Source organism: Salinimicrobium profundisediminis (genome assembly GCF_026241755.1).
GTDB lineage: Bacteria > Bacteroidota > Bacteroidia > Flavobacteriales > Flavobacteriaceae > Salinimicrobium > Salinimicrobium profundisediminis.
The window spans coordinates 69,366-127,036 of record NZ_JAPJDA010000012.1 but is presented as its reverse complement, the minus strand read 5'-3'; the positions used below and the strand labels follow the sequence as shown (position 1 = coordinate 127,036).

General features: G+C 40.1%; 48 protein-coding genes and 4 pseudogenes (1 of these 52 only partly in view). 13 read left to right on the top strand and 39 right to left on the bottom strand.

Going from position 1 to position 57,671, the window contains the following annotated elements:
* Nucleotides 1–32: 32 nt before the first annotated feature.
* From OQ279_RS08910 to OQ279_RS08855, 12 genes are all read right to left on the bottom strand, one after another.
* The gene (locus tag OQ279_RS08910; RefSeq protein ID WP_370866520.1) at nt 33–1,583 is read right to left on the bottom strand and encodes a type IV secretory system conjugative DNA transfer family protein; all 1,551 of its coding nucleotides are present in this window, start codon (nt 1,581–1,583) and stop codon (nt 33–35) included.
* A 46-nt stretch (nt 1,584–1,629) separates the two neighbouring features.
* On the bottom strand, nt 1,630–2,661 hold the full coding sequence (gene mobB / locus OQ279_RS08905) for a MobB family relaxase (RefSeq protein WP_266069540.1): 1,032 nt from the start codon (nt 2,659–2,661) through the stop codon (nt 1,630–1,632).
* Nucleotides 2,662–2,671: 10 nt separating this feature from the next.
* Nucleotides 2,672–3,073, bottom strand: a complete 402-nt coding sequence (locus OQ279_RS08900) for a BfmA/BtgA family mobilization protein (RefSeq protein WP_266069539.1) — start codon at nt 3,071–3,073, stop codon at nt 2,672–2,674.
* 520 nt (nt 3,074–3,593) lie between these two features.
* The gene (locus OQ279_RS08895; RefSeq protein WP_266069538.1) at nt 3,594–3,806 is read right to left on the bottom strand and encodes a hypothetical protein; all 213 of its coding nucleotides are present in this window, start codon (nt 3,804–3,806) and stop codon (nt 3,594–3,596) included.
* A gap of 11 nt (nt 3,807–3,817) precedes the next feature.
* The gene (locus tag OQ279_RS08890) at nt 3,818–4,267 is read right to left on the bottom strand and encodes a JAB domain-containing protein (RefSeq protein WP_266069537.1); all 450 of its coding nucleotides are present in this window, start codon (nt 4,265–4,267) and stop codon (nt 3,818–3,820) included.
* Between the two features lie 73 nt (nt 4,268–4,340).
* The gene (locus OQ279_RS08885) at nt 4,341–4,697 is read right to left on the bottom strand and encodes a single-stranded DNA-binding protein (RefSeq protein WP_266069536.1); all 357 of its coding nucleotides are present in this window, start codon (nt 4,695–4,697) and stop codon (nt 4,341–4,343) included.
* A 10-nt stretch (nt 4,698–4,707) separates the two neighbouring features.
* Nucleotides 4,708–4,986 (bottom strand): hypothetical protein, encoded by a 279-nt coding sequence (locus OQ279_RS08880; RefSeq protein ID WP_266069535.1) that lies wholly within the window; start codon nt 4,984–4,986, stop codon nt 4,708–4,710.
* A gap of 923 nt (nt 4,987–5,909) precedes the next feature.
* The gene (locus OQ279_RS08875; RefSeq protein WP_266069534.1) at nt 5,910–8,990 is read right to left on the bottom strand and encodes an efflux RND transporter permease subunit; all 3,081 of its coding nucleotides are present in this window, start codon (nt 8,988–8,990) and stop codon (nt 5,910–5,912) included.
* Nucleotides 8,991–9,008: 18 nt separating this feature from the next.
* On the bottom strand, nt 9,009–10,511 hold the full coding sequence (locus OQ279_RS08870) for an efflux RND transporter periplasmic adaptor subunit (RefSeq protein ID WP_266069533.1): 1,503 nt from the start codon (nt 10,509–10,511) through the stop codon (nt 9,009–9,011).
* Nucleotides 10,512–10,526: 15 nt separating this feature from the next.
* Nucleotides 10,527–10,790 (bottom strand): CbtA family protein, encoded by a 264-nt coding sequence (locus OQ279_RS08865; RefSeq protein WP_266069532.1) that lies wholly within the window; start codon nt 10,788–10,790, stop codon nt 10,527–10,529.
* A gap of 16 nt (nt 10,791–10,806) precedes the next feature.
* A complete protein-coding gene (locus OQ279_RS08860) occupies nt 10,807–11,991 on the bottom strand; it encodes a TolC family protein (protein WP_266069531.1) in 1,185 nt (394 codons plus the stop codon).
* Nucleotides 11,992–12,062: 71 nt separating this feature from the next.
* Nucleotides 12,063–12,500 (bottom strand): DUF6769 family protein, encoded by a 438-nt coding sequence (locus OQ279_RS08855; protein WP_266069530.1) that lies wholly within the window; start codon nt 12,498–12,500, stop codon nt 12,063–12,065.
* Between the two features lie 334 nt (nt 12,501–12,834).
* Here OQ279_RS08855 and OQ279_RS08850 point away from each other — a divergent pair, with 334 nt between their 5' ends.
* From OQ279_RS08850 to OQ279_RS17945, 7 genes and pseudogenes are all read left to right on the top strand, one after another.
* On the top strand, nt 12,835–13,221 hold the full coding sequence (locus tag OQ279_RS08850) for a DUF302 domain-containing protein (RefSeq protein ID WP_266069529.1): 387 nt from the start codon (nt 12,835–12,837) through the stop codon (nt 13,219–13,221).
* Between the two features lie 166 nt (nt 13,222–13,387).
* Nucleotides 13,388–13,731 (top strand): annotated as a pseudogene (locus tag OQ279_RS17970) (DUF302 domain-containing protein).
* Nucleotides 13,732–13,742: 11 nt separating this feature from the next.
* On the top strand, nt 13,743–15,419 hold the full coding sequence (locus tag OQ279_RS08840; RefSeq protein ID WP_266069527.1) for a multicopper oxidase family protein: 1,677 nt from the start codon (nt 13,743–13,745) through the stop codon (nt 15,417–15,419).
* 145 nt (nt 15,420–15,564) lie between these two features.
* Nucleotides 15,565–16,176 carry a hypothetical protein gene (locus OQ279_RS08835; RefSeq protein WP_266069526.1) on the top strand — a complete coding sequence of 204 codons (612 nt, stop codon included), beginning with the start codon at nt 15,565–15,567 and terminating at the stop codon, nt 16,174–16,176.
* A 229-nt stretch (nt 16,177–16,405) separates the two neighbouring features.
* Nucleotides 16,406–16,930, top strand: a pseudogene (locus OQ279_RS08830) (IS256 family transposase); the annotation flags it as partial.
* Nucleotides 16,931–17,440: 510 nt separating this feature from the next.
* Nucleotides 17,441–17,602: pseudogene (locus tag OQ279_RS17950) on the top strand (alkaline phosphatase PhoX); the annotation flags it as partial.
* Between the two features lie 189 nt (nt 17,603–17,791).
* Complete coding sequence (locus tag OQ279_RS17945) at nt 17,792–17,992, top strand: tyrosine-type recombinase/integrase (protein WP_370866519.1); 201 nt, start codon at nt 17,792–17,794, stop codon at nt 17,990–17,992.
* A gap of 447 nt (nt 17,993–18,439) precedes the next feature.
* Here the strand turns inward: OQ279_RS17945 and OQ279_RS08820 are convergent, their stop codons facing one another.
* On the bottom strand, nt 18,440–18,811 hold the full coding sequence (locus tag OQ279_RS08820; protein WP_266069525.1) for a hypothetical protein: 372 nt from the start codon (nt 18,809–18,811) through the stop codon (nt 18,440–18,442).
* 1,066 nt (nt 18,812–19,877) lie between these two features.
* Here OQ279_RS08820 and OQ279_RS08815 point away from each other — a divergent pair.
* The 4 genes and pseudogenes from OQ279_RS08815 (at nt 19,878) to OQ279_RS08800 (ending at nt 22,377) form a co-directional block, all read left to right on the top strand.
* Complete coding sequence (locus OQ279_RS08815) at nt 19,878–20,624, top strand: hypothetical protein (protein ID WP_266069524.1); 747 nt, start codon at nt 19,878–19,880, stop codon at nt 20,622–20,624.
* Nucleotides 20,625–20,804: 180 nt separating this feature from the next.
* Nucleotides 20,805–21,041: pseudogene (locus tag OQ279_RS08810) on the top strand (hypothetical protein); the annotation flags it as partial.
* A 254-nt stretch (nt 21,042–21,295) separates the two neighbouring features.
* The gene (locus OQ279_RS08805) at nt 21,296–21,517 is read left to right on the top strand and encodes a hypothetical protein (protein WP_266069523.1); all 222 of its coding nucleotides are present in this window, start codon (nt 21,296–21,298) and stop codon (nt 21,515–21,517) included.
* A 65-nt stretch (nt 21,518–21,582) separates the two neighbouring features.
* Nucleotides 21,583–22,377: a GLPGLI family protein gene (locus OQ279_RS08800; protein WP_266069522.1), complete on the top strand. Its 795-nt coding sequence runs from the start codon at nt 21,583–21,585 to the stop codon at nt 22,375–22,377.
* A gap of 143 nt (nt 22,378–22,520) precedes the next feature.
* Here the strand turns inward: OQ279_RS08800 and OQ279_RS08795 are convergent, their stop codons facing one another.
* The 3 genes from OQ279_RS08795 to OQ279_RS08785 form a co-directional block, all read right to left on the bottom strand.
* Nucleotides 22,521–23,198 carry a response regulator transcription factor gene (locus OQ279_RS08795; RefSeq protein WP_266069521.1) on the bottom strand — a complete coding sequence of 226 codons (678 nt, stop codon included), beginning with the start codon at nt 23,196–23,198 and terminating at the stop codon, nt 22,521–22,523.
* Nucleotides 23,191–24,561 carry a sensor histidine kinase gene (locus OQ279_RS08790; protein WP_266069520.1) on the bottom strand — a complete coding sequence of 457 codons (1,371 nt, stop codon included), beginning with the start codon at nt 24,559–24,561 and terminating at the stop codon, nt 23,191–23,193. Before OQ279_RS08790 ends, OQ279_RS08795 begins: the two co-directional genes overlap by 8 nt.
* Before the next feature lie 777 nt (nt 24,562–25,338).
* Nucleotides 25,339–26,670 (bottom strand): tyrosine-type recombinase/integrase, encoded by a 1,332-nt coding sequence (locus OQ279_RS08785; RefSeq protein ID WP_107013377.1) that lies wholly within the window; start codon nt 26,668–26,670, stop codon nt 25,339–25,341.
* A gap of 738 nt (nt 26,671–27,408) precedes the next feature.
* Between OQ279_RS08785 and OQ279_RS08780 the strand changes: the two genes are divergently transcribed.
* The gene (locus tag OQ279_RS08780; protein WP_266069519.1) at nt 27,409–28,587 is read left to right on the top strand and encodes a PepSY-associated TM helix domain-containing protein; all 1,179 of its coding nucleotides are present in this window, start codon (nt 27,409–27,411) and stop codon (nt 28,585–28,587) included.
* Between the two features lie 235 nt (nt 28,588–28,822).
* On the opposite strand, the gene OQ279_RS08775 is transcribed toward OQ279_RS08780, so the two are convergent.
* The 7 genes from OQ279_RS08775 to OQ279_RS08740 all read right to left on the bottom strand — a co-directional run bounded on the left by OQ279_RS08775 (nt 28,823) and on the right by OQ279_RS08740 (nt 38,045).
* Complete coding sequence (locus tag OQ279_RS08775; protein ID WP_266069518.1) at nt 28,823–30,076, bottom strand: tagaturonate epimerase family protein; 1,254 nt, start codon at nt 30,074–30,076, stop codon at nt 28,823–28,825.
* Between the two features lie 12 nt (nt 30,077–30,088).
* Entirely contained in the window at nt 30,089–30,895 is an 807-nt protein-coding gene (locus OQ279_RS08770; RefSeq protein WP_266069517.1) for an SDR family oxidoreductase, read from the bottom strand.
* A gap of 11 nt (nt 30,896–30,906) precedes the next feature.
* Nucleotides 30,907–32,106, bottom strand: coding sequence for a mannonate dehydratase (gene uxuA / locus OQ279_RS08765; RefSeq protein ID WP_266069516.1), 1,200 nt, complete (start codon nt 32,104–32,106; stop codon nt 30,907–30,909).
* Between the two features lie 109 nt (nt 32,107–32,215).
* Nucleotides 32,216–32,551 carry a cupin domain-containing protein gene (locus OQ279_RS08760; protein WP_266069515.1) on the bottom strand — a complete coding sequence of 112 codons (336 nt, stop codon included), beginning with the start codon at nt 32,549–32,551 and terminating at the stop codon, nt 32,216–32,218.
* Between the two features lie 14 nt (nt 32,552–32,565).
* Nucleotides 32,566–34,371, bottom strand: a complete 1,806-nt coding sequence (gene pelA / locus OQ279_RS17900) for a pectate lyase (RefSeq protein WP_306419764.1) — start codon at nt 34,369–34,371, stop codon at nt 32,566–32,568.
* Nucleotides 34,372–34,434: 63 nt separating this feature from the next.
* Complete coding sequence (locus OQ279_RS08745; RefSeq protein WP_266069514.1) at nt 34,435–36,321, bottom strand: pectinesterase family protein; 1,887 nt, start codon at nt 36,319–36,321, stop codon at nt 34,435–34,437.
* Between the two features lie 281 nt (nt 36,322–36,602).
* Entirely contained in the window at nt 36,603–38,045 is a 1,443-nt protein-coding gene (locus tag OQ279_RS08740; RefSeq protein WP_266069513.1) for a glycoside hydrolase family 28 protein, read from the bottom strand.
* Between the two features lie 234 nt (nt 38,046–38,279).
* Between OQ279_RS08740 and OQ279_RS08735 the strand changes: the two genes are divergently transcribed.
* Nucleotides 38,280–39,326 carry a LacI family DNA-binding transcriptional regulator gene (locus OQ279_RS08735; protein ID WP_266069512.1) on the top strand — a complete coding sequence of 349 codons (1,047 nt, stop codon included), beginning with the start codon at nt 38,280–38,282 and terminating at the stop codon, nt 39,324–39,326.
* A 26-nt stretch (nt 39,327–39,352) separates the two neighbouring features.
* Here OQ279_RS08735 and OQ279_RS08730 read toward each other — a convergent pair whose 3' ends face one another.
* From OQ279_RS08730 to OQ279_RS08655, 16 genes are all read right to left on the bottom strand, one after another.
* Nucleotides 39,353–40,969, bottom strand: coding sequence for a UxaA family hydrolase (locus OQ279_RS08730; RefSeq protein ID WP_266069511.1), 1,617 nt, complete (start codon nt 40,967–40,969; stop codon nt 39,353–39,355).
* Nucleotides 40,970–40,973: 4 nt separating this feature from the next.
* Nucleotides 40,974–42,431, bottom strand: a complete 1,458-nt coding sequence (locus OQ279_RS08725) for a tagaturonate reductase (RefSeq protein WP_266069510.1) — start codon at nt 42,429–42,431, stop codon at nt 40,974–40,976.
* A gap of 24 nt (nt 42,432–42,455) precedes the next feature.
* Nucleotides 42,456–43,745, bottom strand: a complete 1,290-nt coding sequence (locus tag OQ279_RS08720) for a TRAP transporter large permease (RefSeq protein WP_370866518.1) — start codon at nt 43,743–43,745, stop codon at nt 42,456–42,458.
* Complete coding sequence (locus OQ279_RS08715; RefSeq protein ID WP_266069509.1) at nt 43,742–44,209, bottom strand: TRAP transporter small permease; 468 nt, start codon at nt 44,207–44,209, stop codon at nt 43,742–43,744. Before OQ279_RS08715 ends, OQ279_RS08720 begins: the two co-directional genes overlap by 4 nt.
* 3 nt (nt 44,210–44,212) lie before the next feature.
* Nucleotides 44,213–45,205, bottom strand: coding sequence for a TRAP transporter substrate-binding protein (locus OQ279_RS08710; RefSeq protein ID WP_266069508.1), 993 nt, complete (start codon nt 45,203–45,205; stop codon nt 44,213–44,215).
* Between the two features lie 61 nt (nt 45,206–45,266).
* Nucleotides 45,267–46,292 carry a sugar kinase gene (locus OQ279_RS08705; RefSeq protein WP_266069507.1) on the bottom strand — a complete coding sequence of 342 codons (1,026 nt, stop codon included), beginning with the start codon at nt 46,290–46,292 and terminating at the stop codon, nt 45,267–45,269.
* 54 nt (nt 46,293–46,346) lie between these two features.
* Complete coding sequence (locus tag OQ279_RS08700) at nt 46,347–47,015, bottom strand: bifunctional 4-hydroxy-2-oxoglutarate aldolase/2-dehydro-3-deoxy-phosphogluconate aldolase (RefSeq protein WP_266069506.1); 669 nt, start codon at nt 47,013–47,015, stop codon at nt 46,347–46,349.
* Nucleotides 47,016–47,026: 11 nt separating this feature from the next.
* Entirely contained in the window at nt 47,027–48,067 is a 1,041-nt protein-coding gene (locus OQ279_RS08695; protein ID WP_266069505.1) for a sugar kinase, read from the bottom strand.
* A gap of 63 nt (nt 48,068–48,130) precedes the next feature.
* Nucleotides 48,131–49,534: a glucuronate isomerase gene (uxaC, locus tag OQ279_RS08690; RefSeq protein WP_266069504.1), complete on the bottom strand. Its 1,404-nt coding sequence runs from the start codon at nt 49,532–49,534 to the stop codon at nt 48,131–48,133.
* A gap of 28 nt (nt 49,535–49,562) precedes the next feature.
* The gene (locus OQ279_RS08685; protein WP_266069503.1) at nt 49,563–50,324 is read right to left on the bottom strand and encodes an SDR family NAD(P)-dependent oxidoreductase; all 762 of its coding nucleotides are present in this window, start codon (nt 50,322–50,324) and stop codon (nt 49,563–49,565) included.
* A 1-nt stretch (nt 50,325) separates the two neighbouring features.
* Nucleotides 50,326–51,162, bottom strand: coding sequence for a 5-dehydro-4-deoxy-D-glucuronate isomerase (gene kduI, locus OQ279_RS08680; RefSeq protein WP_266069502.1), 837 nt, complete (start codon nt 51,160–51,162; stop codon nt 50,326–50,328).
* 187 nt (nt 51,163–51,349) lie between these two features.
* Nucleotides 51,350–52,165 (bottom strand): rhamnogalacturonan acetylesterase, encoded by an 816-nt coding sequence (locus OQ279_RS08675; protein ID WP_266069501.1) that lies wholly within the window; start codon nt 52,163–52,165, stop codon nt 51,350–51,352.
* 196 nt (nt 52,166–52,361) lie between these two features.
* On the bottom strand, nt 52,362–54,002 hold the full coding sequence (locus OQ279_RS08670; RefSeq protein WP_266069500.1) for a glycoside hydrolase family 43 protein: 1,641 nt from the start codon (nt 54,000–54,002) through the stop codon (nt 52,362–52,364).
* A 1-nt stretch (nt 54,003) separates the two neighbouring features.
* A complete protein-coding gene (locus OQ279_RS08665; protein ID WP_266069499.1) occupies nt 54,004–55,008 on the bottom strand; it encodes a DUF4861 family protein in 1,005 nt (334 codons plus the stop codon).
* A gap of 17 nt (nt 55,009–55,025) precedes the next feature.
* The gene (locus OQ279_RS08660) at nt 55,026–56,249 is read right to left on the bottom strand and encodes a glycoside hydrolase family 88/105 protein (protein WP_266069498.1); all 1,224 of its coding nucleotides are present in this window, start codon (nt 56,247–56,249) and stop codon (nt 55,026–55,028) included.
* A 13-nt stretch (nt 56,250–56,262) separates the two neighbouring features.
* A protein-coding gene (locus tag OQ279_RS08655; RefSeq protein WP_266069497.1) for a pectinesterase family protein crosses the window boundary here: on the bottom strand, nt 56,263–57,671 show its 3' portion. The gene runs 847 nt beyond the window's last position; only the last 1,409 of its 2,256 coding nucleotides appear in the window; the start codon falls outside the window, past its right edge; the stop codon is at nt 56,263–56,265.

The window sequence follows — 57,671 nt, the reverse complement described above, 5'->3', positions numbered from 1 at the left end:
GAAGTTTCAGACTATTCTTCTGATTCGTTGTATCAGCTAAAAAATATCGACCTCGCCTCATCATAAACCCGCTCAAAATTAACCGCTAAATCCGCCTGAGAATATTGCTTGGATTCTTCAGGTAATTGCCGCTGTATTCTTGACAATTTAAACTGCACTTTCTTATCCTTACCATCAGCATAGGTAATAAACTCGCCTTGTTTCAATCTAAAAAAAACGTCCGCTCTATTCTTTGGGATTTCTTTTTCGCCAGTCGTAATACGAGTATCAAAATCGAGATTATAACCACGACTGATACTTTTCGTCGGGTCTTTAATGATTTCAAAAAAACGCTCGTAATATTTAGCCGTATCTGGGTCATTGACCTTTCCGAAGAACTGGTAGGATAGGTTGCTCAAAATCGCTTTACTTGCCTTATCGCCATACATCATATCATTCTGAATTTTGTCCTGCATCACATAAACAGTAGCAATATTATAGCTTCTAAGTGTTGCCGGAATGCGGTGCATATTCAGTAATCGGATGGTAGGTGCTTCTTCCATCAATAAAAAAGACGGTCTCTGACCGCGTACGCTCATTTGCTTGGTAATAGTGTGAATAATGGTTGCAACAACAGGCGAATAGGATGTTTCATATTTTGGATTGTTTACTACTGAAATGATTGCTGGATTATCCTCGCTATTAATATTTAATGGCACTTCGTCTGCGGATAATGCCATAAAAATGCGCTGTGTACTAATTCGTTTCAGCGCATTCGCCAGGGTACTTTTTACACCAGCGGTCTGCCTATCCGAATCCTTACCACTAATAAAAGCATCTGCCATCGCTCTCGATGTGGTATTTGTTTCCAAAAACTGGATAAGGCTATCCGTATCGAGCATTTGATAAATCGCTATCAAATGTGGAAGCGTACAGTAGTTGGGATAGTCGGTTTTCAGTTTCCAAATTAATCCACCAATCAATCCTTCAGCTGCATCGTTAAAAAATTTAGAGGTTCCCGTAGTTCCCGATTCCCGCTGTTCCAGAAGATTTTCAATAAGTACTCTCGAAATCTCATTCACACTTTCTTCATTTTCGAGATACCGGGGTGCAATGGGGTTTACCTTATGGATGATTTTGTCAAATGAGATAATACGAAAAGGAATATCCGGATTTTTAAAAAGCGGATACGCCATTTCGGTCAGTTCAAAATCCTTGTAGTCGTGAATAACCCCACAGAAGTTATGTTCCTGGAAATGTTTTAAAAATCCGTAAACGACGCTTTCGGTTTTTCCGCTTCCGGCAGACCCAATAATGGATGCACCGCGTCTGATGTTTTCAATTTTAAAACTTTTATTGTCTGTTTTAAAAGTTACCCGATATTTTTCAGAGGTATTTTGCTTTAAATCCGGTTTATGCAGAAAAACGTAAAATACCGTATTGACCAACAATAAAGGACAGCCTAAATAAAGTAGTGCTTTTATCGCATTATGAGGATAAAACGTAAAGGCTAGTATTCCAAAGAGCAGCATGATGTTTATCAAAAAGGCATATTTTGATAGCCGATACAGTGCGTAAAATACTGAAGTTGTCAGAACGATCATTAAAAGTATGTGTATTGGATTAGCGAGTTGCATTAGACTTTTCCCTTTAGATACCTATTGAACTTGATTTTATAGCGACGTCCATACCACGTCTTAAGCGATTAAATACTTTCATTGCCAGTTGTGCCTGTGTAACCGGAATACTTGGTAACATTGGAACATCACTTTCTTTCATTATTCTAAAGGCAATCGCTCTTTCACTGGTCGGCAATTTCATCAGCGATGCAAAATAGATTTTAGGGTTTTTGATAAAATCCTTGCGAGCCTGATAGGTTTCGGCAAAGTTTCTTTGGTAGCCAAAAGTTCTGTCAAAGGTCTTTTCTGCCCGGTCAAAAAACTGATTTCGGTCGAAGCCCCGTTTTACGTTCTTACCGTGCATCTCGACTTCCGAGGCCTTATGTTTGCTCCCGGGTGAAAGGCTGAAGGTATTGGATACGTCTTTTCTGCTTACGATGATATGGATATGGCTTTGATTTCCTGCCTTTGGCATCCCTTGGACAATTCGCTTCCCGTCTTGTTGCTGCGGAGCCTCCTTTTCCAATCGGTCAATTTTATTCTGCAATAGTTTGAGATTGCCTTCAGCTCGTCCCTCATTAATGTTTCTGATTTCTGTTTTGAGCTGCAATATTTTGGTAGCAAAGGGTTGGTTTTCCCTAATCTGCCAATCCGTTCCCTTAAAAGTTCGTTGGTGTTCTATTTTGGCGTAATATTTGATATCATCGATGTTAATCGGTCTTCCGTTGATTTCTCGATTGAAGGATGCCACATAGTCTTTCATCAGTTCACGGGTGTATCTTTTTAGATCCTCGCTATTGTTCTGTAACCGGTTCAGTTCATATTTGGAAGGGCTCACCGTGATCGAATAGAATTTTGGTTCCGTCTTTTTGAGTTTGGCACCATTTCCATCAATTTCCTTTACAACTTCATTCGCTGATATTTCATTATCATATTGATTGAAAAAATATTCCATAGCTCCCTGTTCCAGATCCTGGTTTTCCTTCTCCAGGTAGCTCACAAAATCCGCCGAACTTTGTGAGTAATTCTTGCCTAATTTTTGGGGTATGATGGTAACGTACATAGCTCAAAAATTAGAGTTCGTTGCTCCCATTTAGCTTTTCTAGAAAGCCTGCCCTGCCGGCAGACGGGCGTACTTCATTCTTTTTTTCAATGATTTTCTTTTCCAAAATCAACGGTTTCTTTTTAGATTCCTCAGTCTGGAAAAGGCATTCCAACATTGCGACGGTGGGTTTGGTCTGGCTCTTTTCCATATCCCTCATAATGGCAATCACCGCATTGATTCGCTTCTTGATTGAAGCTTCGATTGTCCTTCCCGTAGGTCCTAGTTTTTCTTTTGGGGAAATTTCGTTGTAGAAGAAAAAGTCAAGCATTGTATCTAATGCTTCAGTGTGTGATTTAAAGTGTGTTTTTGAAAATTCCTGAAAACGTTTTGCCGTTTCCTTTTTAAACCTGATGCCGATAAATGAGTCCATAATTCGCCGATTTGTCGCAAATCCTTCCCTAAAAATGGGAATTCACAGGGCATTTGTCGCAAATTGTAGAAGGTCGGAAATTAATATTTTTTCAAGTTGCTGAATATCAGCATTTTGAAAACTAAAAGGAGTACTTAACATCGCATCGCGTGTTACCCTCTTGCTACTCCTTTTCGTTCGCCACAGGCGAACAAAAATTCCGTACAATTTGGTCAAAAGCCAATTGCTAATTCCAGGGAAATAATTTCCTGTTATGTATTTTTTTGATGGGTACGGTTATCGGCGAAAGTCAAAAAATGGATAACCCTACGTAAAATTAAATGCTGTATTTCAGCGAACTAAAGATAGATATTTTTTAACTTCTGAGATATAACTTTCTTAAAAAAATAGCTTCTGTTTTTAGAAAAAGCATTAAATTTAAGCAGTAGGCTTTCAAGGTCTAAATAACAAAGGGAAAATTCAGGTAACAGCGAATTTTCCCTTTTTAGTTGTTATCTCTGATAATTTAGTTGTGCTATTTTTATTTTGATGATTTTTCAATATTAAACTTATAGGCATAACTGTATAAATTCCGCAATGCTTCTTCTTTAATCATCACCTCAAAATTGGCGCAATGTTCCTTTGCATAGTTTCGGATATCATCCCCAAATTTTCGTTCCACATCCTTTTTGGAATTCTTTAAAAGCCGGTTTTGAGCCCCTTCGCTCAAGTCTGAAAAATTAAGAAAAACCATAAGCTTTCCATTTATAGGATTCCTTCATCTGCAAAACTGAAATAATTTCCATCAGGTGTCAGGATCAGATGGTCCAATACCTTTATATCAAATAATTCCCCAGCCTTCTTAATTTTTTGGGTCAGGCGTTTATCCGGTTCACTCGGTCTCAAGGTTCCGCTAGGATGGTTGTGAGCAAGGATTACAGCCGTGGTAAGACTTTTGAGTACTACGGCAAATATTATCCTTAAGTCTACCAAGGTGCCGGTAATGCCTCCTGTGGATACTTCATAAATACCTTTTACTTTATTGGCGTTGTTCAGCAACATTATTTTAAAGGTTTCGTGCAGTTCGATATTATTTTTGTTCCATTGTCCGTAAAGGAGTTCAGCTGCATTTTGAGAGGAAGTTATTTTTGGAAGCTGATTTGTTTTAAGGTTTCCACTGTAACTTATCGCTATTTCGTTAACTTTGGTTTCCATTATGATCTGATTTTGAAGGTGAATAATGAAAGAGGGCGAGACTTTCCACAGAGACGCCCTCTTTGTTTTTAATTTACTCGGCTGAAGTATTGCCGTTCTTTATGCCTAACAAGAGGATCTCATTGGCTTCCACTTCGGTGACATAGCGTTTAATGCCGTCGTTATCTTCGTAACTACGGGATTTCAATTTTCCGCTCACTCCAATTTCCTTACCCTTTCCTGCATATTTCTCGATGATTTCTGCAGTTTTTCCCCAGGCGACTACGGTATGCCATTCCGTATTTTGCACCTTTTCGCCATTGTCGTTTTTGTAATACTCATTTGTGGCAAGTGAAAAACGGGCTACTTTCTTTCCGCTTTCAAGGTTTGTAATGATTGGTTCCTGACCAACATTTCCAATTAGCTGTACGTGATTTTTAATAGTACTCATAATAAAAGAATTAAAGATTAATTAATAGACTACCTGAACCTTTCAGGCAGTTTTCATTTATATTTTTTTGAAGCGATTTACTTATTGTATCCTGAGCGTTTTCCTTTTTTTGTTTTTTTGGCCCCGCTTCCTTTTTGATGTTTTTGTAAGATTTCATAATGTTCATTTTAGATTTACTTCCCGTAGTGCCGTCGCTGTTACCTTTTTTTGTTGCTGATATATTTTCAATATTTGGAATTGATAAGGACTTATAAAAAGGAGGTACGACTGGCTTATGCAGTCCGTTCAACTTCCAAATGTTGGTATTTTGCTTACCAAAAAAGGGAAGGGGCAGTGACGGCGCGGAAGTGGGTCTAAAGTCCTTATGTGAAATACAAAAACATTGGAAGCGGGGCCAAATGCAGGGATGGATATCCGATTGAGCGGACTCCATTTCCGATTTTGGAGTGAGAATGTAGCATTTCGTTATGGCGTAGTGGAACGGTTAGCGGAATGGAAAGGAAAAATTGGGGATGGTGTCCAGGACCTTTGTAGGAAAGCTCTTTGCCCGGAATGCAGCTTTTCGCGAAATAGAGCGGCAATGTGCTGACCGGCTTATGAAAACTGCTTACCCTCTTGAAGTAGGGTTTAAAGCGGACTAAAGCAAAAAACTTATTCCAGTAATGGAGTTATTCCGTCTTTTTGAGGAGATAGTGAAATGGAAGAATAATTTTTGCTTATGTCCAAGACTTTTATAGAGAAGCGCTTTCTCCGGAATGGAGCTTTTTCTGCGGAATGAAGTGGGAATGTGCTGACCGGCTTATAAAAATAGATTATTCCCATATAGAATTAAAGCGGATTCGACTTCAAGGATGTAAATGTGAATCGAATTTCGCCGGTTCCTTTCTTTCTATGGATTGAGCGGACGAGCGAAGTAGACAGTGGCAGCTTTGAAGTTGTAATCAATATTTTTTGAATTAAGTGTATTTCCGGTAATGGAGCTTTTTCTGCGGAATGAAGAGGAATGGGCTGATTGGGTTGTGAAAAAAAGATTGTTTTCTTGAAGTAGGATTGAAGTAGATTCGACTTCAAGGATGTTGATGGTAATGGATTTTGGCCATTTCCCAAATTTACCAAACCAAGGATTAACTTCAGAATCAAACCCTCAATCTATCAAATAATAAAAAATCCCGAAATTTTACTTTCGGGATTCTTAAAAATTACTCTTGAGTATTAAAGTTTCTTAGTAACAAGATCATAAACACAAGGGATTACGACCAGGTTCAGAATGGTTGCCGAGAGTAACCCCCCAAGGATCACCACAGCCATCGGACTCTGAATCTCACTTCCCGGCTCACCACCTTTTAAGGCGAGCGGAATAAGCGCCAGACCTGTGGTAAAGGCTGTCATTAGGATCGGATTTAACCGGTCCAATGCGCCCGATTTGATCAATTCAAGACCTCTTAAGCCTTCCTTCCGTAAGTCTTCGTATCTGGACACCAGCAAGATCCCATTACGGGTAGCAATTCCGAAGAGACTGATAAATCCTATTGTCGAAGCAATACTTACGATTCCAGAAGTGAAATAGACAATTAAAATTCCACCTATCAATGCCAGCGGCAGATTGATGAGAACGATAAAAGCCAGTTTGACATTCTTAAATTCAAAATACAGCAACAGGAAAATTACCAGGATTGCCAAAATAGCGGAAATCATAAGCATTTTTGAGGCTCTGGATTCACTTTCGAATTGTCCGCCGTATTCAACCCTATAACCTTCCGGAATATCTACGGAAGAATTCACCGTCTCCCTGATCTCTTCCACGGCGCTTCGCAGATCCCGCCCCTGCACGTTGGCGGCGACAACGATTTTACGCTGTACATCTTCCCTGCTAATGGTATTGGGGCTGCTTACCGAGGTAACTGTGGCAAGCTGTTCCAATGGCACCTGTGAGCCGTTGGGAAGTCCTATTAAAGCAGTTTTGATATTCTCAATACTGTTTCTGAATTCCTCACCATATCTCACCACAAGGTCAAAGTATTTTTGACCTTCATAAATCTCCCCTACCTCGTGACCGGCAAAGGCAACATCCACCTGCTCCATTAACTGGCCCACCGTCATCCCGTAAGCGGACAGTATCTGGCGTCTTGGAGTGATCTTGATCTGTGGCACTTCGATCTGCTGATCTACGGCAACATCGGCAAGTCCGTTTATGGGGCTTATACTTTGCTCCACGTCTGTTCCAATTTCATAAAGCTTTTGTAGATCTGGTCCGAATATTTTGATCGCAATATTTGCCCGGGTCCCTGAAAGCATATGGTCAATACGGTGAGCAATGGGCTGACCTAAAGTAATGTTCACCCCGGGTACAATGCTCAGTTTTTCCCTGACATCTTCAAAGAATTCTTCCTTCGATTTATCTTCCAGGGTGAAGGGCACGTCGATTTCGGCGGCATTTACCCCCTGAGCATGCTCGTCCAATTCGGCCCTACCTGTCCTTCGGGTCACTACATCAACTTCGGGCATTTCGAGTAACAACTGTTCTACCTGTCTTCCGGTCTTGTTGCTTTCCTCAAGTGACATTGCAGGCGGACCAACCACGCTGATCACCAGGGAACCTTCATTGAATTCCGGAAGGAAACTTCTCCCCAGCTGTGTGAAAAGGGCAATACTCAGTAAAAAAGCGATCACAGTCACTCCAATCACCGTTTTAGGTATCTTAAGGGCTCGGTTGAGAGTTGCGGCATAACGCTGCTGTAACCATCTTTCAACTTTGGTTCCCTGAGCCTGCTTCTTCAGCATTTTTTCATCTTTTAGAAGGTAAGAACATAACACCGGAGTAACAGTAACTGCAACCACCAGTGAGGTCAAAACTGAAGTGATAAAAGCAATTCCAAGTGGCTTCAGTAATCTGCCTTCCATTCCGCCAAGGAAAAACAGCGGAATAAATGATACGATGATGATGAGCGTAGCAATGATGATGGAACTTCTAATTTCCACCGAAGCATCCCTCACCACCGTAATAACAGATTGTCTTTCCGCTTTCGGTTTTCGAACATTCTCCCGCAGGCGTTTATATACATTCTCTACATCAATAATGGCGTCATCTACGAGTGCACCAATGGCAATGGCCATACCTCCCAGGCTCATCGTATTGATGGTGTAACCCAGCCATTTTAAAATGATGATGGACACCAGTAAAGAAATTGGGATAGCCAGCAGTGAAATGAAGGTGGTTCGCCAGTTCATAAGGAAAATAAACAGTACGATCACCACAAAAAAGGCACCTTCTAACAGGGTCATATTAAGGTTGCTGATCGAAGCATCAATAAAATCGGCCTGGCGGAAGATCTGACTTTTGATCTCGACACTTTTCGGCAGACTGGTTTCCAGTTCGGCGATAGCCTCATCCAACCTTTCGGTAAGCTCCAGCGTATTCACATCGGGCTGTTTGGAAATAGTCAGGATAACTGCCGGTTTTGCGTTTAGGGAACCATCCCCGATTTTATCTGCAGCACCTATCTGCACTTCAGCAACATCTTTTATCTTAATGCTCTGACCATTTACCTGTTTGACTACAGCTTGCTCCAGGTCTTCCACGGCGTAGGCTCTACCGCTACCTTTGATGATATATTGATTCCCGTATTGATTCAAAAAACCACCTGGTGCATTCATATTTGCCTCCTGCACTTTTTCAGTCAGTTCGGCAAGGCTAACGTCGTAGTACTTCATTTTTGCCGGATCGGCAAAAACCTGGTATTGCTTGTAATCTCCACCTATGACCACCACGTTTGCGATCCCTCCAATGGCTTTGATCCGCGGTCTAATCTGCCAATCAGAAAGTGTTCTTAGATCCATTGGACTCAGACTGTCTGAAGTCACTCCCAAAAGCATTACCTCTCCCATAATAGAAGAAATAGGTGCCATGGTCGGAGCGCCTACTCCACTCGGCAGGTTCTCACGCACCATCGGAATCCTTTCACTAACGATCTGTCTTGCTCTGTATATATCTGTACCCCAGTCGAATTCAACCCAAACAATAGAGATTCCCGCAGCTGAAGAAGAACGGATCCTTCTCACATTAGGGGAACCGTTCATCGCGGTTTCGAGCTGGTAAGTCACCAGTTTCTCTACCTCTTCACTCTCCATGCCGTGAGCTTCGGTAAGTATGGTCACTGTAGGTGCTGTAAGGTCCGGGAACACATCCACGTTCATGGTGCGTGCGAAGTAGAACCCGGTAACACTCAGCACCACTGCTGCCAAAAGCACAAGAAGCCGGTTCTGAAGGGAAATCGATAATATTTTATTTAACATCTAATTTCTGTTTCAGGATTAATGTTCGTGACCGTGACCCGGTGTTTCACCCGACATTGAAGCCATCTTTACCTGGTAATTGCCGGTTGTTACAACAACTTCTCCCTCTTGCAGTCCACCTAAAACCTGTGCGTTCTTCCCATTTCGTTTTCCGATCCTTACCGGCCGTCTCTCGAAACTTTCGCCGCCGGTTTGTACAATGACGGAATAGTTGCCATAGTCCTCCAGCAGGGCAGCTTCAGGAACTACAACTACTGTTTCAGCCTCTCCCAGGGCGATCTGTACTTCGGTAAAACTGCCTTCGGGCATTTCAACCACGTCATTTACTTTGACATAAACTGGAATCATTGGCTTTCCATCCTGCACCTCTTTGCCCACAGAAACAATGGATCCATCAGAATTTAATGCACTTTCCCAATCCCCCTGATCATTCCTGTACCAGACATTGGCGATGGATTCCTTCCTTGGATTATAAGTCGCACTCAACTGGGTTTTCAGGAGTCGGGATTTGTCAGTACCTATTGTAATTAGGTTTGCTCCCTGTTCTACATAGTCCCCGTTCGAAGTATTAATGGCTTTAATAAATCCGTCAAAAGGGGCGCGGATCTCCTTCCCGCCTGCTCCGAAATTGGAAGCCAGCGCAAGGTAATTCGCTTCGGCTACACGAAAATCGCTTTCCACCTTTTCAAATTCCGCTTTGGGAACGATCCTGTCCTCATAAAGTTCCTTTTTCCGTTCGTATTCAGCTTGCGCCTGGTCATAACGGGCTTTCGCCTGAGCGATCTCCGCCTGAATATTATTGGAAGAAAGTCCTTCACTGCTCAAAGTCATCAACAACTGACCTCTGTTCACCTCGGTGCCTTCCGTCAGGCTTTCTGAAACGAAATTGACCATCCCGTTAGCCCCGGCTGCAATGGTTTTATAAGTCCCCGGCGCTGCCTGCCATACTCCGGAAGTATGAACAATGTCATAGACTTCTCCCAGAGTAACAGGGGCTGTTCGGAAATCGATCTTCCAGGCCTGTTCTTTTAAAAAGCTAATTTCGGCTTCTTCTGCTGCCTCAACGTTTTCTGAAGCTTCAGCAACCGATTCATAGACCCGTACATTTTCGATCACGATCCTGTCTGAATATTGAGGAGTTTTAAGATCAAAGATCAGGTTATAAGTTCCCGGTTCCTTTGGTTGTAAGGCCGGAGAAAAAATTCCCGGGGAAGAAGGCGCTTCCGCACTATTGCGAATACCGCTGTCCCCTTTTATAAGACTCACTGTCACCGATCCTTCACGAATCGGCTGGTGTTTGTCCAACGAGGTGAAATGGGCAGCGAACTTGCTGGTCTTGCCTTCCACCAAAGCCGGATATTCCACGAAAAGCTCCGTCTGGTCTGTCCAAACGGTTTTGCTTACCGCTGGAACCTCACTTGTAAGGTGGTTTCCTTCAGCATCGTGCGCATGGTCTTCTTCCTGGTTATTTCCGCAGGAATAAAGAAAAAGCGAGATGCATACTATAAAAATATATTTCATATTTAAATTTCAATTTTAGTGAGCGTCGTGCTCTGTTCCGTCATCATGTGTATGGTGGCCAGATTCCTCCTGGATATCCAGCGAATCCTCACCCACCTTAAACTCTTCTTGCATATGCCCGCCATCCTCATCATGTGGATGGCCATGCTCTTTTTCCTCATGGGCGTGAGCTTCGGCTCCCTCTTCATGTTCGTGCCCGTGATCTTCATTAGCTGTATCTCTACAAGCTGAGAAACCAAATACTAATATTGCTGCGAAAAATAAATTCCTGAATTTCATAATGTTTAATTATAGATTATAATTGATGTTTTAAAAGTTCTGCTTTTAACTGAAAAAGCTCTTTTTGCATTTCCAGCATGTTGTTATAGGCCTGCCGGTAAAATTCCACTTCCCGGTAATAATCAAGAAACGAGAATTCTCCCAGCTCATAGGCTTTAAATAGAAGTTCTTCGGAATTCAGGTTTTTAAAAGTCTCCCGGTATTCCTCGTATTTCTGCTTTATTAACTGGTATTGCCGGTAATTTTCCTGAAATCGGTTATAGAACTGTGCGGTCTCGGCTCCAGCATCAGCCTGAATGTATTCTAACTGAGCTTTGGCAGCTTTTACTTTATTCCTGCTGTTCCATAGCGGAATGGAAAGTCCGCCCAGGAATCCGGAGTAATTACTGGAATTCACTCCCTGATAGTTATATCCAACGGTAAGGTCTGGCAAAACCTTATTCTTTTCCAATTTCACCTGTTGCTCAGCCACCGCCTCCAGGGCGGTCAGCATCTGAACTTCTGCATCTGCGGAAAGTTTTTCGTTCCATAGCACCTGCATTTCGGCAACTTCAGCATCTTCAATGAGTAGGATTTCATCTGCTTGAACCGAATTTCCCCCATTCAGTTTCTGAAGTTCCATTAAGGTGTTCTTTATTTGGATCTCTATTTGGCCCAATTCAAATTGCTGCTGCAGCCAGGCAACTTTGGCCTTGTTCAGCTCCAGGATTCCAATCTGTTCCGCATCAAATAATCGCCGGATCTGTTTATATACCTGTTGTGCCTGTTCCAACCGCTGTTGCTCCAGCTCTTCTCGCTGCTGCAGAATTTGAAGCTCTAAAAGCTCTTTTTTGGCCTGCAGAAGGACTTCCTGGCGCATGGCGTTGTACTCCAGTTCGAGTAGCTTCTTTTGTTTCTCAATTCGTTCACTTCGGGCGGCATAAACCGTCGGGAATTCAAAGCGCTGAGATATTTGATATTCATAATAATCTTCTTTTTCATGCTCCCCAAATGGTAAATAATATGCTGAAGCCTGTGGATCTGGCAGATTATTTTCAGTTTTGTTTCCAAGGTTTTTACTGCGTATGAACGACTGGTACGCCTGTAGCTGTTTGTTATTCTGGCTTATCTCCTTCAGGACGTCATTCATTCCGACATCCTGGGCAAATGAACCGATAGAGATAAGGAATCCGCAAAAAGCGGAAACTATATATCTGTACATAATTTCTGATTTTGATTAATCAATAAAATAGAATTCGACCTGCTGTTTTAAATATAGGTCGAGCTTGTTGATCAAATCAAATGGGGAGGTCCCCGGAGAGAAAGGAAAGATAAATAAGGATCGAAATATTTTTCGGCAGGCTGGTAAATCTCAAAAGATTTAGAATCCTGGTCAGCTAAAACAAAATTATCCGAATAGCATTTATTTGAAGTTTTCTTTTTGGCTTCTATTTTCTGCAACCCGACGTTCTCGGAATATTCCTTAATAACTGGTATTTCATTGGAAGTACTCGTATGAGAATGAATGGCCAACAGATAAGACAAGAAACTGCCCTGCTTATCTTCTTGCTTCTTTTCGTGGTGATGATCTTCACCGGAATGATGGTGATGTGCAACCTCCTTCTTCTCCTGCCCATGTGCATGGTGTGCATGTGGAATTATCTGATGAAAAGATATCAGTATAAAGATACCAAGAAGGAATAAAGCTTTTATTTGAGACTTTGTACGCACAGACTACAAAAGTAGTAATTTATAACAGAGATTTGAGAAAAAATAGTAAACCAAAAGAACCTTAGCTTCTATGGTTTATACTTCAACTAATTAAATTGCTAACTACTTAAGTTATATACTTAAATAAACTTTCTTTTGAATTATAAAATCATGTAAAATACCATTATCCACTACTTCAAGTTCTTCGAGGATATCAACTTTATTGACTTGAACTTTTTCAAAGAAAAGCGGCACATGACGATAAAGTAAGCTTAAATCTTATGTAACAATTGTTACTGAAAGTCTATTTATATAACTTTATCTTCATGAATTAAACATTTACAAAGAAAAATGTATGAAATATTATTTTGCTAAGACGGTATCGGGAGAATTTGAAGAAGTAATTAAAAAAGTTACCAATGAATTGGAAAAGGAAGGTTTTGGAGTGCTTACCCAAATTGATATAGCAGCTACCCTAAAGAAGAAACTGGATGTTGATTTTAAAAAATATCAAATCCTGGGCGCCTGCAATGCTCCCTACGCACACAAAGCGCTAAAAGCCGAAGATAAGATCGGTACCATGTTGCCTTGTAATGTAATTGTTCAGGAAGTGGAAAAGGGAAAAATTGAGGTCGCTGCAGTAAACCCTTCGGCATCTATGCAGGCGGTGGGAAACAAAGATTTAAAAGAGATCGCTACAGAAATTGGAAATAAACTACAAACAGTAGTGGATAACGTTTAAATTAAACAACTTCGGAGTATTTAAATCTCGATTATCGAGTAAATTTTCCAGAATATGGAGAAAGAAAAACGAACTCAAAAAACTAAAACTCAGATTATACTGAAAGCAGGAAAACCGCTTATTGTGTATGCCAGCGTTATGGCTCCCTGCCTTTTTCTAAAATTCTATAAAATACATAAGAAGTTTTAAAAAAAAATTTGATATTCTATTAGAAATAAACCTGAGCCAATATTTAAAGGAAGAGGTAAGTGATATGCCAGCGCAGAATCTATTATCTGTTTGCAATCCAGAAACTGCTTCCAAAGCAATCTCAACAGACCTCAAATGGGTATTTTCATGCCCTGCTCCATAACTATTAAAGAGATAGACCGGGGTATTGTGGAAGTAGCCATAGAGGATACCGCTATTACGTGGACATCTTCAAATGAAATAAACCAGCTGGCAAAAGAAATTACAAACACTTTAAAAGAGATTTTGTCTGAGATAGAACAGCCCGGAATGCAATTATAAATAAATAGTTAATGGATGTTAATAAAAGTGACAGGAGGGAATTTATAAAACTGGGATGCGCAGGGGCGACATTGCTTATAGCCTGGCCCTTTTTGCAGTCCTGTGTAAATGGGAATAATAAGTATGATAACGATCCCTTAAAATTAAGTCCCGATTTTCAACCGGACCTGGATATTAAATTAAACGCGGTAGAAAGGGATATGGCACTACTAGAGGGAAAAAAAACCAGGTGCTGGACTTTTGAAAGTGAGTTAATAAAAGGAAATCCGGAAAGCCTTCAGCAACTACCGGATAATTACCTGGGTCCTATCATTAAAGTGCGTAAGGATCAGAAAATAAGAATTCGCTTTACAAATAATTTACCCCAGAAAAGCATTGTACACTGGCATGGGATGCATGTGCCGGAGAAATATGATGGCCACCCAAAAGATGTGATCTCCAATGGGGAAACCTATGTATATGAATATACGGTTATGAACCGTGCCGGGACTTATTGGTTCCACCCTCATCCTCACGGGGATACCGGGGAACAGGTTTATAATGGGCTCGCCGGGCTCTTATTAGTGTCCGATGAAGAAGAGAGCAGATTAAATTTACCGGTAGGGGAATTTGACTTACCGGTGGTTATCCAGGATCGTAGTTTTAACCATGATAATCAACTGGTATATCTCGATGGGGGAAGAATGGATAAGATGATGGGATTTCTGGGAGATAGGATTTGTATTAATGGCCGGACCGATCAACAACTAAATTTGAAATCCGGGTGCAGTTATCGCCTAAGAATTTTAAACGGTTCTAATTCGAGATTTTATAAACTCGCATGGAGCAATGGAGACCCGGTCACGGTAATTGGAATTGATGGCAGTATCCTGGAGAGTCCCAAAAAAATGCCTTATGTAATGCTTTCTGTTGCTAAAAGAATTGATATATGGCTGGATTTAAAGAATAAAAAAATAGGAGATGAACTAGCGTTGGTAAGCCATGCTTTTGAAAGTGGTATGGGAGGAATGATGGATGGCGGTATGATGGGTGGTGGCATGATGGGTGGCAGCAACACTCGTCTGCCCTTAGGCTCTGAATACAGGCTTTTTACAATTAACCTTGATGAAGAAGGATCTAATGATTATTCCCTTTCGGAAACCCTCGTTCCCTTTAAAAAACTGGATCCGGCCAATGCGGTGAATCAAAACAATCCAAGAGAATTCAATTTCTTTATGGACCGTATGCAATGGACCATAAACGGCAGGACCTGGGAAGGTACAGAGGTAGTCGAAGAGGAAACCGTTAAGCTAAATACCACCGAGATATGGCAACTTTCCAATAAAGGTGGGAAAATGATGGGCGGTGGCGGTATGATGGGCGGTGGTGGTATGATGGGTCAGGGAAATCAAGGTGGAAATAAAGATGGTGGAATGGGAAATATGATGCAGATGCCCCACCCCATTCATATACACCAGGTACAATTCAATATTTTAGAACGTGATACTTCCGAAATGGATGCATCGGTTTGGAATTCTATCAAAGAAGGTATTATTAACGAAGGATGGCAGGATACGGTTTTATTAATGCCCGGAATGAAAGTTCGTGTGATAATGGAATTCAAAGATTTTAAAGGTCTTTTTGTATATCATTGCCATAATCTGGAACATGAGGATATGGGAATGATGAGAAATTTCCTTATAAAATAAAGACTTTCATAAGAAAAGGGATAGATATTATATAAACTTCTTTTATAAAAGCTCCTTAATATCCTTATTGAGTTGAACAGGACCAGAAAGAATAAATTTTTTATAAATTTAAAAAACCAATTTAATAATTTTTTAAAACCAAAATATGAGAACAATAGTAAAAACTTTAATGATTATTGGAGTAGTAAGCACTTTGCTTAGTTGTAAATCAACCTTTAATGCTGCCGAAACGATGGATGTAAAGGAAAATCGAAACGCGGTCTATCAGGAAATTATATCGAACCCTAATAATTTTAAGGAATTTATCAGCCAGGCCCAGCAAAGCGAAGAGGCTAAAAAAATCATGATGCAGGAACACATGCAAATGATGGAATCGGGAATAATGAAAGGTATGATGGCCAATAATTCCGAAATGAAAGAAAAAATGAAATCGCATATGCAAAAAATGATGGAGGAAAATCCTGAAATGCAGGAAATGATGATGAAAAAAATGATGGATAAGCAGGAAATGCGTCAGAAGATGATGGAAAAAATGCAGGAAAATCCGCAAATGCGCGAGCAAATGATGGAAAAAATGCACGGAATGATGCAAAAAAATCCGGAAATGCGTGAACAGATGATGCAACGTATGCAAAAAATGATGCAGGAAAACCCCGAAATGATGGAAAAAATGATGCAGAAGATGATGGAAAATCCAGAAATGATGCAAAAAATGAAAGATAAGATGAAACAAAAACCAGGGAATCGTAAAAACTAGATTTCTAACCGCATAAAATATTTAAAATACATACAGTGAAAAATTAACTCCTAAATCTTAGGAAGAAGGATATTTAAAAACATTAGTGTCCGGTTAAATTTTTAAAAGCGGGATTCCCTTGATGGGTTTTCCGCTTTATAGTAATTTGGTTTTTACCACAAAATCAAATACTATGAACAAAAGTACTCACTTTAGCGGACATCCAATAAATAAAAAATTAGGACTATCTCTCAACAAGACGATTTATATAGCTGTAGGCCCCAAAAGAGATAGTAAAATAGAAATTCTTGGTCTTTCGCTTGGAAAAAATGAATCTGCAGCCTTCTGGATGAGCGTATTGACAGATATCAAAGCTCGGGGAGTTTAGGACATTTTAATCACTGATACCGATAACCTCAATGGATTTACCGATACTATAAAAATTGTTATTCCACAGTCTAAAACCCAAATCTGTGTGGTTCACCAGATCAGAAATGCCTGTATATATGTAGTTTGGAAAGATAAAAAAGCCTTTACTAAAGACATGAAGCGCATTTATGATGCACCTACTAAACAAGCCGCAGAAGCTGCTCTGGAGGATTTTGCTAATAAATGGAACTCCAAATATTCTTATGCAATAAAAAGCTGGAGAGATAACTGGGAAGACCTTACCGCCTTTTATAAGTTCCCGCTGGAAATCAGACGAATTATTTATACCACCAATTTTATTGAGAACCTGAACGGGAAGATCAGAAAGTACACCAACAACCGATTGAAGCCCTATTGGATTAGAGAGTAATCTACTTTGCACTACAGAATATCAGAAGGAAAATATGGAGCTTACTTATACAAATTTTGAAGGAAATCATTTGATAGGATTCAAATATAAATTTTTAGAATTATGAATAAAATTGAAACAATTGTTCCACAACAAATCGAAGAAACTTTATTAAAAATGCCGTGCTGGCATCTTTAGGCTTTTCAATTTAATCTGGCTGTAATACAGATGATTTATTTTGTAGGCAGAATGCAGTAAAGGGTATTATTCCTGATCCAAATGATTATTTGAGCTTACCACCTGGATTTTTCTTATAAAATAATATCCCAATCTGGAGAAATCAAGAACGGTGGATTTTATGTTCCAGGAAGAGCTGATGGGACAGGAACTTTTCCGGGGGATAATGAGGGCACTGTAGTCATTGTTAGAAACCACGAAAACAGTCCTAATCCTTTAAGCAATAGCCTCTTACGTAACTAAAATGCGAGGTAAAAAAAAGACCATAGTTACGTATTTGGAGTACCACGTTCAGGTAAGGGATTAGTTAGTCCTGAACCACTTATCACAATGGGCAGGTTTCATCATGAGGCAGTTGCTGTGGTTTCAAGTAATAGCATTGTTTATATGACACAAGGCAGACACGATGGATTATTTTATCGAATTATATAGGTCATTATTCAGTAACGGCAAGGATTGGATATACTGCAGGAGAGAAAGGAGTCAAACTCCAATGAAAATTCCTCTTTTGGAAAAGGCTCGTGAGATTCTGCAGAAATATGAGAATCCAGTATCACAATGCCTTCTTCCGGTCTATAGCAATCAAAAGACTAATAATTACCTGAAAGAGATTGCAGACTAGTGCAAGATTCAGAAGATCTTAGTTTTCATGTTGCCTGGCACCCATTTGCAACAACAATTACCCTATCCAATGATGTGCCCATAGAAATCGTTTCTAAGCTCCTGGGCCATTCAAAATTGTCAACCACTCAAATATATGCAAGGGTAGTGGACCAGAAGATAGGAGAGGACATGTATCTTTTACAATCAAAATTGAATTAAATCTTTGCGGGCGAAAAAAAAAGAAAGTTTGAAATCTTAGTCACCAAAGATCAAATAACCTTACCCTGATTAAGATTAAGAAGCATATTTCAGCACAACATAAGCGGCCAGTATCACACTGCCAATAAGAACAAGTAGCCTCCAAACTTTGGAATTATCCTTAATCATTATCTCCATCTTTTGAATAAATGAGAGATTGAACTCCTCTTTGATATCCAAAGAGGAGTATTCAACTCAGGGGAAATAGGGGGATTGTTATTCTTATAATTTAATATTAAAAATAAAGTTTTTAAGAAAAAGAAAACCAATATTGGGAAATATTTAACCAGACTATTTCTAGACTCCCAACCTGCGAACGCAGCGAATCGAAATGCCTCAAGCCCAAATCTACCGAACTAATACTATGTTGTGACGCAACAAATTAACAGGAAAAACCTACTAGTAAAATCATTTATCAAGTACTGACTCTACCCACTCTTGTGCTTTTTCAATATCTAGGAATATGGCAAAAGGAACTTTTGAGAAATTTCTTTCAAAAGTAGCCATGTTCAAAGATGATGCTTTGCGGCTAACTACTTCAAAACCTACGAGATTCCTTAGCTTTACAAGCTTATAATAAGCTACTGGATTCACATTGAAATCATGAACCCTTTTGGATAAATAAACGAACTCTTTATTATCATAAAATTCTGAACAGATTTTTATTACATCTGCCACTTCTGAATAATCAATAACAACTCCTTCTTTGGGCTGTGAAATCAAATAATTTTCGTAAAAGTGTAGTGTGGTAAAATGGAGGTCAATGCTTTTTTGAGGCATAATTTGGTACTTTTTTACAAATGGAGGTGAAACCTTTCTCAATCTCTCCACCTATTTTCTTCTATGTTAAGTTGGTAAAGAAAATACTAAATAAAAGTTGCTCTTAAAATTCTTATTCAATGAATTTGAGAAAGAGCCAATATCAAAGTCTGCTGATGACAGATCAGGACATATCCTCAGTATAGTTAAAATCACAAGAATGGCATGTATCAACAATCACTATTAGATGTTGGGCACCTAAAATAAAAGCGAACGAAGCGCAGCAAAGTGCTGCAAGCCCAAATCTACCAAACTAACACTATGTTGTGAGGACACTTTACCCACATGGCTTATCAACCGTGTCCCTTTTATTATTAAGAAATTTATTGGTAAATTGTAAGTTCCTAGAAGAAGAACGACTATGAATAAGTAAGCCATTGGCACTGCAGGGGTCCTCCTCTATTTTTCCTTCCTTTCTTCTAAAAAAAGGATGAAAATCAATTTATTAAAAACTTGCAGAAGGATCTTTATAGCTGTATTAGTCATTGGTATGATTTCTTTTGTATTGTACGCTATTTTTCCTTTATTGATCTTAAACCAGAAAATCCCTCCCTGTAGTTTTTACATTTTCTAGGGTATCTTGTATTACTATAGGAGAGGGTCAATTTCTAATAATTCCTCGCGCCCATAATGAAACACAGCAAGTGCTGCAAGTCCAAATTTATCAAATTAATAAATCTGGGGTGAAAGCAGGTTTAATCAAAACAGTAACGCTTGCGGCAAAAGATCATTTTTTCACGAAAGTTGCCAGAGCATTTGCCGCAAAATTAGTAATGATCTTTTAAACTAAAGACGGAAATGCTTGTAAACAAAGGGGGAAGAACAGAACCTATGACATCGCGTAGCGTGTCATCCTCTTGCTTTCTTCCCTCTTTGTTTTTTCTTAATGGATTTTTGCAAATCTTCACTAGAAATCATGGTCGTCCATCTGCAGCTTTTTAATAAAAACAATTTGTTTTTAATGCTAATCGATGAAAAACCTAATTATCAGGTGAAATTAGTATGTTTATCTTTTTAACGAAATATTATGAAACCTTCGAAAATCATTTCCTTATCTATTGTTGTTGCCCTGGTGGTCGTGAATGTTGTATTAATCTGGGTATTAAACGAGGAAAATAGTAGGTGGGGTAGAATTCTTTGTTCTGGAATCTACTGTCTATATTTTTTGGTCACTGATTCCTCTAAAAAAGTTTTTTTATTAAGTGCTTTTCTGCTTTTTCTTATCGCAGACATATTTATTCTAGATTTTGAATCAACTATTGCACAGCAGGCTTTTTTTGCTCTACATTCTTCAGCCTATCTTTTACTTTTGTTCGAAATAAAAGAGAATTTAGAAAAGTTCCACATGAGTTCTTTTCAGAAATTATATTTTTCAATTGTATTTGCTGTAAATGGAATTTTTGTTTTTGTTATTGGAAATACTTTGACAGCCGGTATTAATGATATTGCTCTAACCTTATTGTTCTATTTACATGGTTTTTCTTCTCTTCTTTTAATAGCAGGTGCTATTCTTGTTTATGATCGGTACAGCAACGAAATATCAGCTTCTTTTTTAGTAGGGGTTTTGGCTTTGGCACTTTCGAACCTTACAGGTTTTGCATCTATTTATTTGGATCATACCACTTTTCTCTATCTAAGCAGAATATTCTACATACTCGCGCTATTTTGCTTGGTTCACTTTTCTGAAATTTCTAATGGAGCTCAATCTAGGGATCTAAATGAATTAGAAGCTAAGGAAGAAAATACCAAGGGTACAAGCTATCATGAATATTGAAAAGCAACTTATTTTAGAGTTAAAGGATAAGTGACTAAAACTAATACATAGTAGAACTTGAAGAATCACCTATGCCTATCCATTATTAAATCCACTTTATTTGTCTTAAATTGACAAAATTTACAACATATAAAACCATTCTTAAAGTTACCTAATCGGTTACCAGGAGGAGAGAAAATTAGAAAAAGTACTGAATTTACTGGTAAAATTAATCGTGCCACAACTATTACACTATCTAACGGAGTTCCGATAGAAACAGTCTCTAAACTCCTTGGCCACACCAAACTCTCAACCACACAAATTTACGCTCGAGTCCTGGAGACTAAAGTCAGTTCAGATATGATGCTGTTGAAAGAAAAGATGGATAAAGCGAACGAAGCGCAGCGAAGTGCTGCAAGCCCAAATCTACCGAACTAATACTATTAGTATCATGCCCGTTTCATAAGCAATTCCACTGCAATGGCCATCAACTGGGTTTATGGAAGTTGCTTTCCCTTCTCGCTCCGAATCAACTGACGCCGTTATCATCCCTAATTAACACTTTTTTACATTAAATAACAATGATTAACTATGTTCCGGTAAATGAATGCTTTGTTTTAGACCATTATTAATCACAAATTATTTAAATTATGAGAAAGTTATTTTTACTTTCAGCATTTGGACTTATGTCTATGGGAGCTTTTGCCGCTAATGACGAAGCAAAACCAGAGTTTTCGAATCTCGAGACTGAAGTTATCGGAAGCAGCATGGAAACCATGGAAGCTGAAACAACTATTGACGTCGTAAGGGCTGAAATCATCGTAAACTGTGAGGATGGATCTTCTTACACTGTAAGTTGCGATACATGTAGTACCTCTCAGCTTGTGGGAATAGCAATGGCTTTATGCGCCTAGACAACATGCCCTTCCTCTCATTACCAGGGGAAGGGTTTTTTTCAATTAAATACAACTATAATAATATGAGATTTTTATTATTTTTTTTCTTTATAACCTCAATTACGGTTTGCCAGGCTCAGGATAAGGGTATTGTTTATTATGGTCACATTGAGAGTCCGGGAAAAGGCGGTCCAGTCGGTCTCGACTTTAATGCATATCTAGTTTTCAATAAAGAAGCATCCTATTACGTTTCAGCTAAAGATTCTCTTGAAAAGCAGATGGAATTAGAAGAAAACCAAATCAAAGAGGTAAATGGAACTAAACAAATTTACCTAGGAAAACATACACTACCGCAAGGTAAGCAGGTTTACTATAACCGTAAAAGAGACAGTCTGTGGTGGAATAAAAAATATAAAGAACCAGTTTACGGACGAGAGAAACGAACCCAAATAGATTGGAAGTTAGGTTCTGAAACAAAAACCTTCGGTGATCTTACCTGCCATAAAGCAACCGGTGCTTTTAGAGGAAAAAATTATACGGCATGGTATACTGATGCAATACCATTACCCTATGGTCCATGGAAACTACAAGGGTTGCCAGGCTTAATTCTAGAAGCATACGATGATAAGAAGGAGATGTATCTTTATTTTAAATCTGTTGAATATCCGCTAGAGAGAAATCTTACTGTCGGACCGATGGATAAACCTAAAGTAGATCGTCAATATCCATATATTTCAATTGAAGAATACAAGCAAACCCTAGATAAATTAGTTGAACGTAATAAGACAAAAGCTATTCTTATTGCAAAACAAATGGGTGGTGATGTGACGGTTAATCCTGGGGGTATTGAAACCCTTAGCGTTGAAATATTTGATTAATTCAATATTCTTATTATACACAAGAACCCCATGTAAAATGGGGTTTTATTTTTATCCATCCTTAATGAAGTACATTCTCCTACTTTTTTTATTTCTCCTTTGCGGAAGCAATTATGCGCAGGAAATGGCTATTCGGGGAACTATTAGGAATAAGCAACTTCAACCTCCCTAACATTCAAAATTTTAAGCGTTTGATCTTTGTTTAGCAGTTTTCTGAGTTTGCTTATAAATACATCCATACTTCTGGAGGAATAGAAATCATTGTTTGTCCACATTAAATCTAAAACTGTATTACGTTCTACTACCTGATTTTTATTCTTTACGAGAAATAAGAGCAATTGACTCTCTCTGCTTGTAAGGGTATCAATTTTTCCTTCTTTATACTGTAATGTTTGATTATTTGGATTGAACTTGTACTGACCTAAAATTAGCTCGTGCATGTTATCAAGCCTTGGTTTCGTATTTACAAGGTTTTTTATACGTACGATAAGTTCTTCTATGCTGAAAGGTTTTTTGAGAAAATCATTTCCACCAGTATCAAAACCAGTAACCACATCCTGAGGTTGAGATTTGGCCGTCAGAAAAATAATAGGTGTTTGAGTATCTTTACTTCTAATCTCTTTTGTTAAAGTAAGTCCATCTTTTACAGGCATCATAATATCAACCACCAAAATATCTGGAGAATTTTCCTGATACATTTGGTAAGCTTCTACTCCATTTCGGGAATGTAGCACAATAAAATCACGTGTTTCCAGGCTTTCTTTAATAATCTGAGCCAGGGTTATTTCGTCTTCAACTAGTAATAGCTTTATTTTATTCATTAGGTATAGAAATGATAAATGATGTCTTATTATTTTTTAAAACGATTTCTGCAGCACCATTATGTTTTTCAGCTATTTTTCTAACATAATATAAACCAATACCATATCCTTTCACATTGTGAAGATTCCCTTGCGGTACACGGTAAAATTTATCAAAAATATTTGCCGCCTGTTCTTTCTTTAAGATGGTTGCATTATCGCTAACCTGGATAATTAATTCCTTTTTATTCTCAATGCCTACTTCAATTCGATTTCCTCCATACTTAATAGCGTTATCCAGTAAAGCCCCTAAACAATTACCAAGATGGAACGGTTCAATATTTGAGTTGCTTTTCAAATCTTCAGAAATTTTAAGAATAATTTCTTTTCCATTAGAATTCATCCTATAATTTTCAACAATATCTGCTGCCCATTTTGGGATATCTACCGAATGTTTGTCAAGTGTCCAATTTTCAGAATCTAAAAGTGCGGTATCCATAAGTTGATCAACCATTTTTTCTAACTTTTTAAGCTGTTGATCAGAATAGTCTAGATATCTATTTGTTTTCTCAACATCGTGGTTTGTATTGAAAAAACGTATGCTTTCAATGGCAGCGCCAATAGTTGCGATTGGAGTTTTAAATTCATGTGTTATATTGCTAATAAGGTCATTTTTTATTTCAGAGAGTTGTTTCTGCTGCTTTATCACCCATTGCAAATAAAATAATGCAAATAGGATTGAGGTCATTAATAAAAGGGAAATAAGTATACTTAGAAGACTTTTTTTTACGATGATTTGAATTGCATTTGGAAATTGCAACTCTAAGCTCTCCCGATTTTTCAAATAGGTAGATTTTCCAGTTACACTAAATTCACCTGATGAGAAGGATTTGCTCAAAGAGGTAGCAAAAAGTGAATCTTTTTTATAATGATTTAATTTATACGGAATGTTATAATCCCTTCTTTTGAGTTCGGCGTTTAGGAGACTTTTTAATTTTTTAAAATTAATAGAGTCTTCATTGATTGATATATAAATATCCTTTATGTTATTTAACATCTTCAGACTGTCCGAAGATTTACTAACATTCTTTGAATCGGTAGTATCAGGACGGAATTTATCTATAATTTTTTTATTCCCACCAGTGATGGTAAAATTGTCAGGATTTTTACCGGATTCTCTTTCAACCTTCAACGAAACCGAATTTTCCTTCGCAAAATCCACAAAGTAATTATCGATAGCAACGTCCAGTGCATTTTGTATTTCGTTTTTAAAAGCCACCGTATTTTTCTGGTATTCTGTATAACTCCAATAGAGCTGAATGGTTATAGTTACAGCTATAACAATAATTAATAAATAAGGGATACGTTGATATGATTTTTTCATTATTCCGTTGAAGATACTAATTAATAAATTCATCAAGGTATTTATGATTGTGGGTGCTAACAATGCTGTAAAAGATTTATCATATATTTTCCAGATTAATGAGAACAGCAATTTTTGAAATAAATATTTTTAGAACCCGGTTTTGTACAATACGGGAATGGGAGGAGCCTAATTGAAGAATTACTCTTTATTTTTTTTGCCAGAAAGAAAGGAGTAATTACTGTAAGTCAATAACCTTAAAAAATGCGAGCTGCCAACGAAGTATCAATGACAAGATTTTTCCTATATCATTTTTTAAACTTTTGAGATGGCAGTAATGGATCTTAATTCCAACTTTTTGTTTTCGGCTACAAAATCCGACAAAAACTTCCTACACCATGTAGAACAGTCTATTAAGTCAAAGATGTAAATGTATTTTGGTTTAAACAAAATTTAATTCAGCCTCAGTTTTTAAATTAAAAAGCCAAGGGAATCATTAGAATTTGTATGGAAGATGTTCTTAATAAACATGCGCAATCAAGAATAATCGGTAAAAAATAAATCATTTACTACCTTTACAGAACAGAAAAGAGCAAATAATATTTTCTCCTCAAGTTCTTAGATATTAGTGAATGATTCGGTGAACAAATTGAAGATATACTGGGCGAGGTACCGTGGATAAAGAGATTGCTCTCAAAAAGAATATCCTGCCACACTCATAATTTTCCATAAGAGAGTGAATTTCACCTTCTCATATTGGTTACTAATTATATTCTTCACAAAATAATCTTCACCTATTCAAAAATTTATCACACTATCCAAAGCTTCATCAGCATCTCGATGAATGAAATTGGCCTGATAATTCAGAGTAGTCTTTAGATTACTATGACGATAGAGCTTTTGCAGCATCAAAGGATGAATTTTATCACCTGCAATATTCCCAAAGCTGTGTCTTGCAATGTGATTGGACAAATTTTTATCTATACCACATTCCTCTGCAATTCGTTTTAGATATTTATTGAGAAGTTTGGTAGCATTTTTTGTTTTAATATAAATTTCTTCAGCATCTTTAGGATGGACATTTTTTAGAAAAGGAAATACATATCCATTATAAAGTATCTTATCCTTTCTGTAATAGCTTAATATTTTTTCGGCTTTATGAGGAATTTTTAAGCTCAACGCCTTTTCATTCTTATTCATTACATAATAAAGACGATTATCCTTAAAATCAGACCATTTCAGTTTAACCACATCAGAAATACGTATGCCTGCAAAATAGAAAGCAAACAGCCATACATTATGAGTATGCCAAATTGAAGCACCTTCTTCAAATTTTAGAGCTTCTATTTTTTCAACCTCTTCTATAGTTAGTCCGATTTTATTACCAGAACCAATTCGAATTTTCTCTTTTTCCCCTGCAAAAGGATAATACTTTTGATCAATAATACCTTCTTTTATTGCTAAGTTAAAAAGTGTTCTAATAAAAATAAGCTGATTAGTAACAGTTCTGGTTGTTTGGTTTAAATAAGAAAGACAAAAAGTTTTATATTTATTTATAAATGCCTCATCAATTTCCTGAAATCGTAAAGCTGTACTTTTTTGGAAATAGTTCACTCCATCCATCCACATATATTCGGCTTTTTTTGCCCTACTTATACGCTCTCTACGCCGTTCTTTGATCTCTTTAGTAACTGTAGATTTGTTTTTAGATTTTTTTAGATTTAAAAATTCTTCTAAATTATAGAGGATTGACAATTCGGATTTGGCTACAGAGAATGTCCCCCTTTCATATTTGTCCTTTATACGTTCAGCTGCTAATGCAAAAAAAGATTTTAAGCCCCCAGGTCCTTTTAATTTTTGTTTGATTTGTTTGGGAGTAATACGATCTTTTGACTCAAAATAAATATCATTGACCTCGGTCAACTTTTTCATCAAAAAATTGTTCAATTTTCTATAGTTGGGATGAGTTCTTTTAACTTTTCCAGCAGTTTTATCCCAGTCCTTTTCAAAAACATATTGTCCAAGCCAATGATAGTTTGTTTTATAATTTTCACTAATCCTCAATGCAAGTGGAATTGTGCCATCCTTTCTTATCATGTTCTTCCGTAAAACAATCTTTACATTAGCCATAATGATCTGATTTAAAACTTAGTAAAGATAGTGAATTGTTTAGGACTTAGTACAGAATAAGTACAGAATAGTACAGAATAAGTACAGAATAATTTGAATTTAATACCTTCTAATTAAAATCAGATAATATATAAAGCACTGTAAATCAAATATTTTGAGTGGTTTTAGTTGAAATTGCATAGATAAAACATCAAGTTCATAACCCGGAGGTCACGAGTTCAAATCTCGTTCTCGCTACCAGTAAAATCAAGGCTTTCGAGAAATCGAAGGCCTTTTTTTATGCTCTAAGCCCAACGATAAACAGTTTTCATTGATCATACCTAAAAGTTGGGTTATTAAATATTAAGAACCGGTAAAGAGAGAATTTAATGTTGTCTTGAAAAACATTTCCCATAATAATTGAATCTACTGACCAACGTAATCATAATAACCTACTCTTCCTATGGGAACTCTATACGCTGTTTCATTTTCCTTTCCTATTTAAAAAAAGTCTAAATAACAATTGGAGAAGTTCTTCGGGCTAATTAACTTAGCTGCCGCTTTTATTTAGACTTAATCTAAAGAACTAGAGCGCCAGATCTACTTTGTATTTCCTGTTGTAATGAATGGATACAAAAGGTTCGGTCGCTACAACACAAGACGCTTAGATTGAAAGAGAGACTATTGAAGGCATAATTAAACTGTAATTCATCGGTCACGGGTAGAGCTTACTGATGCTCGCGACCTTTTTTATTTCTCATGAAAAAGAAGAATAAGAAGAGTAAATCGAATCTTAAAAAATGGATAAGACAAATCCACCTGTATCTGGGACTGGTTACTGGTGCAATTGTTTTTGTTATTGCCGTTACCGGGTGTCTATGGGTTTTCCAGGAGGAGATTAAAATGCTCACCAATGACCTTCCGGAAATAGAGAAAAGAGACGCCTCAATTCTCACCCCTTTAGAGGCAAAAGCTCTTGCTGAAGAGGAACTGCCCGGCAGGTATGTTCACGGGACACTTTACGCAGAAGAAAATGAACCTATTGAGGTTATTTTCTATGAACTGGAACCTGAATTTTACCAGTCGGTTTACCTGCACCCATACACGGGTGACGTCCTTAAGGTGGAAAACCACATGACTGGTTTTTTCCACTTTATTCTCGATGGTCATATGTATCTATGGCTTCCTCATGAAATTGGAAGTCAGGTGGTAGGCTGGAGTACTTTCATCTTTTTCGTTATGCTGGTTACCGGTATTATTCTTTGGTGGCCAAAAAACAGGAAAATGAAAAAGCAACGCCTGTCATTCGACTGGAAGAAAAGCACCAAATGGAAGCGAAAAAATTTCGATTTACACTCTGTAATGGGATTTTATGTAAGCTTTGTGGCAGTGGTTGTTGTGTTCACAGGCCTGGTGATGGTATTTGAATGGTTTGCAAGTGCTGTGTATAAAGGTATGGGAGGAGAAAAGGAAGTGGTTTTCACTATCCCAGATAATACTTCAGGAACTTTTAAAGCTACAGAAAATCCTCCTATAGAATCGCTTATAGTAGACCTGAAAAAGGAATATCCTGAAGCTGTAGATCTCGAGATACATTATCCTTACACCGATTCTTCAAGTATTTATGTGGAAGTAGCCTATCACGACGGAATCTATTACACTGCAGATTATCGCTTTTATGACCAAAATACCCTGGAGGAAATTGAAACCCCAAGCATCTATGGGATTTATGAAGAAGCTGGTTTTTCAGAAAAGGTCATGAGAATGAACTACGATATCCACGTAGGGGCAATTGCCGGTCTCCCCGGGAAAATAATTGCTTTCTTTGCCAGCTTGATCTGCGCCAGCTTGCCTGTCACAGGATTCTTGTTATGGTACGGACGAAAATTCAAAAAGAAAAGCCCCAGGCTAAGAACCCGCGAACTCGAATTTACCTGATATTCTTCCGAAGAATATTATAATCTGCGGAAAGTTTTAAACACAAAAGGTGCTCAAAAATGACATTTTTGAGCACCTGCTGAAGGTCTTCCAGATATACTACTACTAAAACTTACACTGGTGTGGAAAATGTTTAAATCAGAAAGCTTTTAAGCTTTTAAATTCTAACTCCGATCCGTCTACTTCAGGAAGAGCTTTCGTCTTTTAAGGAAGCTCAATGGAACTTTAGAAGCTGTTATTTTTCATGAGGAGACAGGAATAATGGGGCAAGGTGCTTCCTGAAAAGATTATCTGTAACATTGTTTTCTACCCTTTCTCTATACATGTCTAAAAGGGGAAAAAAATGATCCCCTTTTTCAGCAGCTATTTTATATGCACAATGCAGCAATTGTCGAAAGTGCGGATTGGATTCAGGTGAATTTGGCTCATGCCGTAAAGCAGCTGCATATTGCTTACCCGAAGAAAATTCGTCGGGAGCCGGTAGTTGAGACCTATCTATTGATAAAACCGATTTATAATCCCTTGTAAGCTCGTCATATCGCTCTAACGCGTCCCTATACAATTCTTTGCTGAAGTTAAAGCCCTCTCCTTCACTTTCGGCCAGCCCGATTAATTCTTCCAGCCAGGTAGTTCCGGCAGTTTTAAGGTGCAGGCCTGCATCATGCTTGCTGATGAGCTTCCGGATCACCGGATATACCGAAAACTTATCACTCCCACTGTGAACACTTATCTTTAGATCTTGCTGCAAGTCAAATTCCTTGACAGCAAATTTCAAGACTAAAAGATCTTCTTCAAATTCTCTTTCAAACTGTTCGAGGTCTCCTTCATAATCCACCCCTTTATTAAAACTGCCGGTGAATTTTGGTGCAATGGTATTTACCGGAACCTTATAATAAGCCAAAGCTGCCAGAATGAAAAAGAGCTCTACAGGAGACTGCGGCTCTTCCACCTCATCTATAGAAACTTCGATATGTACATATTCCTCCTTTTTACTCTGAATGTATGAGTAAACCTCTCCGGCATTTTTAGCTGCCAAAAGAAAATTGTTTAGCATCTCCCGGAGATGAGTCTTTGATATCTGCATTTTTCGCTCAATTCCCGGGATATGAAGATCACCGGAATATGCTTTGAAAAAGTTCAGAAAACCTTCTTCCTCCTCTTCTGGAGCCGACTTACCTATAAATTCGGCCACATCTATGGTAAAGAAGTTACTTACCTCCAGGAAAGGCTTTACCGTCTTAATATTAATATGATCGGCATCTACGAAATATTGTGATTTAAAACCGGCAGTTTTCACTGCACTATCTGCTTCCTCTCGCAAACTTTGGGGCTGAGTACCCACAGTTTGGTGTTCCCGGTTCGACTTGTTCCATACCGGGGTAACCGCTACTCCTTCGCTCTGAATTTTAAGAATTGCATCAAGTTGTGCCTTTCCTTCTTTCCCGAACCTATCGCCTACTCCAAATGAATATTTTCCTAATGCCATCATATTATCAAATTTTTAAACTCCGCTAAAAGCACCAAAACCGCCATCTACAGCAATTACAGTTCCTGTCACAAACGAAGATCCCTCTCCTGCCAGCCAGTTGGCTGCACCCTGTAATTCTTCAGGTTTTCCAAACCTGTTCATGGGGGTTTGGTTTACAATGGTCTCCCCGCGGGATGTGAGACTTCCATCTTCATTTAATAAAAGATCCCGATTCTGTTCTCCAATAAAAAATCCGGGGGCGATGGCATTAACCCTAATTCCGTCTCCATATTTCTGTGCCATTTCTACAGCCAGCCACCTTGTAAAATTATCAACCGCAGCCTTTGCCGCAGAATATCCAACTACCCTTGTTAGCGCCCGTTGCGCAGCAAGGGACGAAATATTGATAATACTTCCTTTTTTCTCCTCTACCATTGCGCGGCCAAAGACTAGAGATGGGAGAACAGTTCCTTTAAAATTGAGCTGGTTCACCTTATCGAAGGAGTCGAGATCGAGGTCAAAGAAAGTCTGATCTGGAGTTATAGTCGCACCTTTTTGATTTCCGCCGGCGGCATTCACCAGGATATTCACTCTTCCGAAGGTATTTTCTATCTTATTTTTCACAGCGGTTAAACTCTCTTCGTCAAGAACATCTGCAACCAATGCCAAAGCTCTGCCGCCATTACTTTCAATTTCTTTAACCCTTGCCTGCACAGTATTTTCGCTGCGCCCCAGGATGCCTACTTTTACTCCTTCATAAGCCAGCCCCATTGCTATGGCGCCTCCAAGCACTCCGTTTCCGCCTGTAACTACGGCTACTTTATCGTTTAAATTATTCATTTTTATTTTAATTATTCGTTTTCAAAAGATTTTACAATTCCCATTTCCAGGCCGCGCAATTCTGCCAGGCCCCTTAATCTTCCAATTGCAGAGTAACCGGGATAAGTCGTTTTTTCGAGGTCGTCCAACATTTGATGGCCATGGTCTGGTCTCATAGGAATTGGTTGCGTTTTTTGCCCTTTTTGACACTCATAGAAGGTACGCACCAGCTTATACATTTCTGCACTGCCTTCCAGGTGGTTGGCTTCATAAAACCTGGAGCGGGCCTCCCGCTGAACAGATCTTAAGTGCACAAAATGAATGCGGTCAAAATAGGTCTTGATGATGCCGGGAAGATCATTCTTTTCTGAAGCTCCAAAACTACCGCTGCAAAATGTGAGTCCGTTTGATTTTTGTGGCACCTTGCTAAAAATGTAGTCAAGATCATCTTTATTGCTCACCACTCGTGGCAACCCCAAAACCGGCCATGGCGGATCATCTGGATGAATCGCCAGCTTCACTCCTGCTTCTTCTGCTACCGGAATGACTTCCTTTAAAAAGTCCACCAGATTTTCCCGAAGCTGTTCTGCTGAAATGTTTTTATAATCTTCCAGTCCCTGCTGAAGCTTTTCCAGAGTGAAACCTTTTTGATCTCCCGGCAGTGCCATTAGCAAACTTTCCCTAAGCCTCTCGATTTCTTCCTGTGGCATTTGAGGAAATCTGGATTTTGCCCGTTTTACCATTTCCCGATCATAGTCTTCTTCTGCTCGTTCTCTCTTCAGAATAAAAAGGTCAAAAATGATAAGGTCTTTCAGGTCGTGTAACAGGGCGGTACTTCCATCTTCAAGTTGATACCGCACATTTGTACGCAGCCAATCCAGTACAGGCATAAAATTATAACAAACGCGGGTAACGCCACTTTTGCCGAGATTTATTAAACTCTGCTTATAATTTTCAATGTATTTAGTCTTATCGTTTTTTCCTTGCTTGATGTGCTCATGCACCGGAAGACTCTCCACCACGTTCCAGCGCAGCGAAAATGGATTTTTCCTGTTGCTTTCTTCCAAAAGGGATTTCCGCTTCTCAATTTCTTCTATACTCCACACCTCCCCAACAGGAATATGATGTAGGGCAGTAACAACACCACTTGCCCCGGCCTGTTTAATATCTTTTAAGCTTACGGGGTCATTAGGCCCATACCACCTCCAGCTTTGTTCGAAAATCTTTTCCATTTTTTTATGCTTATTCAAAGAAGGTCCATTTTTGCCATTTTTGGAAGGTTTGCAGAATTTTTCTTCCAAACCTTAAGGTACAGAGAACTTTTGTCCCTGGAAAGTTCGGCTAAAGGAAATCCTCCCGCACCGGACTAAATACATCTATGAGCATCCCCGCCTCGAGGCACTCGGCACCGTGTTTAGCATTAGGAGGGACGAAAAACCCGTCACCTGTTTCCAGAATTTCAGATATACCATCAATGATGATCTTAAATTTTCCTGAAACCACGAAAGTTCCCTGGGAGTGGAAATGATCATGCACATATCCTACTGCTCCTTTTTCGAATTTCACCTTGACCACCATTAACTGAGTATTGTAGCCTGTAATTTGCCGCGAGATCCCTTCTCCTACTAGTTCCCATTCGGCTTCAGATTCTTTAAAAAACGTATTTCCTTTTATCATTTTTGCCGGGTATTTTATTTATGTTTTTGTTCCCATTTAGGGTATTCTTCTTTCAGAAGATCTTCAGCGTAATTATCTATATAACTGTAATTGATACGCCGTTCATGCTCTATTTCTTCAAGCTTGTATTTTACCACTCCGTCGCGACCAATAAACATGGGCCTGTTGGTCCCAATTTCGGTAAAGCGACCCCAAAGAGGACCGCCTGCAGGGTCTTCGACTACTATACGGTCACGACCCTCAGGCAGACTGGGATCTTTGATCCACTCCACTCTTTTGCCTGTTACCTTAGCGTCTTCAAACCACTGTATGGCACTTCGGACAGATCTTTTTACTGCTTCCGAAGGATTTTCGATCTCCATTAAATACCGTACAATTTCGGCACTTTCCTTACCACTCAGAGAGGCCAGTTCGTAAGCTCTTGCTTTGGCCGGTTTGAGTGTTTTTTTATCATGCTGAGCACCCCAGGCTGTGAGTTTACCATCAACTTCAACCTGGGTATCGAGAATTATTTTCAATCCTTTTTCTACAGCTTTTTCGGCTTTATTTTTTCTGAAAGCATCCACAAATGAATATGGTTCTTCATTTTGTGCAATATCCCGTAACAAATTCATCACTCCAATCATCGCTTCATCATTGTAGGTGATGTGCCCGTAATATCCCTTTTTAAGCGGATAGAATTGAGGCCAGCCGCCATTGCTGTACTGCGCCTCAAGCAGATAATCGACACCTTCCAAAAATGCAATTTTGTAGTCCTCTTTTCCTGTAGCTTTATAAACCCTTGCTAAATACTTTAGCTGGTTATGGGTTGCGCCATTGTCTATGGTGGTGCCCATTTCTTTATTTTGCAAATTCCTAAGACTATCTTTTTCTTTTGAGCTTAATTCATTAGACATATCTATATTTTTATACCAGCCCCCATTGGTATGCTGATATAATAGCACATTATCTGCAATTCTTTGTGCTTCCTTGCTCCCGTACCACTCCTTATCCTGTTTTAATGTTCTTCTCCACGGAACTTTTTCTGAATATTCTCCCAAACTAACCGGAACTTCTTTCAGAATCTTCTGAAATAAAACCTTTCCCTTTATATATTTTTTCAATTCCAGATCCTGTTCTGCAATCTCCTGAAGTGCCAGACTGGCAACAAGAGTTGCACCCATTTTGGAAAGGTGCGTATCATCGGCTACTCCTTTTGGCTCATATGGATCCTCGCCCGGCTCCAGGTGAAGATGCAGTTGTTTTGAATTTTGAGGCCCGTACATGATTTCCAGCCGCTCTGTCAATAACTGCAAATCGATGAAAGGCACATTCAGGTCTTTTGCGAGCATTCTCACCACCAGGGGATACTGCCCGTGAGTATCGACTAAAACGCCGTTTTCATTAAAATTCCGCCGCACAATTGAGCTGAAAAGAATTGGAGTTGCTCCTTTTTCACGGGTTTCTCTCACAAACTTCTCGAGATTGCTCCTGTATTGTGTAAAAGGATTGGTATACCTGGCGGGATCGTTCACTTTTTGGTCGTTATGTCCAAACTGAATAAGCACAAAATCCCCTGGCTTCAGTTGTTCTCTGACCTTTTCCCAGCGACCTTCAGCAATAAAACTTCTGGTACTGCGACCATTAACAGCGTGATTCTGAATATTTATTTCTGAAGTCATCAACTCCGGAAGCATTTGTCCCCAGCCATGTTCAGGATTCTTTTCGGGATCTTTTTTATCAGACATTGTAGAATCACCTATGAGGTAAAGCGTAGGCTTCTCCTGTGCCACTACTGAAATTGAACAGAAGATCACGAGGAAAAGAAATAGATTTTTCATTTTTTCAGCAGTTATAATGTTATTCAAATGCACCAGGATTTGCTGTAGTTCCTTCTCACAGGCTTAAGGGATTGTTGCCCAATACCAGTCTTTCTCAATACTAAAAATATTCTGGAGATTATACTTCGATGCTTCTTCTAAAGAAAGCTGGTGAGACCAGTTCACCCTGGTAGCCGGAGAAGCTCCGGGACCGCTGCTATTGAATTCGGCGTAGTAGGCTGTTCTTTCTTTATTCGGAAACATTTTATCTCCCGGCCAGTGATCCCAGCCCTCCGGAAGAATATGATCCCCGAGGTAAGAGTTTATAAATACGGTTTTTGCGTAAGGTCTCCACGGCCTGCCCAAATAAACCTCATTCACACCTTGGGTAGCTATAAATTTGCAGTTGAGAAAAACATATCCGAATTCCTGATTTTGCGGAGTTGCTGCAGCAGTGATAAAAGAATTTTTTAAGCTCTTAATGGTACATTCTTTAAAAACTGCGGTTGCCTCTCCAAAAATAAAATCTGTAGTCCCTTCAATATAACAGTTCAAATACAGCTGGCGGCTACCTTCTGTTGCGGTATACACGGTGTCCTGGCAACCAAGAATGTTAGCGTCTTTAATTACGAAGCGGTCGCCTTCCACGTGCAAAGCCACTGCCTGACCTTCTCCGCAGGAACTATTCTGAATTGTAAGATTCTCAATTTTAATATCATTCCCTCTCACCAAAACTGTATAGGAAGTAAAAGTAGAGAGCTCCTTTCCCGTTAACGGATCGATCTTGCCTGAAAAGTCGCTGTTGGTAATAAGAGTATTTTCTCTGTCTTCCCCAATGAGCGTGAGCTGATGTTTCCAGGAAGGGATCTCCAGCTTTTCATTGTAAGTGCCAGATTTTATTTTGATCACTACTTCTCCCGGACCAAGATCCCGGGTAGAATTTATTGCTTCCTGAATGCTGGTAAAATCGGCATTGCCAACTTTGGAAACCGTTATTTCACGGTAGGATTCTTTTGCTGAAGAAGAATTTTTAAAGACTTTGTCGAGGAAATTTGTGGTAAGCCTGACAGTTTCATCAAACCAGGGATGTACAAGCCAAAAAGCATGAGGGGTCTTGTCTATGGTATGTATTTCATTATAAATATTATTTTCATTCAGGATTTTCAGCATTTCATCCCGTCCTGCATGAAACCTTGGATAGGAGCTGTTGATAAACAGCGTAGGTGGTGTATTAGCTCCGACGTATTCCAAAGGAGAGGCTTCTTTCCATATTTCGAATTTTTCGGCTTTAGCACCTCCCAGCCATGTAGCGGCCATCCAGCCTTCTTCGGAATCGGGATGAACAAATGACACAATCCCGTCTACATTGATTATGGCCTGTATATCATCTGAAAAACCAGATTCTTTGGCCTTAAATTTTTCAGAACCTGAAGTTACTCCGATCAACGTGGCAAGTTGTGCTCCTGCTGAAGCACCTAATACAGCGATTTTTTCGGCATCTATTCGATTTTGTTCTGCATTCTCCTTCATCCATTTTACAGCATTTTTAAGATCAATTACAGCAGCAGGATAAAGAGCTTCGGTGCCAAGGCTATAAGCAGCAGTTACGGCTACATACCCTTCAGCAGCAAGACTTCGAGCTAATGGCTGCAGGTTTTCTTTACTTCCGGTAAGCCAGCCTCCCCCATGAATTAGAAGAACCGCCGGGAATTTTTCGCCTTTTTCAGACTTCGGCATGTAAACATCTGCAGTTAGATCCCTTTCAGCAGTTTTTTGATAAACAACATTTTCTATGGCATCAATTCTTTCAGAAAACTGAAGTTCTACAGGAGAAATAAAAGGATAATCCTTTATAAGTTTTTTATAGGTGGTGTTGATCGTATATGGCCTTACCTCATTCTTCTGCGCAATAGATTTTGGGCAGAGGCAGAAAAAAAAGAGGATCGAAAAAAGGCATTTTTGGAGGCTCATCTTGCTTGTTTTAAACGTGTGGATTTTTCTCTTTTAATTCGAATGGAAGTTAAAAAATGCCTCCGCGACAAACCGCACTTCTTGAATGGGGTCCTAAAACCAGGATCTTTGATCTTTTCGTGTACCTATGGAAGTCTTCGCATTTTCAACGGGCATATATTCAAAACCTACCGACACTTATTCTTTTCCGTTTACATTACCCCGAACATTACGTTGCTAGATCATGCTGAATGCATATTCCTCTCATCAGGAACTAAAATTTCTGGTTTACATCAAAGGAGTTAGTATTCCTTACCGTTAATGGTAGTGTTCTCAAATATGATATCATCTGCGTGCTCTACCCTGAGCGGCACCTCCACATTTTTAATATTCACATTTTTAAGTTTTACATTGCTAACAGGGGATTGCTCTCTTCCCAGTATTAACACGCCATATTCTCCCCCGTTTTCTACTTCTACATTCTCAAGCAGAATATTCCTTATCACCGGCATATGCCCTCCTTCCTGGTTAGCATAAATACCATAATGAGTATTTATCTTCAGGACAGCTTCTTTAACCTGTCCCACTTTCAAATCCTTAACAAAAATATTTTCAATGGTGCCACCTCTTCTGGTGTTGGTCTTTATTCTAATGGCACGATCAAGATTTGGGCTGTTCATGGTATTATTGCGCACATATACATTTCTCACGCCACCAGAAATCTCACTCCCCATGACTACCCCACCATGCCCGTCTTTCATAGTGCAATTCTCTACTACAATATTCTCACTACTTATCCCTACACGTCTTCCGTCGTTATCCCTACCCGATTTTATGGCGATGCAGTCATCTCCGGTATCAAAAAGGCAGCCTGTGATGTGAACATTCTGGCTATACTCAGGATTGCAACCATCATTGTTAGGACCGTGGCTAATTACACTCACATCCTTAACTGTTATATTACTCGATTTTATAGGATGCATTACCCAGAAAGGTGCATTTATAAATGTAACACCCTCTATAAGGACATTTTCGCATTCAAACGGCTCAAAAAATGTTGGCCGGAACTGGTGTCCTTCCCCAAAAATCCTTTCTTCTACAGGGGTGCCTTTTTCTACCATCTCACTAAGCCGTGGCAGGTTGTGCGTATCATGTTGCTTTACATCTCCTTCTTTATATCCATAAACATCTTTACCACTCCATGGCCACCAGTTCTCATTACCAGCCTGCCCGTTAAAAGTTCCTTTTCCGGTAACTGCAATGTTCTTTTGTTTATAGGCATAGATCAAAGGAGAATAGTTCATAAACTCCATGCCTTCATAAGAAGTGTGAACCACGGGGAGGTAATCTTGGTGACTGGTTGAGAATTTCACCTCTGCACCTTCCTCAAGGTGAAGATTTATATTGCTCTTAAGATGAATTGGCCCGGTATGATATACTCCGGCGGGAACGAATACCTTCCCTCCTCCCGCATTTGAACAAGCTTCAATCGCTTTTTTGAAGGCGTCATCACTGCTCTTACTTCCATCTGCCGAGGCTCCATAATCAAGTACATTGAAGACCTCATCTCTAAAGATTGGAATTTTTATACTTTCTACTATAGCATCTGCCTGCTTCCACGGATCGTCAAAATTGACCCCGGCCGTAGTTTCAGGAGCGGTGGAAGCAGATTCATTTTGATTTTTACAGGATAAGACTAAAAATATCACTATAAGACTAAAAAGTACCTTGAAAAAATATTTCATAAGATTAGATTATTTTGAAACTACATGTAATCGATTGCACTAAAATAGTCCTTTTTTTCTGTTTTTTCCAAGGTTTTGGTTTGAAAACTTAAGAGGATTTTTCCCCAAAGGAAAATTATTCGGCCTGTTTGCTGCTCATCATTCTCATAATGTTAAAAATGAATAGAACCTACAAGAATATTTTTAATATCTTTGCAGTGCAATTTGTTGCATTTATAGCATTTAGCTTTTTCCATGAAAGATAACGGTAAGGTTACCATATATGACATCTCAAAAAGATTGAATGTCAGCGCTGCTACGGTGTCACGGGCTCTCAATAACAACCCGAAAATCAGCAGTAAAACACGTGAGTTGGTTTTTACCACTGCTAAAGAGATGAACTATAAGCAAAACCGTCTTGCCCAGGCGCTTAAGAGCGGAAAAAGCAAGAATGTGGGAGTTATTGTTCCTTACATCAACCGAAACTTTTTCTCTTCTATAATCAGAGGCATTGAAGAAGAATTGGGCCCTCACGGATACCATGTAATTATTTGCCAGACACATGAGCAAATGGATACAGAAATGGAACAAATAAATACCCTTCTAAACACCCAGGTAGACGGAATTTTCATGTCTATCTCGAAGTCCACCACCAACATAGATCATTTCACGAAAGTTTTACAAGAAGGGAAATTCCTGATCTTTTTTGACCGGAAACTTGATGTTCCGGGAGTTAGTTCTGTGGTAATCGATGATTTTAAAGCGGGTTATATGTCTACTGCACATCTCATTTCACAGGGCTGCAAAAGAATTGCTCATTTTTCGGGAGATCTTAACCTGGAAATTTACAAAAACAGACATGACGGATATATAAGTGCTCTAGAGAATCACGGGCTCAAACCCGATCCGCGTTATATTTTCACCACACTGAGTAACGTAGAATCTGGCGCAGCTGCAGCCCGTAAAATGTGGGAACTAAAGGAGAAACCCGACGCTGTTTTTTCAGCAAGTGATTATACAGCCCTTGGAGCAGTACAGGAACTTAAAAAGCAGGGCGTACGAATTCCTGAAGATTTCTGTATATCAGGATTTAGTAATGAACCATTTACTCAATACATGGAATTACCCATGAGCTCTATAGATCAAACTCCCTTGCGGATGGGACAAATTGCAGCTCAGGTTTTTCTTGAGCAGGTAGACAGCGATCAGGAACTAAGCATCGAAAAAAAGGTGGTGCTTTCTCCTGAACTAATGGTTAGAAAATCATCTAACAGAAGTTTAGCAGAACTCAAAGTACAGTAATATTCAAAATAGCGAAAAGGGGAGCCTTATAAAGACACCCCTCGCTTCCACGGAATAAAATCGTCCTGATTAAGCGCATCGGCTTTTGTTGTTTCTTCACCATTGGCTACTTTAATGATGAACTCGAGGATCTCCTCTCCCATTTGTTCAATGGTTTTTTCAGCCTTTATTACACCACCGGCATCAAGATCAATAATATCTGGCATTCTGCGGGCAAGAGTGCTATTAGAAGAAACCTTTACTACCGGTGCCACAGGGTTACCCGTTGGGGTTCCCAGACCTGTTGTAAACACCACGACATTAGCCCCTGCCCCCACCATTGCTGTGGTACTTTCCACATCATTCCCGGGAGTACATAGCAGGTTAAGTCCGGGTTTGGTAACATAGTCTCCATAATCCAGAACATCCTGGATTGGAGAAGTCCCTCCTTTTTTCGCGGCTCCGGCCGATTTCATGGCGTCTGTAATAAGTCCGTCTTTAATATTTCCCGGCGAAGGGTTCATATCGAAGCCAGACCCGGCATCTATAGCCGATTGTTCAAAAGCCCTTGTAAGCTCAAGGAATCTTTCAGCCAGGTCATCACTTACACAGCGATTGATCAATTCCTGCTCTATTCCGCATAACTCCGGAAATTCAGATAAAATAGGGGAACCTCCGAGAGCCGAAAGAAGATCTGAAGCATAACCCAAAGCCGGATTTGCTGAAATTCCAGAGAAACCATCAGATCCGCCACATTCCAAACCTAACTTCAGTTTTGAAAGAGGAGCAGGTTTCCTGGTAATATTGTTAGCTTCCTTAATAGCAGCATATGAATCGCTGATGATCTTACTCATCATTTCATCTAGGGTTCCCATCTGCTGCTGTTCAAAAAGCAGCACAGGTTTTCTATTGTCAAAATTGATCCTTTCAAGTGCCTTTTTAAAGATATCTATCTGAAGGTTTTGGCAGCCCAAACTAAGCACCGTTGCTCCGGCAACATTAGGATTGTTGACGTAACCGGCCAACAACCTCGCCAGCGAAGCAGAATCCTGCCTTATGCCGCCACATCCTCCCTGGTGAGTAATAAATTTTACTTCAATATTGTCAAAAATTTCACTTTCCTCTTCTTCTATTTGGAGGCTTTCAGTTGTATTCTCACCCTGAATTAATTTCCGGAGAAGCAGTTGTTCCCTGGAAGGTTTTCTGAAAGAAAGTTCCTTTTCAAAAACCTCTTTTAGAAGCTCTATATTCCTGTTCTCACAAAAGACCAGCGGGAAGAACAACCAGACATTTTTTGTTCCCACCTGCCCGTCTGGACGGTGATATCCGTTAAAAGTCCTGTTTTTCCATTTGGAAATATCGGGCACAGTCCAGCCTGTCGTTTCAGTTTTCTTATGTGCCTGCTCGGCCTGATGTTTAACATTATCTACAGTAAGAACCCCGCCTTTTTTAATAGGCACAGTAGCTTTCCCCACAAGCACCCCATACATGAAGATCTTATCTCCCTCATCCAGGTCTACAAGGCTAATTTTGTGTTTAGCTGCAACATCATTAAAGACTTCAACTTCTATATCATCAATAGATAAAACCTCGCCCTGCCATAAATCGGCAAGAGCTACAGCCACATTATCTTCGGGATGAACTTTAATTATTTTCGTCTTCATTTTTCTAACTTTTGAGCTGTGTTTTTTCGCGGAAAGACCTGAAGCCCTCTTCCACACCTTTTTCTTCCAGTTCTTTGAGTGCCACTGCAACCAGGTCTTTCAGACCTGGGACAGCTGTGAGCTCCTGCCCCCAATATTCTTCTTTTTTAAGCACCTCCCCGGCAACCGATTCAAAGTTTGAATTTTCCCAGATTTTGCTGAAGGAATCAATGATTTGAGCATCATCCTGCACAGGTAGTTTTTCCCCCTTCCACTCTCCTTTGTAGAACCTGATCAAGCAGGCAAATGCAAAAGTAAGCCGCGTGGGCAAGGTAGATTTTCTCTTCTGAAATTCTAATAAACTCGGCAGCACCCTCACTTTGAATTTTGAAACTGAATTAAGGGCAATACTGGCCAGTTGATGTTTAATAAAAGGATTTCTGAAACGGTCCAAAACTTCTGAAGCAAAGGAGTCCAGTTCTTCTTCAGCAAGATCAAGTGTAGGATTTATCTCTTCAAAAATGGCATTTTTGACAAACTTTCCGGTGAAGTCGTCGTCAACCGTTTCTTTGACTGTTTCCTTTCCGCTAAGAATTGCAAAAGGAACCATAGTAGTATGAGCGCCATTTAGGATTCTTACTTTTCGGGTGCGGTAAGGCTGTATATCATCAACGATAAGAACATTTTCGTCAATTTTATGAAACGGAATCTTTTCTTTAAGTTCCCGGCCACCTTCAATCACCCAAAGCAGAAAAACTTCAGCTGTAACGATTAGTTTGTCTTCAAACTCAAGCTGATTTTGATATTCTTCAATTTCAGCTCTGGGATATCCGGGAACAATTCGGTCTACAAGGGTATTGTGAAAGCTATTGCTATTCTCTATCCATCCGCGGAAATCTTTACCAAGATCCCAAAGTTCCACGTAGTCTAAAATGATCTTTTTAAGATTGTCTGCATTGTGATTTATTAATTCACAGGGAATTATAGTTAATCCCTTGGCAGGATCCCCCTTAAAATGCTGAAACCTCTTCCAAAGTAAAGCGGTAACCTTTGCAGGAAAACTATTATGAGGAACTTTTTCAAATTTATCGTTCCCGTCAAAGGAAATGCCGGCTTCAGTGGTATTGGAAATGAGGAATTGCAGCTCCTTTTCAGTAGCAAGATTCAAATAAGCCGAGTAATCGTCATAGGGATTGAGGGATTTTTGAATACAACTAATAGTTCTTTTCTCCTGAATTTCCTTTCCGCCTTTGACGCCTCTCATAAACAGGTTATAAAGACCGTCCTGCTCATTCAGCATCTCCACAAGTCCGGCGTTTATAGGCTGCACCACGGCAACGCCAGCATCAAATTCTGCTTCTTTATTTAGTTTATCAATAAGATAATCAACGAATGCCCGCAAAAAATTCCCTTCACCAAATTGTATGACTTTAATGGGTAAATTTTCCGTTAGCCCACTATTTTCCCTCGTTAAGCGTTCCATAATAACATTTTCAACATTAAATTTCTAATCAAATAATCCCGGTAACCACAAAGAGATTTCAGGCACAAAAGTCACCAGTAACAGTACGATGAACATTGCGACGTACAGTGGCATCAGCGGTTTTATAACCTTTTGAATACTCGATTTGGCCACACTAACCCCAATAAAAAGTACCGAGCCTACCGGCGGGGTACATAACCCCACACATAAATTCATTACCATCATAATCCCGAAATGTACAGGATCAACACCCAGCGCAGTTACCACAGGCAGGAAGATGGGAGTGAAAATTAAAACTGCGGGAGTCATATCCATGAATGTCCCCACAAAGAGTAACAGTAAATTTATAATGAGTAGAATTACAAAGATATTGTCACTAAGGCCCAGTAAAGTATCACTTACAGCCTGCGGAATGTTTTCATAAGACATGACCCAACTCATACTCATGGAGGTGGCGATAAGCAACATTACAATAGCGGTTGTTCCCACAGAGCTTAAAAACACACTATGGAGATCACTTAATTTTAATTCCCTGTTTATAAAAGATAGGATAAGGCAATACAGCACTGCAATCCCTGAAGCCTCGGTGGCAGTAAAGATCCCTGAAACAATTCCGCCAATCACCACAACCAACAGTAATAAACTGGGTAGCGCCTGCAAAAAAGTAACTGCGATATTCTTTAAATTCGCGGGTGCGCCTGCAGGATACTTTTTCTTTTTGATCCAGACCGCAGCAACAAGCATAAGAGCCAACCCCATGAGAATACCGGGAAGATACCCGGCCAAAAAGAGCGAGGCAATTGACACTCCACCACTTGCAAGCGAATAAACGATAAGCACATTTGAAGGAGGAATTACCAGGCCTGTAGTTGAAGAAGTAATGTTCACTGCCGCACCAAATTCTTTAGAATATCCTTCCTTTTCCATAGCCGGACCAAGGATTCCACCCATTGCCGAAGTAGCTGCCACTGCAGATCCTGCAATAGCACCAAAGAGCATTGCCGCAACTACATTCACATAGATCAATCCACCCGGTAACGCCCCCATAAGGGCTTTGGCAAAGGCAATGAGCCGGTTGGCTATCCCTCCCTGATTCATTATTTGTCCTGCCAAAATAAACAGGGGAATTGCAAGCAGCGAGAAACTGTCCAGCCCCGTGGCCATACGCTGGGAAACCGTAGTAAATGCAGCAAGCGTATCTATAGATGCCAAAATTGTAAGTATACATGAAATCCCGATTGACCAGGCAACAGGAACCCCTATTGCCAGCAAAATCACAAAGGATAGCACCAGTATTAAAACCTCTGACATCATACTAAATATGTTTTTGAATGAATGATTTCGTGAATTTTATAATATATCACCAGTAAGCCACTTAGGGGCACTACACTGTAGACCCATGATAATGAGACGCCCAGGGCTGCCGAAGACTGCCCCAGTAAATCGTTGACATAGACCAGGTTGCCACCTCCAATGACCAGCACGGTCAAACTAAAGAGGATGATAAGAATATTGATAAAAATGCGAAGTCTCATCCTGTTGGTCGGATTCAACTTTGGCGGCAAAATATCTATCGACAAATGAGTTTGTTGTCCTGAAGCGTATGCAGCTCCTAAAATTCCTATCCAAATGAAAAGATATCGTGCAAGTTCTTCGGTAAAGGAACTGGGAGAATTAAGGAGGTATCTTGAAAAGATCTGCCATAATACAGATAGCACCATGAGTATGAGAAGTACTACCAAAAAATTTCCGAGGATTTTATCTACAGTTTTTCTCATAACTTACTCAATAGCCTGGATTTCTTCAATTAATTTTTTCATTTCAGGATCCTGTGAAAATTCCTCATACATGGGCTCCACTTTTTCCCTGAAAAGTTCTTTATCTGGATATATCACCTTAACTCCTGCTTTCTGAATCTCTTCCATGGCTTCTAATTCTGCTTCTCTCCAGATGGTTTTTTGATATTCTGAAGATTCCATAGCTGCCTCTTTTAACCATTTTTGCTGTTGCGGGTTAAGGTCATTCCACACCAGGGTACTTATTAAAAGTTCATCGGGAAGGGCAGTGTGTTCGTCTACCACAAAGAATTTTGTCACCTCATAATGGCGGGAAAGGTAAAAACTTGGTAAATTGTTTTCGGCTCCATCTACGATCCCTTGTTGTAAAGCAGTATAAAGTTCTCCCCAGGCAATAGGGGTTGGGGAACCTCCTAAATTCTTTACCATATTAATGGCTGTATTGCTTTCCATTACCCGTAATTTTAAACCTTTAAGATCTTCAGGTTTTTCCACAGGGGTTTTACTGTAAAAACTTCTGCTTCCTGCATCGTAAAAAGTAAGTCCTTTTAGCCGTTTATCTATGCTCTTGTTAAGGAACTCTTCTCCTATCTCCCCTTCCAGGACTTCAAATCTATGCTCCCTGTCCCGGAACAGAAATGGAAGACCAAAAAGCTGCAGGCTGGGAACAAAATTTTCAAGAACCCCGGTAGAGACCTTTGTCATTCCAAGACTTCCTATTTGTAAAAGCTCCAGGGTTTCTCTTTCTGAACCCAATTGCTGGTTTGGATATATATCTATGCTCATGGTGCCTCCCGACTTTTCATAAAGACGTTCGGACATATAGACCATGGCTTTATGAACAGGATGAGAAGTGTCCAGACCGTGACCCAGCTTTATTTCCTTTACTTCGTTTTGCTCTGCGCAACCTATTCCCAATGAAAGTAGAATTAGCAGTAAACCAACACGATTTATATTTTTAGTTCTAAGGATATTCATTTTTTTATTAATAATAATTAACCGGCTTTTGGTGACTCTTTTGTGCCGGTTGATGAAAGTGTTATCTCTTTATTCTTCCATCGGTTTTTCCGTTTGCCACCTCCAGCACTTCCTCAACACTTACCAGGTTCACATCGCCAACATGGGTATGTTTTAAAGCACAGGCTGCATTGGCATAGTCGAGGGCTTGCTTGTCATCAAAATGTTGTAACCCGTATAACACTCCAGCCGCAAAAGCATCGCCTGTACCTATTCTATCTACTACGTTTGTTATTTCAAGTTCATTCGTAGTAAGAAATTCTTCTCCATTCCATGCTCTCCCATAAATTTTTTGCCACGAAGCATTCACGCTGGTTCGAACTTTGTCAAAAATTTTCTGAATTTTGGGAAACTCGGCTATTAAAGCACGACTGGCTGCCATAAAACCTTTTTCATCTGTAGAAAAATCGGTTTTCAGGATTTCATTGATCTCGTTAACACCTCCTATGAAAATTGTGGAAAGGGAAATCAATTCTTTCAGGACCTCATGACTGCTCCTGCCATATTTCCAGAGATTACTCCTGTAGGCAGGATCTGCTGTAACTATGACACCTTTGCGGAGCGCCACTTCCAGCCCCGATTTTAATGTTTGATATGCTCCTTCTGAAACACCCGGTGAAATCCCGCTCCAGTGCATGAACTGGCAATTCTCCAGCACCTTTTCCCAATCTACCTGACCTGGGGTAATATTAGCGAAGCAACTATTCACCCGATTATAGGCTACCTGGCTGGAGCGCATGGCAGATCCAACTTCAAGAAAGTATAAACCTAAAGGGTAGTTAACCTTTTGAACCGCGCCTATACCAATGCCATATTTCCGAAGCGTAGATAATGCCGCCTCCCCAACTATATCGTTTGAGATATTGGTCACATGTTGAACTTCTATGCCCATATGAGCAAGAGATGCTGCAACATTCATTTCGGTGCCACCAAAGAAAAAATCCATCTGAGTTGCCTGTAAAAGCTTCCGGTTATCTGATGGTGATAAACGCATTAAAACCTCACCAAAGGTGACAATCTTTTTTGTTCCTGAAGCTTTTTCGTGCATGGGCAATTAGTAAAAAGCTACAGATAGAATTACCTGTAGCTTTTTGTTTCAAATTTATTTTTTAAGTCTCTTGATAAGGTCAAGGGTTTCCTGAACAGTCTTTTTAAGAGCGTCATAATCCTTATTGGCAATAAGCTCTTTTGAGATAAGTTTTGACCCCATCCCTACGCAGGTCACTCCTGCATCAAACCAGCCTTTAAGGTTTTCTTCTGTTGGTGAAACCCCGCCAGTAGGCATAATACTTGTCCATGGTTGAGGACCTTTGATTCCTTTTACAAAAGTAGGCCCATAGGTTCCTCCCGGAAACAGCTTTACGATTTCACAACCGAGTTCTTCTGCACGGGTAATTTCGGTAAGAGAGCCGCAGCCTGGAGACCAAAGCACTTTGCGGCGGTTACAAACCACTGCGATATCCTCCCGTAAAACAGGAGTCACAATAAAGTTCGCTCCCAATTGCATGTAAAGTGATGCCGCAGCAGCATCGGTCACCGAACCTACACCCATGATCATTCCGGGAAGTTCTTTAATTGCGTATTTATTAAGTTCTCCAAATACTTCAAAAGCAAAATCTCCGCGACTGGTAAATTCCATCAGACGACCCCCTCCGTCGTAACAGGCTTTTAGTATTTTTTTTCCAAGTTCTACATCAGAATGAAAAAATAAGGGAACCATTCCCTGGTCTTTCATTACTGACGCTACTTCTATTCTTGAATATTGAGCCATATTTTTAAAATTTATCGGGCTACACGACCGGAAGCGTCACCGCCCATTAATTTCTTAACTTCATCTATAGTCACCAGGTTCGCATCACCTTTAATGGTATGTTTTAATGCCGATGCAGCCACAGCAAAGTTCAATGCATTTTGATCATCTTCTGGATACGTTAATAATCCATAGATCAATCCGGCCATAAAGGAATCTCCTCCTCCTACCCGATCTACAATATGGGTGATGTTATATTCGGGAGATTTAAACATGGTTTCTCCATCATAAAGAACTCCGGCCCATGTGTTATGAGAAGCAGAAAGGGATCCTCTTAAAGTAGTGATCACCTTTTTGGCATTGGGAAATTTCTCCATCATTTGCTGACAAACAGAAAGGAAAGCTTCAGCTTTTACATGCTCTCCCTGGGTGGTGATATCAAGACCTTCAGGCTTAATTCCGAAGTGTTTTTCAGCATCTTCTTCATTTCCGAGGATAATATCGCAGTAAGAAGTTAGCTCGGTCATGATCGCTTCCGGCTCAACTCCATATTTCCAAAGTTTTGCTCTGTAGTTAAGATCTGTAGAAATAGTGATCCCTTTGGCGCTTGCAGCTTTTACCGCTTCAAGGCAGGCATCGGCTGCTCCCTGGGAAATAGCTGGGGTAATTCCGGTCCAGTGGAACCAACCTGCGCCGTCAAAAACCTCATCCCAGTCGACCATCCCTTTTTCAATTTGGGACATGGCCGAATGAGCGCGGTCATAAACTACTTTACTCCCACGGCTTACCGCGCCGGTTTCAAGAAAATAAATTCCGAGACGATCGCCTCCAAAAATGATCTTATCTGTACCTACATTTCTTTTGCGCATTTCCATAAGCGCACATTCGCCAATATCATTTTTAGGTAAACGGGTCACGAAATCTACAGGCACGCCATAATTGGCCAGCGATACCGCCACATTTGATTCTCCACCTCCGTAAACTACATCAAAATTATTTGCCTGCGAAAACCGCAAATGTTCCTGCGGGGCAAGACGTAACATTATTTCACCAAAAGTCACTACTTTTTTCATAAAACTCTATTGATTAAATCCATATTCCAGCTGTAGATCCTGTGTGCAACAAGGGCAGCTGCTTTAAAAATTAAAATATTCTTTTGCGTTTTTATAACTGATGTTAGCTATGGTTTGTCCCACTAATTCCATATCATTGGGCAACTCCCCTTTCGCCATTTCTTCACCGAACAAGTTACATAAAACTCTTCGAAAATACTCGTGGCGGGGGAAAGAAAGAAAGCTTCTGGAATCTGTTAACATCCCAATAAACACGCTCACTAGCCCCATATTTGAAAGCGCATCTAATTGATCTATAATCCCTTGTTTTTGATCAAGAAACCACCAGCCAGAACCAAACTGCACCTTCCCTTTTATACTCCCATCGTTGAAATTGCCTATCATACTGGCAAAAACAGCATTATCAGCGGGATTCAGGTTGTATAAAATTGTCTTTGTAAGTTTATCCTTCCCATCAAGATGGTTGAGGAATTGAGAGATCTTCTCGGCCTGGGAGTAATCTCCTATAGAATCCCAACCTGTATCTGGCCCCAGCTTCTCAAGGATACGTTTGTTATTATTTCTAAGGGCTCCCAGGTGAAATTGCTGAACCCAGCCTAGCTCATGGTAAGTTTCTCCCAAAAACAGAAGAATCGACGTCTTATATTTATCGGCTTCTAATTCTGAAATCTCTTCCCCATTTAGCTTTTTTGAGAAGATAGACGCTATTTCAGCATCTGTGAATTCTTCAAAGGAAATAGAATTGAGCCCGTGGTCACACAACCTGCAGCCATTTTCGTGGAAAAATTCAATTCTTTTTCTCAAAACATTCTTTAGATCCTGGTAAGATTTAATCGAAGTTTCTGCCACATTTCCCAATTGATCAACATAATCGTTAAAAGAAGGAGATTCTATTAGAACGGCTTTATCGGGACGGAATGCGGTACTTACTTTTATTCCAAAATCACTATCGGCTAACTGCCGGTGGTAATCAAGAGTATCAAGGGGGTCTTCGGTAGTACAAAGCGCCTCCACTCCCATTTTCTTCAGAAGGCCACGACAGGAATATTCCGGTTGCTGAAGTTTTTTGTTCACCTCCTCATAGATTCTTTCTGCGGAATCTTCGTTTAAAAGCTCATCAATTCCGAAGTATCTCTGAAGCTCAAGATGCGTCCAATGGTAAAGAGGGTTACGCAAAGTATGGGGAACAGTTTTGGCCCAGGCCATGAATTTCTCCTTATCTGATGCATCTCCTGTAATATACTTTTCATCCACGCCCAGGGTTCGCATTGCACGCCACTTGTAGTGATCACCTGCAATCCAAACCTGTGTGATATTATCGAACTGCCTGTCTTCGGCAATCTCCTTTGGTGAAAGGTGATTATGATAATCTATGATAGGCTGTTCTTTCGCGTAGTTGTTATAAAGATCTTTTGCCTGCTCGCTGTAGAGCAAAAAATCGTCTGATATAAATTTTTTGGATTTCATCTTTAACTGTTTATTCAAAATTATGGCGTTAGCGCCCCATCCAGCCGCCATCTACCAAAACTACTGAGCCATTCATGTAATCACTTGCTTTTGATGCAAGGAAAACAACAGGTCCTTTAAAATCTTCGGCGTCACCCCATCTTCCTGCAGGGATCCTGGCGAGAATCGAAGTACTTCTGTCTTCATCCTCGCGTAAAGCTGCCGTATTATCTGTAGCAATATAACCCGGAGCAATAGCATTGATCTGTACTCCTTTTGAAGCCCATTCATTTGAAAAGGCTTTTACGAGTTGCCCAACGGCTCCTTTTGAAGCTGCGTAACCCGGAACCGTGATCCCGCCCTGGAAAGTGAGAAGGGAGGCTGTAAAAATAATTTTCCCACTTCCTCTCGCGATCATTTCTTTCCCGATCTCCCGGGTTAAAATGAACTGAGAATTTTGATTTACCTCGATCACCTTATCCCAATATTCATCGGGATGCTCGGCGGCAGGTTTCCTCATGATTGTTCCGGCGTTATTCACCAGGATGTCTATGGTAGGATTCTCTGCTTTTACTTTTTCAATGAAAGCGTAAAGGCTTTTTCTGTCTGAAAAATCACATTGATAAGCTGAAAATTTTCTTCCTGCAGCCTGTACAGCTTTTTCTATATCTGAACCTTCAGCTTTAAGACTAGTTGAAACTCCAATAATATCTGCTCCTGCTTCAGCAAGGCCCTGGGCCATTGCAAAACCAATTCCGCGGTTACAACCAGTAACTAATGCTGTTTTTCCTGTTAGATCAAATAATTTCATATTACTTCAGGTTATCGGGATCAACTTTATCCATATCTCCATAGTCAAGGTTCTCTCCTGCCATTCCCCAGATAAAAGTATAATTCGAAGTTCCCGCGCCGGCGTGGATAGACCATTCGGGAGACAAAACTGCCTGGTGGTTCTTCATAAAAATATGCCTTGTCTCATCGGGCTGCCCCATGAAGTGACTTATGGTTTGCCCTTCTTCCAGGTCGAAGTAGAAATAAGCTTCCATACGGCGTTCATGCGTATGGGGAGGCATGGTGTTCCATACGTTCCCTTCAACAAGCTCGGTCATCCCCATTTGTAGCTGGCAGGTTTCTACTATACTGTTTACAATAAGTTTGTTCAGAATCCTTTTGTTGGCATATTTCTCATCTCCAAGATGAACTACCTCAGCATCTTCTTTTCCAACTTTTTTAGTAGGATATTCTTTGTGTGCAGGAGCAGAATTCAAATAGAAAATTGGTTGTTCCCCGGAAGACTTCTTAAAAATGACATTTTTGACACCCTTACCAACGTAAAGCGCCTCTTTGTGTGCCAGCTGATATTCTTTTCCGTCTACCTCAACAATTCCGGCTCCTCCTACATTGATCACTCCCAGTTCTCTTCGATCTAAAAAGTTCTCAGATTTTAGGTCATCAATAGTCTCCAGTTTTAAATCTTTACCTACAGGATATGCACCTCCTACAATAAATCTATCGTACATAGAATAAATAAAATTGATCTCGTCATTTTTGAAGAGGTCTGGGATCAAAAAATGCTCCCGTAGTTCCTGGGTAGTATATTTTTTTACATCATTTGGATGATGTGCGTAACGTAATTCTGAATTAGTCATTTCGATTTTTTTTGCTGTTCAACTTCGTTTTATGTTCGGGAACTGTAAGCTAAAGTTCCAGCCCCGGCTGCTGCGGCTTTCGCATTTATGCAATCGATTACACAAATATAGAATTTTTTCGGCGAAAAGGTTTTCCCAATCGTTAAAATCCTACAGAACGGAATAAAAATATTTCCTCTCAAAAATGTCATTTTTGAGACTCTTTTATTTGCTTTTGTTTCTGAAAGTCTACCATCCCCTCGTAGACCAACTGTGCCACAGCCCTGGCTCCTTCGGGTTGAAAATGCGTATTGTCACTGCTGCCTTCAGGATAAGCTTCGTATAAGCCTGGACCAAAGTTCATAAAATATTTAGCCGTGACGTAATCTTTACCTTTTTCAGTAAAATGATCCATAGACCTTTGAGTGAGATCGATAAGATAGACCTTGAGCTCTTCTGCCACTTCAACAGCTGCCGAGTAATACTCCCCATGTACATTTTGGAGCTTGCCGTCTTCCCACGGGTAATTGCGGTTTACGGGAGTCAGAATCACGGGAATTCCCCCTTTTTGACGGGTCTGGTGAACAAACAGGCGCAGGTACTCCTTATAGCCTTCAACAGTTACGTAACGCTTCGGCTTATTTTCAGCGGCATCATTGTGCCCGAATTGCATCAATACTAAATCGCCTTTTTTAAGATCCTCATAAACCGAAGCCCATCTGCCTTCTTCAAAGAATGTACGGGTACTGCGACCTCCACGAGCACGGTCATCAACCACTACAGTATCTGTTTTTAGGATGTGATTTAAATCCTGCAAGTGCTCAGGAGTCATTTTTTCCTGAAACACCTGCCCCCAGCCCGTAAGAGGATACCTGGTTTTCATATAATCTTTACCGGGATCATAGTTGTTGCTATAGTCGGCCATGGTGGAGTCGCCGATGAGGTAAATTTTCACCATCTCTTCCTGTTGGCCGGGCAGCAGAAAAAGCAGTAAGAGTATTAAATAATAAGGTTTTATGATCATTCTATCTAATTATTGAACGGTTGCCGAAATTTCCGGAAACAATTTTTGCTTCCGGATCTTAGTTGCCCCTAACTGAAATCATACCTCTCAAAAATGCCATTTTTAAGAGGTTTATCAGGGGACACTAATCGTTGCATTATTTTTTCTGAAAAACAATTCATTGTCAAAATACCCTTTTTGGGGTTTATACTGAAGCTTATTTTGAAAACCTGAACCAATCGAAATCGGCATAACCGGAATCATTGGTTTTCTGCTCTTTGGTGGCAAAAATGCCGATTTTCGCACCTACCCATTTTCCTTCTCTTGCGGAGAAATCTTCATCTATCTCAATGTATTTTTTTCCGTCTTCACTATAACTGAAAGTACACTGCGCCTTTTTATCCACTTCAACTCTCAGAAAGGCCGTGTTGGCAGAAAGCTTTTTTAGCTGTTCCTTTTGCTCTAGATTACCTTCATCGGCCTTTTCAGCTTCAGCATAAACAACATAGATTCCGTCTTTTCTACTTTCCAAAGCCACATAGGCATAAGATCTTCCCATCACGATTAGCCCTGCTTTTTCATTTTCAAGGTTCTTATTTGGATTAAAGGTTAGTTTGGTAGTGGAAGTAAATTCTTCAGCCGGAAATTTTTGCAACAACAGGCCCGGGGAATCCCACAGGTTTTTTGCAGCCTCAGGAAGTAATTGCGTATAAAAGCGTAACTGATCTTTTGCAGGATTGGCAAAGGCCCAGGTCGCGTTAGGATTTGCCTGCCACTGCCATTGAAGACCTATATCATTTCCACTAAATTCATCTGAATCTTTGGGAGTTTGAATAGGATAAATCTTACCCACATTGGGTTTCCTGAAAGACATTACAGGTTCTCCTGTACCGTCTCCGTCTTTATCCTCTCCCATTGTAGGCCAGCCATTCTTCCAGGTCATAGGCTGTAGGTGGACTATACGACCGTAGGCTTCTTTATCCTGAAAATGGATAAACCAGTCCTCGCCGTTCTCCAGCTCGACCCATGCTCCCTGGTGAGGCCCGTTGATATCGGTATTTCCCTGAGCCAAAGAAACATGCTCCTCGTAAGGACCGTAAGGGTTTTTAGACCGCAGAATCAACTGCCATCCTGTAGAAACTCCTCCGGCAGGTGCAAAAATGTAGTAATAGCCGTCCTTTTTGTAAAACTTGGTTCCTTCGACTGTAGGATGATCTTCATGCCCATCAAAAACGATCTTTCCGGCGCCGGTAGTTTTTGTTCCTTCCCAATTCAGTGGTTTGACCACGAGAATACTCTTTATTCCGGCACGGCTGCCCGCAAAGGCATGCGATAAATAGGCTTTTCCATCTTCGTCCCAAAGTGGTGCAGGATCAATAAGCCCTTTACCTGCTTCCACAAGAACAGGTTCTTCCCATTCCCCCGCAGGATCTTTGGTTTTAACCATGTAAATGCCGAAGTCGGGATCTCCCCAGTAGATGTAATATTCCCCTTCATGATATCGAAAAGCCGGCGCCCACACACCATTTCCATGCTGGGGCTTGCTAAAATGTTCGTCGGGCACCTGGCGATCCAAAGCATGGCCAATAAGTTTCCAGTTCACCAGATCTTTAGAATGTAGAATTGGCAAGGCCGGTGCCGAATTGAAAGACGAGGATGTCATATAAAAATCGCTGCCCACTCTCACTACATCGGGATCGGAATAATCTGCATGCAGAATGGGATTTTTATAAGTACCATCTCCCTGATCGGCTACCCATACATCTGACTTAAAATTTTCGCTGTTTTGAGCATTCATAGTTATCCCTCCAAAAACTAAAAGAACCAAAACTGCTGCTAAATTTTTAAGTCTTTTCATGTTATTCTAATTGTCCGGATTCCTCAAGATTGTTTAAATGCTCATCAATTTCAGCTAAAAATCCTTCTTTTGTGGTGATTCCATTCGGTTCCTGCTCCCAGGCTGCAAGGAAATAATAAGTTACAGGTTCTGCGGTTTCATTGAAGATTACGAGGTGATCATGCGGACCTTCTTTGACTTCTTTTACATCAGCTTTCTTATAGAATAGCGCCATCCCCAGTTTATCCTGATCATTCACAAGCGTCTGGTTTCCATAGGTAGCGATGTATGTCCACTCTCCTCCTTCACCTTGCTTCTGAAGCAGTTCAATATTTTCAAATTTTACGATTCCTGTAGTTAAGCCTTCCAGAGGTTCAGAAAGATCTAAAGTTGCTTTTGTATATCTTCCTTCAGGAAAAATAGTGAGGGTGGTAGTAAGATCCACCGTATCTGTTCCGGTTGCCCAATCTGAATATTCGATCTTAACTTCTGAAGAACCTTCAGTATTAGAAACCTGCGCATGAGTGTTACCTACGTTTCTGAAGTGTGCTACAGTATCATTCATAAAGCGGCCGTAGCTCCCAATTCCCAGAGATTTCCCGGCTTTTAGGATATCCATCCCCCAGGCAGCTTCTTCGTGGTAAGAATCGAAACCGTCCTGACCCACTTGTGGCAGCACCATAGTGTCAGTTTTCTTTCCGAAGATATCTATAGCGTTTCTCCAGTCCAGATATAATCTATATCCCACTTGTGCATTCTCCCAGCCCGGACCTTCATACCTAATGTAGTAAGAGTGATCTGTATGTTCCGGGGGAAGGGTAAGTTCCTGCACATTTTCGAAAGTGCCGCCCCTGTATTCTCGACCTTCCCATTGTCCGTCCTTTTTCACCGAGATCTCGGCATAAGTTTGAGGCTGAGAAGTTTTGGTGTCTTCAGGGATTAAACGCTGCTTCTTGTCATCCTTGTTTTTGCAGGCTGTTGCTGCAATAATGAGTGAAAGGATTAAATATTTTGTTAGTGACTTCATATTAGTATTCTTCATGATTATTGTTCAAGGTCTTCATATTGAAGTGAGGCAAGAATAAATGGCCCCACTCCTTTTGGATCGTTGTCTCTAATGATTTCATTGATGTAGTATTCGTAAGAACCATCGCGGTAGGGATCGCCCCCGAGACCTGCAACCCCGTTGACATCTGTAAGGCTGATGGTACCGTCTTCATTTTCTTCAATGAACTGCTCCAGAATTCCTTCATAGGCTTTAACTCCTGCTTCACGGAACTTGGGGTCAAGATATCCCTCGTCCACTCCTTTAAGCAGGAAATAGGCGAACATACTGGATGCTGAAGCTTCCAGGTAATTTCCTTCCCTTTCCCCCTGATCTACTACCTGATACCAAACCCCGGTTTCATCCTGATAACGAACGATACCTTCGGCCAGTTTTTGAGCGATATCCACAATTTCATCTCTTTTGGGATGGTCCTGCGGAAGAAAATCAAGTACATCAACTACAGCCATAGCAAACCAGCCTATACTTCTTCCCCAGTAATTTGAGGAAAGCCCGGTTTCAGGATCTGCCCAGCGTTGTTCTTTACTTTCATCCCAGGCATGGTGGAAAAGTCCAGAATCTTCACTGTAATGGTATTTGTTTACCAGTGCAAACTGGTTGGCGACATCATCAAATAATTCCGGCTCATTAAACTCCGCAGCGTAGCGGACAAGAAATGGAGAACCCATGTAAAGGCCATCCAGCCACATTTGATAAGGATAGATCTTTTTGTGCCAGAAGCCACCTTCAGAAGTACGTGGGTGTTCTCTCATCTGCTCCCTCAACATTTCCACAGCTTTGTGATATTTCTCGTCACCTGTTTCTTTATAAAGACCAATAAGGAACCTGCCTCCCTGTACCCGGTCAATATTATAATCTGACTGTTTGTAGGTTTTGATCTCGCCCTCCTCATTCACCATAAATTCAGCAAAATTCTTGATATAATTGAGATACTTTTCGTCGCCAGTAACCTTATAAAGCTTTTCCATTGAAGTCATGATAAGCCCGTGAGTGTATTCCCATTTTGGCTTTTCATTGAAATCAAGTGTCCAGCCTTCAGGATTTCTCTTAATTTCTGAATCGGCCATCCAGGTGGAATATTTATGTTCCTCTTTTACTGGGGTTGCTTCTGTAGCGGCAGTTTCTTCTTCAGTTCCCTTACAAGAGGTGAATGCAATAAACAGAAGGAGTAAATAAATGCTCGATTTTAGGGATTTGATCATTTTTCTATGGAATTTAAAAGTTTAAAACTTCTGAAGGGTTCCAGGCGTCTGTCCCTCCAAAAATGTGTTCTACAGTGTATTTTTTTGATAATTCTGAGGTAAGTAGTACCGCCCATTCAACTCTTTCTGAAGGTGCCCATCCCGGACCTGAATTGTTGTATTCTGCATAAAGAACCGTTTCTTCGGCATGTGGCTTATTCCAGTTATGCCAGCCTTCTTTTTTAATATGCTCACCCATCTTTGTGTTTATAAAAACTGTCTGAGCAAAAGGTCTCCAGGGCCGTCCCAGGTAAACAGTTCCTTTTGGTGCATCACCGGTGAGCGTGCAATTCAGAAAAACAAAACCATACTTCGCACCCTTTTCAGTTGAAGCCGCAGTGATGTAATGGCCGCCTTCTTTGGAGTAGATCTCGCAATTCTCAAACACTGCGGTAGACCACCCAAAAATGAAATCTGTCGTACCTTCAATATAGCAGTCGCGGTAGTATTGCCTACTGTTCCTGCCGTGCGGATAAAGTGTATCCTGGAAACCTAAAAATTTACAGTTGTCAAAAATGGCTTTATCAGCATCCACTCTTACTACCACAGCCTGTCCTTTAGGTCCGGCGCTGTTTTTAAAGGTGATATTGGTAGCGTGAAAACCATCTCCAAAGACAAAGAAGGAAGTGGAACCGGTAGTTCCTACTTCCTCTCCAAAAACATTAAGCTTTTGCGCAAAATCATCGTAAGTAAGTATGGTGGAAACTTTGTCTTCTCCTATAAAAGTGACGTTAGTTTTTGAAGCAGGAAGTACTAACTTCTCTTTATAAACCCCTGATTTAATAAAAATTCTTGTCCGTGCTTTTCTAAAATCGGGCACCGCATTTATTGCTTGCTGCACAGTCTTAAAATCCCCGGAATCATCGGCTGAAACTATAAAATCATAAGTAGCGGAATTAACGGCTGCAGTTTCGGTTTCTTTATCAACAAGTTCATTTAAATAAACTTCGAGGTTTGTATAGCCGTTATCGAGATCATGCCCATTGGCATTTTCTTTAGTAGCGTCAATACCCTTGGCTTTTTCCCAGGCATCGGGCATTCCATCTTCATCTGTATCTTTGGGTGCTGTTCCACTTCTTAATTTTGGCCAGCCGCCCACCTGTTCCTGTGAGTCAATGATTCCGTTGCCGTAGGTGGCTTTTCCGCTTCTGGTTTCGTTGATAATCCTGATATCAACCGCATCTCTTTTTAAACTGGCACCTGCCTTTTTCATCACCAGGTCAAAGGCTGTACGTGCGTTTTGGGTGTCAACATTATTATTATAATCAAAAGGATCATTGACACGTGCTGCTTCAGGATCATCTCCCTGCACTCCGCCATTCCAGTTGTTCTCTGTCACCTTTTCTGAACCTTCAACATAATTTCCATTTACATAGAACTTTC

Bases quoted from the DNA above. Each gene is read 5' to 3' on its own strand.
- OQ279_RS08910 (WP_370866520.1), bottom strand. From the start codon at position 1,583: ATGATCGTTCTGACAACTTCAGTATTTTACGCACTGTATCGGCTATCA.
- mobB (WP_266069540.1), bottom strand. From the start codon at position 2,661: ATGTACGTTACCATCATACCCCAAAAATTAGGCAAGAATTACTCACAA.
- OQ279_RS08900 (WP_266069539.1), bottom strand. From the start codon at position 3,073: ATGGACTCATTTATCGGCATCAGGTTTAAAAAGGAAACGGCAAAACGT.
- OQ279_RS08895 (WP_266069538.1), bottom strand. From the start codon at position 3,806: ATGGTTTTTCTTAATTTTTCAGACTTGAGCGAAGGGGCTCAAAACCGG.
- OQ279_RS08890 (WP_266069537.1), bottom strand. From the start codon at position 4,267: ATGGAAACCAAAGTTAACGAAATAGCGATAAGTTACAGTGGAAACCTT.
- OQ279_RS08885 (WP_266069536.1), bottom strand. From the start codon at position 4,697: ATGAGTACTATTAAAAATCACGTACAGCTAATTGGAAATGTTGGTCAG.
- OQ279_RS08875 (WP_266069534.1), bottom strand. From the start codon at position 8,990: ATGTTAAATAAAATATTATCGATTTCCCTTCAGAACCGGCTTCTTGTG.
- OQ279_RS08870 (WP_266069533.1), bottom strand. From the start codon at position 10,511: ATGAAATATATTTTTATAGTATGCATCTCGCTTTTTCTTTATTCCTGC.
- OQ279_RS08865 (WP_266069532.1), bottom strand. From the start codon at position 10,790: ATGAAATTCAGGAATTTATTTTTCGCAGCAATATTAGTATTTGGTTTC.
- OQ279_RS08860 (WP_266069531.1), bottom strand. From the start codon at position 11,991: ATGTACAGATATATAGTTTCCGCTTTTTGCGGATTCCTTATCTCTATC.
- OQ279_RS08850 (WP_266069529.1), top strand. From the start codon at position 12,835: ATGAAATATTATTTTGCTAAGACGGTATCGGGAGAATTTGAAGAAGTA.
- OQ279_RS08840 (WP_266069527.1), top strand. From the start codon at position 13,743: ATGGATGTTAATAAAAGTGACAGGAGGGAATTTATAAAACTGGGATGC.
- OQ279_RS08835 (WP_266069526.1), top strand. From the start codon at position 15,565: ATGAGAACAATAGTAAAAACTTTAATGATTATTGGAGTAGTAAGCACT.
- OQ279_RS08820 (WP_266069525.1), bottom strand. From the start codon at position 18,811: ATGCCTCAAAAAAGCATTGACCTCCATTTTACCACACTACACTTTTAC.
- OQ279_RS08815 (WP_266069524.1), top strand. From the start codon at position 19,878: ATGAAACCTTCGAAAATCATTTCCTTATCTATTGTTGTTGCCCTGGTG.
- OQ279_RS08805 (WP_266069523.1), top strand. From the start codon at position 21,296: ATGGGAGCTTTTGCCGCTAATGACGAAGCAAAACCAGAGTTTTCGAAT.
- OQ279_RS08800 (WP_266069522.1), top strand. From the start codon at position 21,583: ATGAGATTTTTATTATTTTTTTTCTTTATAACCTCAATTACGGTTTGC.
- OQ279_RS08795 (WP_266069521.1), bottom strand. From the start codon at position 23,198: ATGAATAAAATAAAGCTATTACTAGTTGAAGACGAAATAACCCTGGCT.
- OQ279_RS08790 (WP_266069520.1), bottom strand. From the start codon at position 24,561: ATGAAAAAATCATATCAACGTATCCCTTATTTATTAATTATTGTTATA.
- OQ279_RS08785 (WP_107013377.1), bottom strand. From the start codon at position 26,670: ATGGCTAATGTAAAGATTGTTTTACGGAAGAACATGATAAGAAAGGAT.
- OQ279_RS08780 (WP_266069519.1), top strand. From the start codon at position 27,409: ATGAAAAAGAAGAATAAGAAGAGTAAATCGAATCTTAAAAAATGGATA.
- OQ279_RS08775 (WP_266069518.1), bottom strand. From the start codon at position 30,076: ATGATGGCATTAGGAAAATATTCATTTGGAGTAGGCGATAGGTTCGGG.
- OQ279_RS08770 (WP_266069517.1), bottom strand. From the start codon at position 30,895: ATGAATAATTTAAACGATAAAGTAGCCGTAGTTACAGGCGGAAACGGA.
- uxuA (WP_266069516.1), bottom strand. From the start codon at position 32,106: ATGGAAAAGATTTTCGAACAAAGCTGGAGGTGGTATGGGCCTAATGAC.
- OQ279_RS08760 (WP_266069515.1), bottom strand. From the start codon at position 32,551: ATGATAAAAGGAAATACGTTTTTTAAAGAATCTGAAGCCGAATGGGAA.
- pelA (WP_306419764.1), bottom strand. From the start codon at position 34,371: ATGAAAAATCTATTTCTTTTCCTCGTGATCTTCTGTTCAATTTCAGTA.
- OQ279_RS08745 (WP_266069514.1), bottom strand. From the start codon at position 36,321: ATGAGCCTCCAAAAATGCCTTTTTTCGATCCTCTTTTTTTTCTGCCTC.
- OQ279_RS08740 (WP_266069513.1), bottom strand. From the start codon at position 38,045: ATGAAATATTTTTTCAAGGTACTTTTTAGTCTTATAGTGATATTTTTA.
- OQ279_RS08735 (WP_266069512.1), top strand. From the start codon at position 38,280: ATGAAAGATAACGGTAAGGTTACCATATATGACATCTCAAAAAGATTG.
- OQ279_RS08730 (WP_266069511.1), bottom strand. From the start codon at position 40,969: ATGAAGACGAAAATAATTAAAGTTCATCCCGAAGATAATGTGGCTGTA.
- OQ279_RS08725 (WP_266069510.1), bottom strand. From the start codon at position 42,431: ATGGAACGCTTAACGAGGGAAAATAGTGGGCTAACGGAAAATTTACCC.
- OQ279_RS08720 (WP_370866518.1), bottom strand. From the start codon at position 43,745: ATGATGTCAGAGGTTTTAATACTGGTGCTATCCTTTGTGATTTTGCTG.
- OQ279_RS08715 (WP_266069509.1), bottom strand. From the start codon at position 44,209: ATGAGAAAAACTGTAGATAAAATCCTCGGAAATTTTTTGGTAGTACTT.
- OQ279_RS08710 (WP_266069508.1), bottom strand. From the start codon at position 45,205: ATGAATATCCTTAGAACTAAAAATATAAATCGTGTTGGTTTACTGCTA.
- OQ279_RS08705 (WP_266069507.1), bottom strand. From the start codon at position 46,292: ATGCACGAAAAAGCTTCAGGAACAAAAAAGATTGTCACCTTTGGTGAG.
- OQ279_RS08700 (WP_266069506.1), bottom strand. From the start codon at position 47,015: ATGGCTCAATATTCAAGAATAGAAGTAGCGTCAGTAATGAAAGACCAG.
- OQ279_RS08695 (WP_266069505.1), bottom strand. From the start codon at position 48,067: ATGAAAAAAGTAGTGACTTTTGGTGAAATAATGTTACGTCTTGCCCCG.
- uxaC (WP_266069504.1), bottom strand. From the start codon at position 49,534: ATGAAATCCAAAAAATTTATATCAGACGATTTTTTGCTCTACAGCGAG.
- OQ279_RS08685 (WP_266069503.1), bottom strand. From the start codon at position 50,324: ATGAAATTATTTGATCTAACAGGAAAAACAGCATTAGTTACTGGTTGT.
- kduI (WP_266069502.1), bottom strand. From the start codon at position 51,162: ATGACTAATTCAGAATTACGTTACGCACATCATCCAAATGATGTAAAA.
- OQ279_RS08675 (WP_266069501.1), bottom strand. From the start codon at position 52,165: ATGATCATAAAACCTTATTATTTAATACTCTTACTGCTTTTTCTGCTG.
- OQ279_RS08670 (WP_266069500.1), bottom strand. From the start codon at position 54,002: ATGAAAAGACTTAAAAATTTAGCAGCAGTTTTGGTTCTTTTAGTTTTT.
- OQ279_RS08665 (WP_266069499.1), bottom strand. From the start codon at position 55,008: ATGAAGTCACTAACAAAATATTTAATCCTTTCACTCATTATTGCAGCA.
- OQ279_RS08660 (WP_266069498.1), bottom strand. From the start codon at position 56,249: ATGATCAAATCCCTAAAATCGAGCATTTATTTACTCCTTCTGTTTATT.